This window comes from Paenirhodobacter huangdaonensis (genome assembly GCF_004022465.1).
Lineage (GTDB): Bacteria > Pseudomonadota > Alphaproteobacteria > Rhodobacterales > Rhodobacteraceae > Rhodobacter > Rhodobacter huangdaonensis.
Genome location: NZ_SAVA01000002.1, coordinates 280,861 through 336,404 on the forward strand (window position 1 = coordinate 280,861; position 55,544 = coordinate 336,404).

At 68.2% G+C, this 55,544-nt stretch carries 50 protein-coding genes (2 of these 50 only partly in view); 21 read left to right on the plus strand and 29 right to left on the minus strand.

Annotated features, from left to right (window positions below; genetic code table 11):
* Together EOW66_RS04455 and EOW66_RS04460 are read left to right on the plus strand one after the other, a co-directional pair.
* On the plus strand, nt 1-1,105 hold the 3' portion of the coding sequence (locus EOW66_RS04455; RefSeq protein ID WP_128155149.1) for a deoxyguanosinetriphosphate triphosphohydrolase. 92 nt of this gene lie to the left of the window's left edge; the window shows 1,105 of its 1,197 coding nt (coding positions 93-1,197); its start codon lies beyond the left edge, outside the window; it ends in the stop codon at nt 1,103-1,105.
* A gap of 211 nt (nt 1,106-1,316) precedes the next feature.
* Entirely contained in the window at nt 1,317-1,742 is a 426-nt protein-coding gene (locus EOW66_RS04460; RefSeq protein ID WP_128155150.1) for an OsmC family peroxiredoxin, read from the plus strand.
* Nucleotides 1,743-1,744: 2 nt separating this feature from the next.
* On the opposite strand, the gene EOW66_RS04465 is transcribed toward EOW66_RS04460, so the two are convergent.
* Together EOW66_RS04465 and EOW66_RS04470 are read right to left on the minus strand one after the other, a co-directional pair.
* The gene (locus EOW66_RS04465; protein ID WP_128155151.1) at nt 1,745-2,209 is read right to left on the minus strand and encodes a DUF6869 domain-containing protein; all 465 of its coding nucleotides are present in this window, start codon (nt 2,207-2,209) and stop codon (nt 1,745-1,747) included.
* Nucleotides 2,206-3,801 carry a peptide chain release factor 3 gene (locus EOW66_RS04470; protein ID WP_128155153.1) on the minus strand — a complete coding sequence of 532 codons (1,596 nt, stop codon included), beginning with the start codon at nt 3,799-3,801 and terminating at the stop codon, nt 2,206-2,208. Before EOW66_RS04470 ends, EOW66_RS04465 begins: the two co-directional genes overlap by 4 nt.
* A gap of 214 nt (nt 3,802-4,015) precedes the next feature.
* On the opposite strand from EOW66_RS04470, the gene EOW66_RS04475 reads away from it, so the two are divergent.
* The 3 genes from EOW66_RS04475 (at nt 4,016) to EOW66_RS04485 (ending at nt 8,361) form a co-directional block, all read left to right on the plus strand.
* Complete coding sequence (locus EOW66_RS04475; RefSeq protein ID WP_128155154.1) at nt 4,016-6,571, plus strand: penicillin-binding protein 1A; 2,556 nt, start codon at nt 4,016-4,018, stop codon at nt 6,569-6,571.
* A 97-nt stretch (nt 6,572-6,668) separates the two neighbouring features.
* The gene (gene prfB, locus EOW66_RS04480) at nt 6,669-7,793 is read left to right on the plus strand and encodes a peptide chain release factor 2 (RefSeq protein ID WP_128155156.1); all 1,125 of its coding nucleotides are present in this window, start codon (nt 6,669-6,671) and stop codon (nt 7,791-7,793) included.
* A 4-nt stretch (nt 7,794-7,797) separates the two neighbouring features.
* Nucleotides 7,798-8,361, plus strand: a complete 564-nt coding sequence (locus EOW66_RS04485; RefSeq protein ID WP_128155157.1) for an adenylate kinase — start codon at nt 7,798-7,800, stop codon at nt 8,359-8,361.
* Nucleotides 8,362-8,364: 3 nt separating this feature from the next.
* Here the strand turns inward: EOW66_RS04485 and EOW66_RS04490 are convergent, their stop codons facing one another.
* Nucleotides 8,365-9,516 carry a Hint domain-containing protein gene (locus EOW66_RS04490; RefSeq protein ID WP_239017490.1) on the minus strand — a complete coding sequence of 384 codons (1,152 nt, stop codon included), beginning with the start codon at nt 9,514-9,516 and terminating at the stop codon, nt 8,365-8,367.
* Between the two features lie 325 nt (nt 9,517-9,841).
* On the opposite strand from EOW66_RS04490, the gene EOW66_RS04495 reads away from it, so the two are divergent.
* Nucleotides 9,842-10,615, plus strand: a complete 774-nt coding sequence (locus tag EOW66_RS04495) for a DUF2189 domain-containing protein (protein WP_239017491.1) — start codon at nt 9,842-9,844, stop codon at nt 10,613-10,615.
* Between the two features lie 74 nt (nt 10,616-10,689).
* Here the strand turns inward: EOW66_RS04495 and EOW66_RS04500 are convergent, their stop codons facing one another.
* The 3 genes from EOW66_RS04500 to EOW66_RS04510 form a co-directional block, all read right to left on the minus strand.
* Nucleotides 10,690-11,187 carry a bactofilin family protein gene (locus EOW66_RS04500; RefSeq protein WP_113899425.1) on the minus strand — a complete coding sequence of 166 codons (498 nt, stop codon included), beginning with the start codon at nt 11,185-11,187 and terminating at the stop codon, nt 10,690-10,692.
* A complete protein-coding gene (locus tag EOW66_RS04505; RefSeq protein WP_128155160.1) occupies nt 11,177-12,496 on the minus strand; it encodes a M23 family metallopeptidase in 1,320 nt (439 codons plus the stop codon). The genes EOW66_RS04500 and EOW66_RS04505 overlap by 11 nt, the downstream gene beginning before the upstream one ends.
* Before the next feature lie 199 nt (nt 12,497-12,695).
* Nucleotides 12,696-13,172, minus strand: coding sequence for a peroxiredoxin (locus EOW66_RS04510; RefSeq protein WP_113899423.1), 477 nt, complete (start codon nt 13,170-13,172; stop codon nt 12,696-12,698).
* A gap of 81 nt (nt 13,173-13,253) precedes the next feature.
* On the opposite strand from EOW66_RS04510, the gene EOW66_RS04515 reads away from it, so the two are divergent.
* The 6 genes from EOW66_RS04515 to EOW66_RS04540 all read left to right on the plus strand — a co-directional run bounded on the left by EOW66_RS04515 (nt 13,254) and on the right by EOW66_RS04540 (nt 22,485).
* Complete coding sequence (locus EOW66_RS04515) at nt 13,254-16,592, plus strand: AsmA family protein (protein WP_128155161.1); 3,339 nt, start codon at nt 13,254-13,256, stop codon at nt 16,590-16,592.
* The gene (gene queA, locus EOW66_RS04520) at nt 16,589-17,656 is read left to right on the plus strand and encodes a tRNA preQ1(34) S-adenosylmethionine ribosyltransferase-isomerase QueA (RefSeq protein ID WP_128155163.1); all 1,068 of its coding nucleotides are present in this window, start codon (nt 16,589-16,591) and stop codon (nt 17,654-17,656) included. Before EOW66_RS04515 ends, queA begins: the two co-directional genes overlap by 4 nt.
* A 53-nt stretch (nt 17,657-17,709) precedes the next feature.
* On the plus strand, nt 17,710-18,972 hold the full coding sequence (locus EOW66_RS04525; protein ID WP_128155165.1) for an MFS transporter: 1,263 nt from the start codon (nt 17,710-17,712) through the stop codon (nt 18,970-18,972).
* 202 nt (nt 18,973-19,174) lie between these two features.
* On the plus strand, nt 19,175-19,750 hold the full coding sequence (locus EOW66_RS04530; protein ID WP_128155167.1) for a DUF924 family protein: 576 nt from the start codon (nt 19,175-19,177) through the stop codon (nt 19,748-19,750).
* A gap of 76 nt (nt 19,751-19,826) precedes the next feature.
* Nucleotides 19,827-21,224: a dihydrolipoyl dehydrogenase gene (gene lpdA / locus EOW66_RS04535; protein ID WP_128155169.1), complete on the plus strand. Its 1,398-nt coding sequence runs from the start codon at nt 19,827-19,829 to the stop codon at nt 21,222-21,224.
* A gap of 103 nt (nt 21,225-21,327) precedes the next feature.
* A complete protein-coding gene (locus EOW66_RS04540) occupies nt 21,328-22,485 on the plus strand; it encodes an MFS transporter (protein WP_128155170.1) in 1,158 nt (385 codons plus the stop codon).
* Nucleotides 22,486-22,543: 58 nt separating this feature from the next.
* Here the strand turns inward: EOW66_RS04540 and EOW66_RS04545 are convergent, their stop codons facing one another.
* Nucleotides 22,544-22,915, minus strand: a complete 372-nt coding sequence (locus tag EOW66_RS04545; protein ID WP_128155172.1) for a rhodanese-like domain-containing protein — start codon at nt 22,913-22,915, stop codon at nt 22,544-22,546.
* A 267-nt stretch (nt 22,916-23,182) separates the two neighbouring features.
* Between EOW66_RS04545 and uvrA the strand changes: the two genes are divergently transcribed.
* Nucleotides 23,183-26,056 carry an excinuclease ABC subunit UvrA gene (gene uvrA, locus EOW66_RS04550; protein ID WP_128155173.1) on the plus strand — a complete coding sequence of 958 codons (2,874 nt, stop codon included), beginning with the start codon at nt 23,183-23,185 and terminating at the stop codon, nt 26,054-26,056.
* Nucleotides 26,057-26,059: 3 nt separating this feature from the next.
* On the opposite strand, the gene EOW66_RS04555 is transcribed toward uvrA, so the two are convergent.
* The 9 genes from EOW66_RS04555 to EOW66_RS04595 all read right to left on the minus strand — a co-directional run bounded on the left by EOW66_RS04555 (nt 26,060) and on the right by EOW66_RS04595 (nt 33,312).
* Nucleotides 26,060-26,419: a hypothetical protein gene (locus EOW66_RS04555; protein ID WP_128155175.1), complete on the minus strand. Its 360-nt coding sequence runs from the start codon at nt 26,417-26,419 to the stop codon at nt 26,060-26,062.
* Nucleotide 26,420: 1 nt separating this feature from the next.
* Nucleotides 26,421-26,801: an excinuclease ABC subunit A gene (locus tag EOW66_RS04560; RefSeq protein ID WP_239017492.1), complete on the minus strand. Its 381-nt coding sequence runs from the start codon at nt 26,799-26,801 to the stop codon at nt 26,421-26,423.
* A 115-nt stretch (nt 26,802-26,916) separates the two neighbouring features.
* On the minus strand, nt 26,917-27,120 hold the full coding sequence (locus tag EOW66_RS04565) for a YgaP family membrane protein (RefSeq protein ID WP_113899413.1): 204 nt from the start codon (nt 27,118-27,120) through the stop codon (nt 26,917-26,919).
* A 103-nt stretch (nt 27,121-27,223) separates the two neighbouring features.
* The gene (locus tag EOW66_RS04570) at nt 27,224-27,880 is read right to left on the minus strand and encodes a Crp/Fnr family transcriptional regulator (protein ID WP_128155177.1); all 657 of its coding nucleotides are present in this window, start codon (nt 27,878-27,880) and stop codon (nt 27,224-27,226) included.
* 95 nt (nt 27,881-27,975) lie between these two features.
* Nucleotides 27,976-28,425: a hypothetical protein gene (locus EOW66_RS04575; protein WP_128155179.1), complete on the minus strand. Its 450-nt coding sequence runs from the start codon at nt 28,423-28,425 to the stop codon at nt 27,976-27,978.
* Between the two features lie 88 nt (nt 28,426-28,513).
* Nucleotides 28,514-29,386, minus strand: coding sequence for a 3-hydroxyisobutyrate dehydrogenase (gene mmsB / locus EOW66_RS04580; RefSeq protein WP_128155181.1), 873 nt, complete (start codon nt 29,384-29,386; stop codon nt 28,514-28,516).
* 30 nt (nt 29,387-29,416) lie between these two features.
* Complete coding sequence (locus tag EOW66_RS04585) at nt 29,417-30,466, minus strand: 3-hydroxyisobutyryl-CoA hydrolase (RefSeq protein ID WP_128155183.1); 1,050 nt, start codon at nt 30,464-30,466, stop codon at nt 29,417-29,419.
* Nucleotides 30,466-31,611: an acyl-CoA dehydrogenase family protein gene (locus EOW66_RS04590; protein ID WP_128155185.1), complete on the minus strand. Its 1,146-nt coding sequence runs from the start codon at nt 31,609-31,611 to the stop codon at nt 30,466-30,468. Before EOW66_RS04590 ends, EOW66_RS04585 begins: the two co-directional genes overlap by 1 nt.
* 201 nt (nt 31,612-31,812) lie before the next feature.
* Nucleotides 31,813-33,312, minus strand: coding sequence for a CoA-acylating methylmalonate-semialdehyde dehydrogenase (locus tag EOW66_RS04595; protein ID WP_128155187.1), 1,500 nt, complete (start codon nt 33,310-33,312; stop codon nt 31,813-31,815).
* Between the two features lie 105 nt (nt 33,313-33,417).
* Between EOW66_RS04595 and EOW66_RS04600 the strand changes: the two genes are divergently transcribed.
* The 3 genes from EOW66_RS04600 (at nt 33,418) to coaD (ending at nt 35,416) form a co-directional block, all read left to right on the plus strand.
* Complete coding sequence (locus tag EOW66_RS04600; protein WP_128155189.1) at nt 33,418-34,317, plus strand: LysR family transcriptional regulator; 900 nt, start codon at nt 33,418-33,420, stop codon at nt 34,315-34,317.
* 75 nt (nt 34,318-34,392) lie between these two features.
* A complete protein-coding gene (locus tag EOW66_RS04605; protein WP_128155191.1) occupies nt 34,393-34,827 on the plus strand; it encodes a CBS domain-containing protein in 435 nt (144 codons plus the stop codon).
* Nucleotides 34,828-34,918: 91 nt separating this feature from the next.
* Nucleotides 34,919-35,416: a pantetheine-phosphate adenylyltransferase gene (coaD, locus tag EOW66_RS04610; protein ID WP_113899404.1), complete on the plus strand. Its 498-nt coding sequence runs from the start codon at nt 34,919-34,921 to the stop codon at nt 35,414-35,416.
* A 2-nt stretch (nt 35,417-35,418) separates the two neighbouring features.
* On the opposite strand, the gene EOW66_RS04615 is transcribed toward coaD, so the two are convergent.
* The 7 genes from EOW66_RS04615 to purB all read right to left on the minus strand — a co-directional run bounded on the left by EOW66_RS04615 (nt 35,419) and on the right by purB (nt 41,569).
* Nucleotides 35,419-36,051, minus strand: coding sequence for a MarC family protein (locus EOW66_RS04615; protein WP_128155193.1), 633 nt, complete (start codon nt 36,049-36,051; stop codon nt 35,419-35,421).
* Nucleotides 36,052-36,185: 134 nt separating this feature from the next.
* Nucleotides 36,186-36,353 carry a hypothetical protein gene (locus EOW66_RS20310; RefSeq protein WP_164881026.1) on the minus strand — a complete coding sequence of 56 codons (168 nt, stop codon included), beginning with the start codon at nt 36,351-36,353 and terminating at the stop codon, nt 36,186-36,188.
* Between the two features lie 192 nt (nt 36,354-36,545).
* The gene (gene gap, locus EOW66_RS04620; RefSeq protein WP_128155195.1) at nt 36,546-37,547 is read right to left on the minus strand and encodes a type I glyceraldehyde-3-phosphate dehydrogenase; all 1,002 of its coding nucleotides are present in this window, start codon (nt 37,545-37,547) and stop codon (nt 36,546-36,548) included.
* Between the two features lie 97 nt (nt 37,548-37,644).
* Entirely contained in the window at nt 37,645-37,788 is a 144-nt protein-coding gene (locus EOW66_RS20315) for a hypothetical protein (protein WP_164879948.1), read from the minus strand.
* Between the two features lie 30 nt (nt 37,789-37,818).
* The gene (gap, locus tag EOW66_RS04625; protein WP_113899401.1) at nt 37,819-38,823 is read right to left on the minus strand and encodes a type I glyceraldehyde-3-phosphate dehydrogenase; all 1,005 of its coding nucleotides are present in this window, start codon (nt 38,821-38,823) and stop codon (nt 37,819-37,821) included.
* A 261-nt stretch (nt 38,824-39,084) separates the two neighbouring features.
* Nucleotides 39,085-40,164, minus strand: coding sequence for a flagellar motor switch protein FliG (locus EOW66_RS04630; RefSeq protein WP_239017493.1), 1,080 nt, complete (start codon nt 40,162-40,164; stop codon nt 39,085-39,087).
* A 97-nt stretch (nt 40,165-40,261) separates the two neighbouring features.
* Nucleotides 40,262-41,569: an adenylosuccinate lyase gene (gene purB, locus EOW66_RS04635; protein ID WP_128155198.1), complete on the minus strand. Its 1,308-nt coding sequence runs from the start codon at nt 41,567-41,569 to the stop codon at nt 40,262-40,264.
* Between the two features lie 77 nt (nt 41,570-41,646).
* Between purB and EOW66_RS04640 the strand changes: the two genes are divergently transcribed.
* The 3 genes from EOW66_RS04640 (at nt 41,647) to mprF (ending at nt 45,793) form a co-directional block, all read left to right on the plus strand.
* On the plus strand, nt 41,647-42,054 hold the full coding sequence (locus EOW66_RS04640) for a DUF6314 family protein (protein ID WP_128155200.1): 408 nt from the start codon (nt 41,647-41,649) through the stop codon (nt 42,052-42,054).
* A 241-nt stretch (nt 42,055-42,295) separates the two neighbouring features.
* The gene (locus EOW66_RS04645; RefSeq protein WP_128155202.1) at nt 42,296-43,081 is read left to right on the plus strand and encodes a heme-dependent oxidative N-demethylase family protein; all 786 of its coding nucleotides are present in this window, start codon (nt 42,296-42,298) and stop codon (nt 43,079-43,081) included.
* 111 nt (nt 43,082-43,192) lie between these two features.
* On the plus strand, nt 43,193-45,793 hold the full coding sequence (gene mprF / locus EOW66_RS04650) for a bifunctional lysylphosphatidylglycerol flippase/synthetase MprF (RefSeq protein WP_128155203.1): 2,601 nt from the start codon (nt 43,193-43,195) through the stop codon (nt 45,791-45,793).
* Nucleotides 45,794-45,811: 18 nt separating this feature from the next.
* Here mprF and EOW66_RS04655 read toward each other — a convergent pair whose 3' ends face one another.
* The 3 genes from EOW66_RS04655 to acnA all read right to left on the minus strand — a co-directional run bounded on the left by EOW66_RS04655 (nt 45,812) and on the right by acnA (nt 49,692).
* Nucleotides 45,812-46,123, minus strand: a complete 312-nt coding sequence (locus tag EOW66_RS04655) for a TM2 domain-containing protein (RefSeq protein WP_128155205.1) — start codon at nt 46,121-46,123, stop codon at nt 45,812-45,814.
* A gap of 66 nt (nt 46,124-46,189) precedes the next feature.
* Nucleotides 46,190-46,783 carry a CAP domain-containing protein gene (locus EOW66_RS04660; RefSeq protein WP_128155207.1) on the minus strand — a complete coding sequence of 198 codons (594 nt, stop codon included), beginning with the start codon at nt 46,781-46,783 and terminating at the stop codon, nt 46,190-46,192.
* A 155-nt stretch (nt 46,784-46,938) separates the two neighbouring features.
* Nucleotides 46,939-49,692, minus strand: coding sequence for an aconitate hydratase AcnA (acnA, locus tag EOW66_RS04665; protein ID WP_128155209.1), 2,754 nt, complete (start codon nt 49,690-49,692; stop codon nt 46,939-46,941).
* A gap of 275 nt (nt 49,693-49,967) precedes the next feature.
* Here acnA and EOW66_RS04670 point away from each other — a divergent pair, with 275 nt between their 5' ends.
* Nucleotides 49,968-50,972: a DUF1223 domain-containing protein gene (locus EOW66_RS04670; RefSeq protein ID WP_239017494.1), complete on the plus strand. Its 1,005-nt coding sequence runs from the start codon at nt 49,968-49,970 to the stop codon at nt 50,970-50,972.
* Between the two features lie 48 nt (nt 50,973-51,020).
* Here EOW66_RS04670 and EOW66_RS04675 read toward each other — a convergent pair whose 3' ends face one another.
* From EOW66_RS04675 to tkt, 3 genes are all read right to left on the minus strand, one after another.
* Complete coding sequence (locus EOW66_RS04675; protein ID WP_128155211.1) at nt 51,021-51,914, minus strand: lysophospholipid acyltransferase family protein; 894 nt, start codon at nt 51,912-51,914, stop codon at nt 51,021-51,023.
* Between the two features lie 3 nt (nt 51,915-51,917).
* Nucleotides 51,918-52,748 carry a DMT family transporter gene (locus EOW66_RS04680; RefSeq protein WP_239017495.1) on the minus strand — a complete coding sequence of 277 codons (831 nt, stop codon included), beginning with the start codon at nt 52,746-52,748 and terminating at the stop codon, nt 51,918-51,920.
* A 98-nt stretch (nt 52,749-52,846) separates the two neighbouring features.
* Nucleotides 52,847-54,865 carry a transketolase gene (gene tkt / locus EOW66_RS04685; RefSeq protein WP_128155214.1) on the minus strand — a complete coding sequence of 673 codons (2,019 nt, stop codon included), beginning with the start codon at nt 54,863-54,865 and terminating at the stop codon, nt 52,847-52,849.
* A 203-nt stretch (nt 54,866-55,068) separates the two neighbouring features.
* On the opposite strand from tkt, the gene EOW66_RS04690 reads away from it, so the two are divergent.
* Nucleotides 55,069-55,544: the 5' portion of a hypothetical protein gene (locus EOW66_RS04690; RefSeq protein WP_128155216.1), read on the plus strand. Its footprint extends 154 nt past the window's final position; only the first 476 of its 630 coding nucleotides appear in the window; its start codon is at nt 55,069-55,071; its stop codon lies off the right edge, out of view.

Sequence of the window (55,544 nt, forward strand, 5' to 3'; positions counted from 1 at the left end):
TCGTGACCGGATCATCCATTCCTCGGCCTTCCGCCGGCTCAAGCACAAGACCCAGGTCTTCGTCGAGCATGAGGGCGATTATTACCGCACCCGGATGACCCACACGATCGAGGTGGCGCAGGTGGCGCGCACGATCGCCGGCGCGCTTGGCCTGAACACCGATCTCGCCGAGGCGGTGGCCCTTGCCCATGACCTCGGCCATCCGCCGTTCGGCCACACCGGCGAGGATGCGCTGGCGGTGCTGATGAAGGATTACGGCGGCTTCGACCACAACGCGCAGGCGCTGCGGATCGTGACCAAGCTCGAGCGGCACTATGCCACCTTCGACGGGCTCAACCTGACCTGGGAGACGCTCGAGGGCATCGCCAAGCACAACGGGCCGGTGATCTCGGACAAGGGCGGCGCGCACCAGGTGCCCGACCGCGCGAGCCTGCCCTATGCGCTGGCCGAGATCGACGCGCAATGGGATCTCGAGCTCGAGACCAATGCCTCGGCCGAGGCGCAGGTGGCGGCGGTGGCCGACGATTGTGCCTATAACCACCACGACCTGCACGACGGGCTGCGCGCCGGGCTGTTCACCGAGGACGACCTGTGCGAGCTGCCGATGGTGGGCGAGTGCTTTGCCGAGGTCGACCGGCTCTATCCCGGGCTCGAGGCGACGCGGCGCCGGCACGAGGCGCTGCGGCGGGTCTTCGGGGTGATGGTCGAGGACGTGATCGCGGTGGCGCAGAACCGGCTCGCCAGCCTGCAGCCGCGCAGCGTCGACGACATCCGCGCCATGGACGGGCCGATCATCCGCTTCTCGAAGCCGCTTTACCAGAACCTGAAGGTGGTGAAGATGTTCCTGTTTCAGCGCATGTATCGCGCGCCGCGCGTGGTGGCGGAGCGGCAGCGCGTGACGGCGATGGTGAACGGGCTGTTCCCGCTCTTCCTCGAGCGGCCCGAGCTTCTGCCCGAGGACTGGCAGGGCGACGTGGCGGCGGCGCAGGCGAAAGGGAACGACGGGCGCACCGAGCTTGCGCGCGTCGTTCTCGATTACGTCGCGGGCATGACCGACCGTTTCGCGATCCAGGAATATCACCGGCTGATCGACCCCGACCTCTGAGCGGGGATCTGGCGGGCGGGCAGGGAAGGGGGCGCTGCCCCCTCTTCGGCAGCGCCGAATTCACCCCCGAGGTATTTCGGGCAAGGAGAAAGCCCGAAGGGGGCTGCAATCACGGGGCGTTGCGGCGTGAAGAAAGCCGGCGCGGAACTTTGCGGCGCGGCGTATGTTGATCTTCTGTGGCGCCGCTTCGGCGCATCATGGGAGAGGACAGATGATCCTGAAGACGGGTTCCGCACATTGGGAAGGTTCGATCCGCGAAGGCAGCGGCAGCATCTCGACGCAGTCGGGGGCGCTGGCGGCGCAGCCTTATGGCTTTGCCGCCCGGTTCGAGGGGCGGCCGGGCACCAACCCCGAGGAGCTGATCGCCGCGGCCCATGCCGCCTGTTTCTCGATGGCGCTTTCGGGCGGGCTTGCCGCCGCCGGGGTGGGCGATGTGGTGATCGACACCGTCGCCACGGTGAAGATGGAAAAGCAGGAGGCTGGATTTGCGATCACCGCCTCGATGCTGAAGGTGCGGGTGTCGGGCGAGGGGGCGCCCGAGGTGATCCGCGCGGCGGCCGAGGCCGCGAAGGCGGGCTGCCCGGTCTCGAAGGTGCTTGCCTGCGAGGTGGGCATGGAGCTTGAGATCGTCGAATGAGCTCAGGCGGGCGGCAGCGGGCCGCCCGCGTCGAAGCCCGTCTCCATCGCGCCGATGCGGGCCGCCTCGATCCGCGCCCAGACCTCGGGCGCAGTCTCGCCCTGCCAGATCCCGGTCAGCGCGAAGCGGATCCGGGCCGAGCGGCGGGCGGCCTCCTCGAGCCGGTCGATGATCGCGGCGCCGTGGGTGGCGATCAGCTCCTCGAGCGGGCCGGCGGCGATCAGCCCGACCTGCCAGGGGTTTTCGGCCTTGCGGATCGCCCGCAGGCAGAAGGCGAAAAGCTCCTCGGGATGGGCGTCGAGCTCGAACACGCACAGATCCGACCAGGCCATCTCGTCCGGGTCGCCGCGGTCCTCGCGGTGATCGGCGAGCCACAGATCGGCCAGCGCCTCGACGCTGTGCAGCCCCTCGGGGGCGTTTGCGGCCTCGGCGAGGCGGGTGGTCAGCTCGGGCGGCAGGGGCGTCACGCCATCATCTCCTTCGTCGCCGAGAGCTTCACCTCGGGGTAATCGCGCAGCACCCGGTCGATGTCCCATTGCAGCCGGGTGAGGAACACCACGTCGCCGTCATGGTCGATCGAGATGTGCTGCTTGTTGGCGTTGACGAGCTTCTCGACCGCGTCCTTCGGCCCCTGCACCCAGCGGGCGGAGGTGAATTGCGAGGGCTCGAAGCGCACCGGGATACCGTATTCGATCTCGATCCGGCTGGCCAGCACGTCGAATTGCAGCGCGCCGACGACGCCGACGATGAAGCCCGAGCCGATCGAGGGCTTGAACACCTTCGCAGCCCCTTCCTCGGCGAATTGCATCAGCGCCTTTTCGAGGTGCTTGGCCTTCATCGGGTCGGTCGAGCGCACCGATTGCAGCAGTTCCGGCGCGAAGGAGGGGATGCCGGTGAAATGCAGCACCTCGCCCTCGGTCAGCGCATCGCCGATGCGCAGCTGGCCGTGGTTCGGGATGCCGATGATGTCGCCCGCCCAGGCCTCTTCGGCAAGCTCGCGGTCGGCGGCCAGGAACAGCACCGGGTTTGACACCGCCATCGGTTTCTTCGTGCGCACGTGCAGCAGCTTCATGCCGCGCTCGAAATGGCCCGAGGCGAGGCGGACGAAGGCGACGCGGTCGCGGTGCTTCGGGTCCATGTTCGCCTGCACCTTGAAGACGAAGCCGGTGACCGGCTTTTCATCGGGCAGCACCATCCGCTCGGCCGCCTTCTGCGGCTGCGGTTCGGGGCCGTATTCGCCGATGCCGTCCATCAGCTCCTTCACCCCGAAGGAGTTGATCGCCGAGCCGAACCAGATCGGCGTCATCGAGCCCTCGAGGAAGCGGGCGCGGTCGAAGGCGGGCAGCAGCTCGCGCGCCATCTCGATCTCTTCGCGCAGTTTCCCGAGCAGGTCGGCGGGCAGGTGCTCGGCGAGCTTCGGATCGCCGAGCCCCTCGATCTTCAGGCTTTCGGCGACACGGTTGCGGTCGGCGCGGTCCATCAGCTCGAGCCGGTCGTGCAGCAGGTCATAGCAGCCGAGGAAATCGCGGCCCTGACCGATCGGCCAGGACGCCGGCGCCACGTCGATCGCCAGATTCTCCTGGATCTCGTCGATGATCTCGAAGGTGTCGCGCGCCTCGCGGTCCATCTTGTTGCAGAAGGTGACGATCGGCAGGTCGCGCAGCCGGCACACCTCGAAGAGCTTGCGGGTCTGGCTTTCGACGCCCTTCGCGCCGTCGATCACCATCACCGCGGTGTCGACCGCGGTGAGCGTGCGATAGGTGTCCTCGGAGAAGTCCGAGTGGCCGGGGGTGTCGACGAGGTTGAAGCGATAGTGCCGGAAATCGAAGCTCATCGCCGAGGCCGAGACCGAGATGCCGCGGTCCTGTTCGAGCTTCATGAAGTCCGAGCGCGTGCGCCGCGCCTCGCCCTTCGCACGCACCTGGCCGGCCATCTGGATGGCGCCCCCGAACAGCAGGAACTTTTCGGTCAGCGTGGTCTTGCCGGCGTCGGGGTGCGCGATGATCGCGAAGGTCCGGCGGCGGGCGATTTCGGCGGGGAGAGGGGCGCGGTTTGTCATGGCGCGCTCATAGCGCGCGCGCGGGCACGGGGCAAGCGGCGCAAGCGTGCGAGGGGCGCATGCCGGCCGGGCGAAGGGGGGGCGCCGGCCTGCCCCGGGGTGGCGGAGCGGCGCCGCATTCCCGATTGCGTGACATCAAGTTGTTTTGACCCTCGTGCGCCCCCACGCTATAGGGGCAACCAATCGGGGGCGGGCTGCCCCATGGGGGTGACCGTTGATCCGTTTTATTCTGTCCTTCTTCGGGGGGATCTTCTCGTGGATCGTCACCGCGCTCGTCTTCGCGGCGCTGACGATCGGGGCGATCTTCTGGATGTATTCGCGCAATCTGCCGAGCTACGAGCAGCTGGCGCAATACACGCCGAAGACGATCTCGCGGATCTATTCGGGCGAGGGGCAGCTGATCGACGAATTCGCCGAGGAACGGCGCATCTTCGTGCCGATCAACGACATGCCGGCGATCGTGAAGGATGCCTTCATCTCGGCCGAGGACAAGAACTTCTACACCCACAAGGGCTATGACACCCGCGGCATGCTGGCGGCGATGGTGACCGCGGTGCGCTCGGGCGGCAAGGACGTGCGCGGCGCCTCGACGATCACCCAGCAGGTGATGAAGAACTTCCTGCTCGACGGCTCGCGCTCGATCGAGCGCAAGATCAAGGAGCTGATTCTCGCCTCGCGTGTCGAACAGGCGCTGTCGAAGGACCGCATCCTCGAGCTCTATCTGAACGAGATCTATCTCGGGCAGAACTCCTATGGCGTCGCGGCTGCGGCGCAGACCTATTTCAACAAGCCGCTGAGCGCGCTGACGGTGGGCGAGGCGGCCTATCTCGCCGCGCTGCCGAAGAAGCCGGCCGAGCTGCACCCGGTGCGCAACTACGAAGACGCGCGGATGCGGCGCAACTATGTGCTGCGCCGGCTTTTCGAGGACGGCCACATTGATCAGGCGACGATGGACGCCGAGCAGGCGAAGCCGCTGAAGACGGTGCAGAACGGCGATTACCCGCCGTTCCGCGATGCGCTGCCGCCGCGCGACTACTTCACCGACGAGATCCGCCGGCAGCTGTCGAAGACCTTCGGACAGGAGGAATTCTTCGGCGGTGGCCTGACGATCCGCGCCACCATCGACCCCGATATGCAGCGGCAGGCGGCGAAGGCGCTGCAACATGCGCTGGAGAAATACGACCGCAGCCTCGGCATCTGGCGCGGCACCGGCGCGACGATCGCGGCCGACCAGCTCGGCGACGAGCGTAGCTGGCGCGCGGCACTTGCCGCGGTGCCGACCGACAAGGCGCCGCGCGACATCGAGGGCTGGCATGCCGCGGTGGTGCTTGAGACCACCGACAAGGGCGCGCGGGTCGGCATCGAGGGGATCGAGGAAGACGGCGACGGCCACTGGATCCCGAACGAGGATGCGACCTGGGCGCGCAAGCTGAAGCGCGACGGCAAGCTCACCGCCCGGGCGAAACGCGCCGCCGATCTGGTCGAGACCGGCGATGTGGTGCTGGTGCGCGCGCTCGACGACGACGCCGGCAGCTTCAAGCGCTGGTCGCTGCGCCAGGTGCCGCGGGTCGAGGGCTCGTTCATGGCGATGGACGTGAACACCGGCCGCGTCATCGCGATGCAGGGCGGTTTCTCCTACCAGTCCTCGGTGTTCAACCGCGCGACCCAGGCACAGCGCCAGCCCGGCTCGAACTTCAAGCCCTTCGTCTATGCCGCCGCCCTTGACTGGGGCTTCTCGCCCGAGACCATCGTTGTCGACGCGCCGATCGAGGTGAACACGCCGCAGGGGCTGTGGCGGCCGAAGAACGCCTCGAACAAGTATTACGGCCCGACGCCGATGCGCACCGGGCTCGAGCAGTCGCGCAACCTGATGACGGTCCGCATCGCGCAGACGATCGGCATGGACACGGTGGCGCAATATGCCGAGAAGTTCGGCGTCTACAATCCGATGAGCCATTTCCTTGCGAACGCCCTCGGCGCGCAGGAAACGACGATGTATCAGCTGATCTCGGCCTATGCGATGTTTGCCAACGGCGGCGAGCGGGTCGAGCCGACGCTCGTCGACCGGGTGCAGGACCGCTGGGGGCGGACGATCTACCGCCACGACCAGCGCAGCTGCGAGGATTGCAAGACGCGCAACATCGCGATGGGTCTTGGCCCGCGGATCGTGTCGAGCCGCGAGCGGGTGATCGACCCGGTCACCGCCTATCAGATGATCTCGATGATGCAGGGCGTGGTGAGCCGCGGCTCGGGGCACGGGGTGAACCTGCCGGTGCCGGTGGCGGGCAAGACCGGCACCACGAACGACGCCAAGGACGTGTGGTTCACCGGCTTCACCTCGAACATCGTGGCGTCGTGCTACATGGGCTATGACCAGCCGCGCACGCTCGGCCCCGGCGCCTATGGCGGCACGCTCTGCGTGCCGGTGTTCAACGAGTTCATGCAGGCGGCGGTCAAGGTCTATGGCGGCAGCGCCTTCAAGGTGCCGCCGGGCGGCTACTGGGCGAAGTTCAACCGCTTCACCGGCGAGCGGCTGGCCGACGACGCGACGGGCGATTTCGTGCAGGCCGAATACCTGCGCGAGGGCCAGGGCATGAGCGGCATCGGCGCGATCGTCGACGGCGGCTTTGCCATGGGGCAGAACCTGCCGCTCTTCGCCCAGGGCGAGACCGACGAGGGCGACCGCTCGGTCACCACCTCGACCGGCCAGACCAGGGTGATCCCGAAGAAGGCCGATTTCGGCACCGTGAGCTCGGGCGGGCTCTACTGAGACACCTGCGCAAGCAGGCAATATCGGCGCCCGGGTGCTTGCCCGGGCGCCGCCTTGCCTGTATCACCGCGACGACAAGACAGGAAGGACAGGACCGATGCGCGCCGAGACGCAGAACATCGTGGACGCGATCCGCAAATCGCTGAAACTTCTGGGCCAGCGGATGGACCTCGAGACCGCGCCGCACCGGCTCGAGGAATTCAACGCGATGATCGAGGATGGCGACCTGTGGTCGGACCCGGCGCGGGCGCAGAAGCTGATGCGCGAGCGTCAGGTGCTGATGGACCAGACCGAGACCTACAAGCGCATCGAACGCGAGCTGACCGACAACGTCGAGCTGATCGAGCTGGGCGAGATGGAGGATGACGCCGACATCATCACCGAGGCCGAGACGTCGCTGCGCGAGCTGAAGGCCTTTGCCGATGCCAAGGAGCTCGAGGCGCTGCTCGACGGCGAGGCGGACGGCAACGACACCTTTTTGGAAATCAACGCCGGTGCGGGCGGCACCGAAAGCTGTGACTGGGCCTCGATGCTTGCGCGGATGTACACCCGCTGGGCCGAGAAGAAGGGCTATACCGTCGAGCTGATCTCGGAAACCGCGGGCGACGAGGCGGGGATCCGCTCGGTCGCCTACAAGATCTCGGGCAAGAACGCCTATGGCTGGCTGAAGTCGGAATCGGGTGTGCACCGTCTGGTGCGGATCTCGCCCTATGACTCGGCGGCGCGCCGGCACACCTCGTTCAGCTCGGTCTGGGTCTATCCGGTGGTCGACGACAACATCGACATCGTGGTGAACCCGAACGACATCCGCATCGACACCTATCGCTCGACCGGCGCCGGCGGGCAGCACGTGAACACCACCGACTCGGCGGTGCGCATCACCCACCTGCCGACCGGCATCGTCACCACCTCGTCGATGAAGTCGCAGCACCAGAACCGCGAGGCGGCGATGAACGCGCTGAAGGCGCGGCTCTATCAGATGGAGCTCGACAAGCGCAACGCCGCGATCAACGCCCAGCACGAGGCGAAGGGCGAGGCCGGCTGGGGCAACCAGATCCGTTCCTATGTGCTGCAGCCCTACCAGATGGTGAAGGACCTGCGCACCGGCTACGAGACCTCGGACACGCAGGGCGTGCTCGATGGCGATCTTGACGGCTTCATGGCCGCGACACTGGCGCTTGGCGTCGAGGGCAAGTCCCGCGCCGACGCACAGGCGGACTGAGGCGATGGCGGCGCGGGTCTATATCACCGGCGCCGCAGGGTCTGGGACCTCGTCCCTCGGGCGGGCCCTGGCCGAACGCCTCGGCGTGCCGCATCTCGACACCGACGCCTTCTTCTGGGCGCCGACCGATCCCCCCTATACCGTCCGGCGCCCGGTCGAGGAGCGTGTCGCGCTGATCGCCGCGGCGCAGCTGGGCGAGGGGGCGGACGGCGGCTGGGTGCTGTCGGGCGCGGCGGACGGCTGGGGCGAGCTGGTGATCGACGGCGCCGACCTGATCATCTTCCTCGTCACGCCGACGCCGCTGCGCCTTGCCCGCATCCGCCGGCGCGAGACGGAGAAATTCGGCGCGCGGGTGAAGCCCGGCGGCGACATGCACCACAACCACGCCGAATTCCTGAAATGGGCCGCCTCCTATGACGAGCCCTATTTCTCCGGCCGCTCGCTGACCCGGCACCGCGACTGGCTGGCGGGCCGGGCCGAGCCGGCGCTCGAGCTTTCGGGGGCGCTGCCGGTGCCAGAGCTTGTGGCGGCATGCTGGCAGCGCCTGCGGGCGCTGAACCTCGTCTGAGGCTCAGCCCGCCATCATCACCATCGGCTTGCCGGTCTTCGCGTGCCGCGCGCTCAGCTTGCGCCCGGTGCGCCCGTCGGTGAGTGTCCGCGCGGCCGGGGCCACGGGCCGGCCCGCGCGCAGCTCGGGGAAGATCGCCAGCACCTCGGCGCGCGCCGCGCGGCTCAGCCCGCGCAGCGCCTGCGTGCCGGTGTACAGCGATTCCGCCTCGGCACCATTCGCAAAGACCACCTCATGCCGGTCGAAAAGCAGGTGCAGATACTGCACCGGCTCGGCCGCTGCGATCACCGCGATGCCGGGCGCGCCGACAAGGTGTTTTGCGGCGACCAGCACCTCGCGTGCGCCGCTGACCCGCTCGGCAATGCGCGAGCGCATCAGCACGCGGTGCTGTGGCGAGACGAGCAGGTCGCGCGCCGGCAGGTCGGGGCCGAGCGCACCGGCCGCGATCCGCACCGGGCGCAGTTGTGGCGCGACGGCAAGCGCGGCGGCGTCAAGCACGCGCGCGCCGATCCAGCGCAGCGGCTGCAGCCCGTGGTCGAGGGTGCGCACCAGATCGCCCGCCCGCAGCGTCTCGATCGGGCGCGGGCCGGTGGCGGTCTCGATCAGCGTGCCGGCACAGAAGCAGGTCGCACTGATCGCGTGATAGGCGTCGTAGAAGTCGAGATGGCCGTCATTGTCGCCAAGCGTCGGATCGCCGTTCTCCGCACTGGCGAGATAGGTCAGCGTCGTCGGCTGCGCCGGCAGGCCGCCGTTGATGTCGAGCAGCAGATAGCCCTTGCTGCCCTCGAAGACGATGTAATCGTCGCCGTCGCCAAGCCCGCCGACCAGATCGTGTTTCGGCGTCAGGGAGCCGTAGCTGTTCACCGGAGCCCAGCCGGCGCCCCCCACCGTCGGGTCGCCGTCATTGTCGCCCGAGGGGGTGTAGGCCTGCAGCTGCCAGAACTGGCCATTGCCGAATTCGGTCGCCGTGGTGTTCCTGTTGCCGGTCCAGACCAGCCGGTAGAGCGTATCCGAACCACCAAGCGCCTGCGCCTTCGGCACCACCATGGCGAAATTCGTATCGCCGGGGTTGCCCTGGTTCGTCGGCTGGCCGGAAAACGAAGCCAGCATGTCCCCGGTCAGATAGATCGGGTCCGTATAAGTCATGTCCGTCATAATCATTACCTGTCCGGGCCTGTGCGGCGCCGGTCACTGCGGATCTGGCCCCTTTGCCGGGGCTCTGCCGCGCACTCGTTTTCGCAAGTCGGCCCGCGCGCCGGATCCGGCGCAGGGGTATTTTGCGTGGCCGTTCTACGCGCCGGAGGGGGGGGCACAAGGGGGAAAGCCGGGCGGCATAGCGGCCATGCATTGGCGCCGCAGTGCGGCATCCATCCGCGCCGCGCTGCCGCGAGGGATTTCCTTGCCCGGAACGCCCGCTGCCCCCATCCTGAAGGCAAGGGCCCGGGGAGGGGCCCGTCCGCTGGCATTCAGGGAGGGTTGCATGGTGGAAGTGATGGACGGACCGTCGGAGCTGCCCGAGATGAAGGAAATGCCGCTGTCGACGATTCCCGAGGCGCTGCGGGCGGGCTGGCGCGATTTCCGCCGCGCGCCGGCCTTCGGGCTGTTCTTCTCGGCGGTCTATGTGCTCGGCGGCGTCGTGCTGTGGCAGGTGTTTGCGGCGCGCGGCGAGGAATGGTGGCTCGTGCCCTTCATTCTCGGCTTTCCGCTGCTTGCCCCGTTCGCCGCGATCGGGCTTTACGAGGTCAGCCGCCGGCTCGAGGCGGGCGAGCCGCTTTACTGGCCGGCGGTGCTGGGCGTCGTCTTCGCGCAGAAGGACCGGCAGCTGCCGTCGATGGCGATGGTGATCTTGCTGATGTTCATGTTCTGGGTCTTCGTCGCGCACACCACCTTCGCCCTCTTCCTGGGGACAAGCGCGCTGACCAATGTCTCCTCCTCGCCCGAGGTGCTGTTGAGCGGCAATGGTCCGGCGATGCTGCTGACCGGGGGCGCGATCGGCGCGATCTTCGCGGCGCTGCTGTTCAGCTTCACCGTCGTCGGCCTGCCGCTGCTGCTCGAGCGCGAGGTGGATTTCATCACCGCGATCATCACCTCGGTGCAGGCGGTGCTGACCAATCCCGGCGCGATGGCCGCCTGGGCTGCGGTGATCGCCGGGATCCTGTTCCTCGGCATGGTGCCGCTGTTCCTTGGCCTGTTCGTCGCGCTGCCGGTGCTTGGCCACGCGAGCTGGCACATGTATCGCGCCCTGACCGCGTAGGGCACGACGGGGGGCCGCCAGGAATGAAAAAGGGCGGCCCGAAGGCCGCCCGAGATCATTGCCTGCCAGTGGCCTCAGGCCTTCGGCGCAGCGGGGTCCGGCGGCGCGAGCTTCGGCGCCTGCGCGCCCTGCAACGGGTCTTCCTGACGCTGCACCGAGCCCTCGAAATGCGCACCGCTTTCGATCGCGATGGTCTTGTGGATGATGTCGCCCTCGACCCGGGCGGTCGAAGTCAGACGCACCTTGAGACCGCGCACGCGGCCGACGACGCGGCCGTTCACCACGATATCGTCGGCGACGATCTCGCCGCGGATGGTGGCGGTTTCGCCCACGGTCAGCAGATGGGCGCGGATATCGCCCTCGACCACGCCCTCGACCTGAACGTCGCCGGTGGTCTTGATGTTGCCGACTATGGTCAGATCCGAGGACAGCACCGAGGCCGGCGGCTTCGCCCGCGGCGTGCCCGGTGCAAGGTCACCCGCCGGGCGGGTGACCGGGGTCTCGGCCTTCGGCTTGTCGGTTTCCGGAGTGGCCTTCGGGCCCGGATCATGGATCTTGCTCTTAGAAAACATCTTTCGCAGCCTTGATGAAGGTCATCGGGTTGATGGGGTTGCCCCCGACCCGGATTTCATAGTGCAGATGCGGTCCGGTGGACCGTCCGGTATTGCCACTATCACCAATCACGTCCCCGCGCGACACTTTTTGCCCGACCCTCACGCGGATTCTGGACAGGTGGCCATAGACGGTGGAGACGCCGAACTCGTGCCGGACCTTCACCACATTGCCATAGCCGTTCTCCCATTCGGCGGCGGTGACGATGCCGTCGGCCGGGACGTGGACCTGCATGCCGACCGGGCCGGCGAGGTCAATGCCGGCATGCAGCCGGCCCCAGCGATAGCCGAAGGGCGAGGTGAAGCGATAGCCGCCGTAGATCGGAATCGCGAAGGGCAGCTTGTCGACGGCGATGCGGTACATGTTCATCTCGTCGAGCCGTTCGAGGATGCCGTTCGCGCGGGCCGCGTCGCGGGCGATCGCCGGGTCTTCGCCCTTGGTCGAATAGGAGATCGGCATCAGCGGCCCGCCGGTGCCGGAATAGCCCTTGCGGATCTGGCTCAGGATCGAGTCGGGGTTCATGCCGGCGTTCTTGAACATCCGGTCGAGCGGCGTCATCGACACTTTCACCGCGCCCTCGAGGGTGGTGAAGATCTCGTCGTTGCGTTCCTCGAGCAGGCGCTTTTCCAGCGCGATCCGGTCGGTCTCGACGCGGGCATCCTCGGCATCGCGGGCCGCGGCGTCGCGCTCGGCGGCGGTGCTGCTCAGCACGCTCGAGAGCATGTCGACGGTGCTTGCCATGTCATCGGCGCGCGCGCTCAGCGAATTCGCCTTGCCGGCCTCCGTGCCCTGGGTTTTCGCCAGGGCGGCGCGGGCGGTGTCGCGCTCGGTCATGGTGCGGCGCAGCGTGCCCTGGATCACGTCGATCCCGGTCTCGAGCTCGCGCCGGCGCTCTTCCGAGGCGAGCAGTTGCGACTGCATCTGCGACACCTGGGCGAGTGCGAGCTGGAAGCGCTCCTGCGCCGCCACGGCTTCGCTGGCGCGGCTGTCGCGCTCCTTGGCGAGGGTGACGAGGCGCTGCTCGAAGGCGGCCTGGGCGATCGCCGCCTGCTCGCGCGTCGAGCCCGAGGAGATGCCGGCGATGAACAGCAGCGAGGTTGCCACCACCGCCCAGAGGAAGAACGCCCCCGCTGCGGCCAGCACCCAGGCCTGGGTGATCGGGCGCAGCCGCACGAAGCGGGTGGCGCTGTCGGATTTCATGAAGAGCCGCTGTTCGGGAAGGAACCGTCCGAGGCTCGAATTCACGCGGGCAATGAGGCGTTTGGGCACGCTTGGGTCCTGTGAAGTGGTCATCAGAACGGGGCCGGGCCCCGGGGGTCCGGGGCGACGCCCTCAGGCGCCCCGCAGCGGACGGCCCGGCTTAGCAACCGGGGGCGCTGCGGCGCAACCGCTTTCGCCCCCGGTTCCACGGGGGAGCGCCGAATTCCCCCCTGATGCGCAAGATCCCGCCGATTCTGCCCGGCCGGTTTCAGCCGAGCGCCTTCACGGCTGCGAGAACGGCCTCGGCATGGCCCTTGACCGCGACCTTCGGCCAGACCTGTGCGACCGTGCCGCTGCCGTCGATCAGGAAGGTGGCGCGCTGGATCCCCATCGAGGTGCGGCCATACATCGTCTTCTCGACCCAGGTGCCGTAGGCCGCGCAGGTTGCGCCGTCCTCGTCCGAGACGAGCGGGATGCCGAGCCCGTGCTTGGCGCAGAACTTCTCGTGCTTGGACAGGGTGTCGCGCGAGATCCCGATGACGACCGCCCCGGCGGCTGCGAATTCGGCCGCGAGGCGGGTGAAGTCGAGCGCCTCGATGGTGCAGCCGGGGGTGTCGTCCTTCGGGTAGAAGTAGAGCACCACCGGCCGCGGCCGCAGCGCCGAGAGGGTGAGTGTGGTTTCGCCGGTGCCATTCCCTGTGCGCGGCAGGGTGAAGTCCGGCGCGATTTCGCCGATGCCGATCATTTGCATCTCCTTGCTTGTGCGACGATGCTAGGTCTAGATCGCAAGACCGGAATGTAAACCGCCGATGGCAGACGAACAGGCATGACGAGCGACGACGAGGAGGGGGCGCACCCCGGTGCCGGGGGCGCCGGGGGCGAGGGGCTGCCCGAAGGGCTGCGCCGCGGGTCCGCGCGTCGCGGGCGCGTCGGCATCTGGCTGATCCTGAGCCTGCCGCTGCTGGCCGCCGCCGCGCTGATCGCGTTCCTCGCGCTCTCCCACCAGCCCCTCGCCGCCCCCGGCTGGGTGATCTCCCAGGCCGAGACCCGGGCGAATGCGATGCTGGCGGGACGGCTGAAGGTGGCGCTGACCGGCGGCGGCGATGTCTTCATCGACGAGGGCTTCGTGCCGCGGGTGCGGCTGAAAATGGTGCAGATCGCGCGCCCCTCGGGCCTGCCGATTGCGGTGCTGCCGGAGCTGCGGATGTCGCTCTGGGTCGAGCCGCTCCTGCGCGGCAAGGTGGTGCCGCGCTCGTTCCGGATCCGCGGCGCGACGGTGGCGCTGCGCCGGCTGCCGGACGGGCGCATCGACCTCGACCTCGGCGGGGCGGGCGGGTTGCAGGGCATCCAGTTCGCCAATGCCGGCGAGGTGACCACCGCGATCGAGGCGGCCTTTGCCACCCCCGCGCTTGCCCGGCTCGAGCAGATCACCGCTGACGGTGTGCGCATCCGGCTTGACGACGCGCGGCTCGGCAAGGTCTGGCAGGTGTCGGACGGCCGCTTCAAGCTGAGCCAGGACGCCGAGAAGATCGGCCTCACGCTCGCCTTCGATGTCGGCGAGAGCGGCGAGCTGCCGGCGCAGGTGGCGCTTTCGGCCTCGACCTCGAAGACCGGGCCCGAGGCCGAGTTCGGCGCCGCCGTCACCGATGTGCCCGCCGCCGATCTGGCCATGCAATCGCCCGCGCTTGCCGTCCTTGGCCTGCTCGATGCGCCGATCTCGGGCACCTTCCGTTCGGGCATCGACGCAAGCGGCGCGCTGAAGCGGGTCGATGCGACGCTGAAGATCGGTGCCGGTGCGATCAGCCCGGCCGAGGGGCTGCGCGCGGTGCCCTTCGAGGGCGGGCAGGTGCATCTGAGCTATGAGCCGACCGGGCAGAAGGTGCGCTTCAGCGACGCGAGCTTTGCCAGCAAGGCGCTGCGCTTCAAGGCCTCGGGCCAGACGCTGCTGCGTGACTTCGCGAACGGATTGCCGCGCAGCGCGCTGATCCAGGTGGCGCTGAGCGACCTCGAGGCGGACCCCGAGGGGATCTTCGAGAAACCGGCGCGGATTTCCGAGGGCTCGGTCGACATCCGCCTGCGCTTCGCCCCGTTCCGCGTCGAGATCGGTCAGCTTTCGCTGGTCGAGGGCGAGCGGCGGATCACCGGGCGGGGCAGGATTTCGGCCGGCCCCGAGGGCTGGCATGTCGCCTTCGATGCGGGCGTCGGGCGGATCAGCCAGGGCGATCTGCTCGCGCTCTGGCCGCCGGCGCTGGTCGAGCCGACGCGGCGCTGGCTTGCGGAGAACGTCGCCACCGGCGAGCTGCGCAACGTGCGGTCCGCGCTGCGCCTCGATCCCGGCAAGGAACCGCGGATGGAACTCGGCTACGAGTTCCGCGGCGCCGAGGTGACGATCCTGCGCACCCTGCCGCCAGTGCGCGAGGGCCGCGGCTTCGCCACGATCCACGACAATTCGCACGCGCTGATGGTCGAGGAGGGCTCGGTCGATGCGCCGCAGGGCGGCCGCATCGAGGTGGCGGATTCGGTGATGGTGGTGCCCGACATCCGCGAGAAGCCCGCCCGCGCCGAGGTGACGCTGATTACCCGTGCGCCGATCCCGGCGGCGCTGTCACTGCTTGACCAGCCGCCCTTCGAGTTCCTGACCAAGGCCGGCAAGACCCCCGACATCGCCACCGGCTGGGCCGAGGCGCGCACCGATCTGCGCTTTCGCATGCTGCCGAAAATCACCCCCGAGGACATCGACTTCGACGTCTTCGCGCGACTGACCGACGTGCGCTCGGAGACCGTGGTGCCCGGTCGGGTGCTGACCGCGCCGGCGCTGACGCTGCGCGCCGACCGTGCCGGCATGGCGATTGCCGGGCGCGGCCTGTTCGATGCCGTGCCTTTCGATGCGCGCTGGTCGCAGCAGTTCGGCCCCGAGCACAAGGGCGTTTCGAACGTCGATGGCTATGTGAACGTTACCCCGCAATCTCTTGAAAGTCTGAACATTTCTCTGCCAAAAGGCGCTGTCTCCGGCTCTGGCTGGGGGCGCATGGCGCTGGCGCTGACCGAGGGCGCTCCGGCGCGCTACAGTTTCGAGAGCGACCTGCGCGGCCTGAGCCTGGCGATCCCCGAGATCGGCTGGTCGAAGGCGGCGCCGGCGAAGGGCGATCTGACGCTTTCGGGCGCGCTCGGCACGCCGCCCACGGTCGAGAAGATTGCCCTCACTGCTCCCGGGCTGAGCGCCGAGGGCGGCCTGACGCTGAACGCCTCGGGCTTCGAGCGGGCGCGGTTCCCGAAGCTTGCGGTCGGCGGCTGGTTCTCGGGCGGGGCCGAGCTGATCGGCCGCGGCGCGGGCCGGGCGCCCGACGTCACCGTCACCTCGGGCCGGCTCGACCTGCGCAGCGCGCGCTTTGGCAAGGGCGCGCAGGGCGGCGCGGGCGGCGGCAACCGGATCAAGGCGAAACTCGACCGGCTGACGATCACCGACACCATCGCGCTCACCGGTTTCGACGGCAGCTTCACCACCCGCAACGGCCTTGCCGGCGCCTTCGGGGGGCAGGTGAACGGCGGCGCGCCGGTGTCGGGCCTTGTCGGGCCGTCCGAGACCGGGCGCACCGCGGTGCGGATCTCAGGCGATGACGCCGGGGCGGCGCTCGCCTCCTCGGGCATCTTCGGCAAGGCCGCGGGCGGCGCGCTGTCCCTCACCCTCTCGCCGATCGGGCAGGCCAGCTACGACGGCAACGTGAAGATCTCGAACCTGCGGGTGAAGGACGCGCCGACGCTTGCCTCGATGCTGTCGGCCGCCTCGATCATCGGCCTGCTCGAGCAGCTCAATGGCGAGGGGATCCTGTTCAGCGATGTCGAGGCCGCCTTCCGCTTGACCCCGCAGGGGGTCAGCGTCACAAGGGGCGCGGCCACGGGCGCCTCGATGGCGGTGACCCTGACCGGCAATTTCTATCCGGGCACGGGACAGATCGACATGGAGGGTGTGGTGTCGCCGTTCTACCTCATCAACGCGATCGGGCAGATCCTGTCTCGCCCGGGCGAGGGGCTGTTCGGCTTCACCTACACGCTCAAGGGCACGGCGGCGGCGCCGAGGGTGGTGATCAACCCGCTGTCGATCTTCACGCCGGGCATGTTCCGCGAGATCTTCCGCCGCGCGCCGCCGACAATGGTGACGGAATGAAACTTGAAGATTTCGACTTCGATCTGCCCGAGGGGCTGATTGCGACGCGCCCGGCGCGGCCGCGCACGGCGGCAAAGCTGCTGCTGGCGGAAGGGGACAGGATCCGCGATCTGCATGTTGCGGATCTGGTCGATCTGTTTCGCCCGGGCGACCGGCTGGTGCTGAACAACACCAAGGTGATTCCAGCCCGGCTGAGCGGCACCCGCACCCGCATGACCGGGCAGGGCGAGGTGACGGCAAAGGTCGAGATCACGCTGCTCGAGCCGCAGGCCTCGGGCGAGTGGACGGCGCTCGCGAAACCGCTGCGCAAGCTGAAGGAAGGCGAGACGATCCGCTTTTCCGACGCGCTTTCGGCCGAGGTGCGCGCGATCGAGGCGGCACAGCTGCGGCTGGCCTTCAACCTGTCGGGGCCCGATTTCGACGCGGCGCTGGCCGCGGCGGGGGCGATGCCGCTGCCGCCCTATATCGCCGCGCTGCGCGCCCCCGACGAGGCCGACAAGACCGATTACCAGACCGTCTTCGCGCGCCACTCGGGTGCCGTGGCGGCGCCGACGGCAAGCCTGCATTTCACCATGCCGCTGCTTGAGGCGATCCATGCGAAGGGCGTCGCATTCACCGAGGTGACGCTGCATGTGGGCGCCGGCACCTTCCTGCCGGTGAAGGTCGAGGACGTCGAGACCCACAAGATGCATTCGGAATGGGGCGAGGTCACCGCGGCGGCGGCGGCGGAGATCAACGCCACCCGCGCCGCGGGCGGGCGGATCATCCCGGTCGGCACCACCGCGCTGCGGCTGATCGAGAGCGCGGCGGCCGGGGACGGCACGATGCGCCCGTTCCGCGGCACCACCGAGATCTTCATCTACCCGGGCTATCGCTTCCGGGTGACCGATGCGCTGATGACCAATTTCCACCTGCCGAAGTCGACGCTGCTGATGCTGGTTTCGGCGCTGATGGGGCAAGATCGCATCCGCGCCATCTATGACCATGCGGTGAAATCGGGCTATCGTTTCTTCTCTTACGGCGACGCGTCGCTTCTGATACCGGAACGTCGTAAATCTGCCTGATCCTTGGGCAAGACCGCCCTATATCTGGCCTTTCACCGAATGCGGAGTTCCCGATGCTGACCGTTCTGCGCACCTCCTGGCCCCTGCTTCTGGGCGTGCTTCTGTTCATGGTCGGCAACGGCATGCAGGGCACGCTGCTGGGCGTGCGCGGCGCGATCGAGGGCATCGGCACCTATCAGATGTCGGTCGTCATGTCGGGCTATTTCGCGGGCTTCCTGTTCGGCTCGCAGATGACGCCGGTGATGATCCGCCGGGTCGGCCATGTGCGGGTCTTCGCCGCGCTCGGCTCGCTGATCTCGGCGGTGCTGATCCTTTACGCCGCGGTGCCGCACTGGCTTGCCTGGGCGGCGCTGCGCGTGGTGATCGGTTTCAGCTTCTCGGGTGTCTACATCACCGCCGAAAGCTGGCTGAACGCCTCGAGCACGAACGAGACCCGCGGTCAGGCGCTGTCGGCCTACATGATCGTGCAGATGATCGGCATCGTCGCCGGGCAGGTCCTGATGAACACCGCCGACCCGGCGGGCTGGACGCTGTTCGTCATCCCCTCGGTGCTGGTGTCGCTGGCCTTCACCCCGATCCTGCTCTCGGTGGCGCCGGCGCCGACCTTCGCCGAGGTGCAGCGGCTCAATTTCCGCAAGCTCTTCGCGGCCTCGCCGCTGGGCGTGGTCGGCATGTTCGTGATGGGCGGGGTGTTCTCGGCGGTGTTCGGCATGGCCTCGGTCTGGGGCACGCAGGCCGGGCTCTCGGTGCCGCAGATCTCGATCTTCATCGCCAGCATCTATATCGGCGGGATGATCGCGCAATATCCGATCGGCTGGATCTCGGACCGGATGGACCGGCGCCGGCTGATCTTCCTTGTCTCGGCGGTGGGCTCGGTCGCGATGCTGGCGGCCTTCCTGCTGGCGCCGGGGTTCTGGCTGCTGACCCTGCTCGGCGCGGTGATCGGCGGCGTGGCGAACCCGCTCTATTCGCTGCTGGTGGCCTATACCAACGACTATCTCGACAACAGCGACATGGCCGCGGCCTCGGGCGGGCTGCTGTTCGTCAACGGCATCGGCGCGATGATGGGGCCGCCGATCACCGGCTGGCTGATGGAGGCGGTGGGCACCGGCGGCTTCTTCCTGTACCTGAGCCTGCTGACCGCGTTCCTTGCCGGCTATGCGGCCTGGCGGATGACCCGGCGCCCGTCGATGGCGCCCGAGGATACCGGCGCCTTCACGGTGATCTCGCCCTCGGCGACGGCGCTTGCGGTGGGCGAGGCGCTCGAGGCGGCGCAGGATGAGTCGTCCTCCGCGACCCCGCCGCAGCCGCACTGAGCCCGGCTGCCACGCCCTGAATTTCCGCACATCGCGCCTGCCGGGCGGGCATCTGCCCGCAAAGCCGGCGCGCGCGGCGCGGCTTCCGCGGCTGTCCGGTCTTTGTTCTGCGACACTCTGTCTTGCGCCGGGAAAATCATGGTTCCATCTCCAAACCGTGTCATATTGCCCGCACTCTCTCTCGACTTGGAAAGCTGCTGACATGGAACAGATCACTCCCGTGATCGCGTTCTGGCGCGATGTCGTCGGGCCGGAACGCTGGTTTGCTCACGATCCTGGCCTCGATCTCGAGATCCGAAAACGGTTCGAGAGGCTCTGGCGCAAGGCGATGATCGGAACGCTTGCGCCCTGGGCGCAATCGGCCGAGGGGGCGCTTGCCCTCGTCATCGTCCTTGACCAGTTTCCGCGCCGGATGTTCCGCGGCTGCCGCGAATGCTGGCTGACCGACGAGCACGCGCGCGAGGTTGCCGCCCGCGCCATCGAAAGCGGGCATGACCTGCAGATCGCCGGACCGATGCGGCAGTTTTTCTACATGCCCTTCATCCACGCCGAGGATCTGCGCGCGCAGGAGCAGGGGGTGCGGCTGTTCGAGGAACGCATGCCCGAGGGCGCGATCCACGACGCCCGCGCCCGGCATCTGGTGATCCGCCGCTTCGGCCGCTTCCCCTGGCGCAACGCGGTGGCGGGGCGGCGCTCCTCCGATGAGGAGGCGGCTTTCCTGTGGGCGGGCGGCTATGACTGGGCGCTGCGGGCGCAGGCCCCCGGGGTTGCGGCCTGAACCGTGCCGAAAACCATCGTTGAAGCCCTGTGGGAAATAGTTTAATACCAAACTAGTTTCCAGCGGAGGGTGAGACATGGCTGCCAGAAGCTTCGACATGATCGTGATCGGCGCGGGGCCGGGGGGTTATGTGGCGGCGATCCGCGGCGCACAGCTCGGGCTGAATGTCGCGGTGGTGGAACGCGAGCATCTGGGCGGCATCTGCCTGAACTGGGGTTGCATCCCGACGAAGGCGCTCTTGCGCTCGGCCGAGGTCTTCCACCTGATGCACCGCGCCAAGGAATTCGGCCTGAAGGCCGAGGGGATCGGCTATGATCTCGACGCGGTCGTCGCGCGCTCGCGCGGGGTCGCCAAGCAGCTCTCGGGCGGCGTCGCGCATCTGCTGAAGAAGAACAAGGTCACCGTGGTGATGGGCGAGGCCACGCTGCCCAAGCCCGGCCTGGTCTCGGTGAAGACCGAGAAGGGCGTGGAAGAGCTGACCGCGAAGGCCATCATCCTCGCCACCGGCGCCCGCGCGCGCAGCCTGCCCGGGCTCGAGGCGGATGGCGATCTGGTCTGGTCCTACAAGCACGCGCTGGTGCCGGTGCGGATGCCGAAAAAGCTCCTGGTCATCGGCTCGGGCGCGATCGGCATCGAATTCGCCAGCTTCTTCAACACGCTCGGCGCCGAGGTGACGGTGGTCGAGGTGATGGACCGGGTGCTGCCGGTCGAGGATGCCGAGATTTCGGCTTTCGCCAAGAAGGCCTTCGTCAAGCAGGGGATGAAGATCCTCGAGAAGACCACGGTGAAGAAGCTCGACCGCAAGCCGGGCGTCGGCGTGACCGCGCATCTCGAGGATGCGAAGGGCACCACCACCGCCGAATTCGACACGGTGATCTCGGCCGTCGGCATCGTCGGCAACGTCGAGAACCTCGGCCTCGAGGCGCTCGGCGTGAAGATCGACCGCAGCCATGTCGTGGTCGATGAATATTGCCGCACCGGGGTGCCGGGGCTTTATGCGATCGGCGACATCGCCGGGGCGCCTTGGCTTGCGCACAAGGCCAGCCACGAGGGGGTGATGGTTGCCGAGCTGATCGCCGGCCTGCACGCCCATCCGGTCAAGCCCGGCTCGATCGCCGGCTGCACCTATTGCCACCCGCAGGTCGCCTCGGTCGGTCTGACCGAGGAGAAGGCGAAGGCCGCGGGTTATGAGATCAGGGTCGGCCGCTTCCCCTTCGTCGGCAACGGCAAGGCGATCGCGCTTGGCGAACCCGAGGGGCTGGTGAAGACGGTCTTCGATGCGAAGACCGGCGAGCTTCTGGGCGCGCACATGATCGGCGCCGAAGTGACCGAGCTCATTCAGGGCTATGTCATCGGCCGCAAGCTCGAGACCACCGAGGAAGACCTGATCGAGACCGTCTTCCCGCATCCGACGCTGAGCGAGATGATGCACGAGGCGGTGCTCGATGCCTATGGCCGGGCGATCCACTTCTGATTTCTGACCGCATGGTCTGAATTTTCTTGACCTCACGCCGCGCCGCGGCACAGGTTTGCAAGGGGCCCGCAGGGGCCCCTTTCAGTTGACGGAGCGGGGCAGGATGCAGACGCGGTGGGGCGCGATTTTCGCGTTGTGGTTCGCGGGGCTCTGCGCCGCGGGTCAGTTCGCGAAAGTGGGCGTGATCTTTCAGGAGCTTGCGGCGATCTGGCCCGAGGCCGGCACGCGGCTTGGCCTGGTGGTCTCGGTCGTCGGTGCGGTGGGCATCGTCTTCGGCACCACGGCGGGGCTGATCGTGGCGCGGGCAGGCGCGCGGCGGATCATCATCGGCGCGCTGGTGGCGGGGGCGGGGCTCTCGGCGCTGCAATGCCTTGGCCTGCCGCTTGGCCTGATGATCGCTTCGCGCGTGGCCGAGGGCTTTGCCCATCTCGCCATCGTCGTCGCCGGGCCGGTGCTGATTGCGGGGGCCGCGGCGCCGCGCGATCAGGCCGCGGCGATGACGCTGTGGTCGACCTTCTTCGGCCTTGCCTTCGCGGTGACGGCCTTCTTCGGTCTGCCCTTCGCGCAGGCGCATGGGGCCGCTGCGCTTTGGGCGGTGCATGCGGGGCTGATGCTGGTCGCGGCGGGGCTGCTGGCCGTTGTGCTGCCGCGCGAGACGATCCTGCCGGCGCCGCCGCTGCAGCTGGGCACCGTGCTGCGCGACCATCTGGCGATCTATGCCAGCCCGCGCATCGCCGCCCCGGCGCTCGGCTTCATCTTCTACACGATGATCTTCGTCGCGGCGCTGACGCTGGTGCCGGGGCTGGTCGAGCCGCGGTGGCGCGGGCTGACCGCGGCTCTGATGCCGCTTCTGTCGATCGCCAGCTCGCTGGGGTTGGGGGTGCAGTTCACCCGCCGCATCGGCGCCGTGCGCACCGCCCAGATCGGCTTTGCCGTGGGGGCGCTGGCCGCGGCGGGCTGGGCCGTCACCTCGGGCGCGGCGCAGGTCGGCGCGGCCTTCCTGCTGTCGGCGGGGCTCGGTTTCGTGCAAGGCGCGAGCTTTGCCGCGATCCCCGAACTCAACGAGACCCCCGCCAGCCGGGCGCAGGCGGCGGGCGCGATCGCGCAGCTGGGCAATGTCGGCACCACGCTCGGCACGCCGCTGCTGCTTGCCCTGACCGCGGCGATGGGGCCGCAGGCGATCGCGGCCTTTGCGCTGCCCCTGTGCCTTGGCGGCATCGCGATGCACCTGTGGCTGTCGCACCGCCGCGCCCGGGCCTGAACGCGGGCATGAAAAAAGGGGCGCGCCGCGCCCCTTTCCGCTGTCATGTCGGGCGCGCTCAGACGCGCTCGATCGGGCCGCCCGCGGCGTGCCAGTCGGAAAGCCCGCCGAGGTTGAACACCTGCTGATAGCCCATCTGCGCGAGCATCTGCCCCGCCGCCTGCGAGCGCCCGCCCGAGGCGCAATAGACCACCACCGGCTTCTCGACCGACAGCGCCTTCAGGCATTCGGGGCTCGACGGGGCGCACTTCATCTTGACCACGCTCAGCGGCACATGCAGCGCGCCCTTTGCCTTGCCCGAGGCGCGCAGCTCGTTCATGTCGCGCACGTCGATCAGCGTGATTTCGCCCCTGGCGGCCCTGGCCACCGCGTCCTTCGGGTTGATGCGTTGCACCTGCGCGCCGCCGCCGGGGCGAAGAAAGTTGAACATGCCGCAAATTCCTGTTCCGGGCGGCCCCCCGCGGGCCGCAATCGCCTTCTGATGTGGCAGATCGGCGGGGCAGATCAAGACCGGATGCGGCGCCGCGGTGAAAAATGTATTCACAAAATAGAATGGGTGGCGCTGCCCCGGCCCGGACTGCCCGAATTTCGGGCCGCACCGGCGATCTGTCGCCAATTGTTCCGCTTCCGTTCTCACATTTCGATTGGAGACTCCCGCGCCATACCCTATCTAGGGGGCGTGGTAACGGGGGCGGTCATGGCCGAGCAGAAGTTCATCGAAATCCGCGGTGCGCGCGAGCACAATCTGAAGAATGTCGATCTCGACATTCCGCGCGACGCACTGACCGTGATCACCGGGCTTTCGGGCTCGGGCAAGTCCTCGCTCGCCTTCGACACGATCTATGCCGAGGGCCAGCGGCGCTATGTCGAAAGCCTGTCGGCCTATGCCCGGCAGTTCCTCGACATGATGGGGAAACCGGACGTCGACCATATCTCGGGCCTGTCGCCGGCGATCTCGATCGAGCAGAAGACGACCTCGAAGAATCCGCGCTCGACGGTGGGCACGGTGACCGAGATCTACGATTACCTGCGCCTGCTCTTCGCCCGCGTCGGCACCCCCTACAGCCCCGCGACCGGCCTGCCGATCGAGGCGCAGCAGGTGCAGGACATGGTCGACCGGGTGATGGCGATGCCCGAGGGCGCGCGCGGCTATCTGCTGGCCCCGGTGGTGCGCGACCGCAAGGGCGAATACCGCAAGGAATTCGCCGAATGGCAGAAGGCGGGCTTCCAGCGGGTGAAGGTGGACGGCGCCTTCTACGAGCTCGAGGAGCCGCCCGTGCTCGACAAGAAGTTCCGCCACAACATCGACGTGGTGGTCGACCGGATCGTGGTGCGCGAGGGGCTGGAGACACGGCTCGCCGACAGTTTCCGCACCGCGCTCGATCTGGCCGACGGCATCGCGATCTTCGAGGAGGCGCTGAGCGCCGACGAGATCGAGGCCGGCAAGGAGCCCACCCGCACCACGTTTTCCGAGAAATTCGCCTGTCCGGTCTCGGGCTTCACCATCCCCGAGATCGAGCCGCGGCTGTTCTCCTTCAACGCGCCCTTCGGCGCCTGCCCGGTCTGTGACGGGCTCGGCGTCGAGCTGTTCTTCGACGAGCGGCTTGTCGTGCCCGATCAGTCGCTGTCGATCCCCGCGGGTGCGCTGGCGCCCTGGGCGAAATCGAAAAGCCCCTATTTCACCCAGACCATCGAGGCGCTGGCCAAGCATTACGGCTTTGACAAGCGCAAGCCATGGAAGGACCTGCCGGAACAGGTGCAGAAGCTGTTCCTCTATGGCTCGGGCAAGGACGAGATCAAGTTCCGCTTCGACGAGGCCGGCCGCGTCTACGAGGTCAGCCGCACCTTCGAGGGCGTGATCCCGAACATGGAGCGGCGCTATCGCGAGACCGACAGCGCCTGGGTGCGCGAGGAATTCGAGCGCTATCAGAACAACCGCCCCTGTGGCGCCTGCCACGGCTACCGGCTGCGCCCCGAGGCGCTGGCGGTGAAGATCGGCGGGCTGCATGTGGGGCAGGTGGTCGAGATGTCGATCCGCGAGGCCCATGCCTGGGCCGAGACCGTGCCGGCATCGCTGACCAAGCAGCGCAACGAGATCGCCCGCCCGATCCTGAAGGAGATCCGCGAGCGGCTTGGCTTCCTGGTGAACGTCGGGCTCGATTACCTGACGCTCAGCCGTGCGGCCGGCACGCTCTCGGGCGGGGAAAGCCAGCGCATCCGGCTGGCCTCGCAGATCGGTTCCGGGCTGACCGGGGTGCTTTACGTGCTCGACGAGCCCTCGATCGGGCTGCATCAGCGCGACAACGACCGGCTGATCGACACGCTGAAGAACCTGCGCGACGCGGGCAACACCGTGCTGGTGGTCGAGCATGACGAGGACATGATCCGCCAGGCCGACTATGTCTTCGACATCGGCCCGGGGGCGGGGGTGCATGGCGGCCGCGTCGTCGCCCATGGCACGCCCGAGGAGATCGCCCGCGATCCGGCCTCGCTCACCGGCCAGTATCTTTCCGGCACCCGGTGCATCGAGGTGCCGGCCAAGCGCCGCAAGGGCAACGGCAAGAAGCTCACCGTGGTCAAGGCCTCGGGCAACAACCTGAAGGACGTGACCGTCGACTTTCCGCTTGGCAAGTTCGTCTGCGTCACCGGCGTCTCGGGCGGTGGCAAGTCGACGCTGACGATCGAGACCCTGTTCAAGACCGCGGCGATGCGGTTGAACGGCGCGCGCGAGACGCCGGCGCCCTGCGAGACGATCAAGGGCTTTGAACAGCTCGACAAGGTGATCGACATCGACCAGCGCCCGATCGGGCGCACGCCGCGCTCGAACCCGGCGACCTATACCGGCGCCTTCACCCCCATTCGCGACTGGTTCTCGGGCCTGCCCGAGGCGCAGGCGCGCGGCTACAAGCCGGGGCGGTTCAGCTTCAACGTCAAGGGCGGGCGCTGCGAGGCCTGTCAGGGCGATGGCGTCATCAAGATCGAGATGCACTTCCTGCCCGACGTCTATGTCGAATGCGAAACCTGCAAGGGCAAGCGCTACAACCGCGAGACGCTGGAGATCCAGTTCAAGGGCAAGTCGATCGCCGATGTGCTCGACATGACGGTCGAGGATGCGCAGGGCTTCTTCAAGGCGGTGCCCTCGATCCGCGAGAAGATGGATGCGCTGGTCGAGGTCGGGCTGGGCTATATCAAGGTCGGCCAGCAGGCGACGACGCTGTCGGGCGGCGAGGCGCAGCGGGTGAAGCTGTCGAAGGAACTGGCGCGCCGCGCCACCGGCCGCACGCTCTACATCCTCGACGAGCCGACGACGGGGCTGCATTTCGAGGATGTGCGCAAGCTCCTCGAGGTGCTGCACGAGCTGGTCAATCAGGGCAATACCGTGGTGGTGATCGAGCACAACCTCGACGTCATCAAGACCGCCGACTGGATCATCGACATCGGCCCCGAAGGCGGCGATGGCGGCGGCCAGATCGTTGCGACCGGCACCCCCGAGGAGGTCGCGGTGAACCCGCACAGCCATACCGGGCGCTATCTTGCGCCGATGCTGGGGCTGAAGGCCGCGGCTGAATAGGGCTCAGCGGCTGGTGCGGCGGCCGAGGATCTCGATCACCCGGCCGTCGCGCGCCGAGACCTTGTAGATCACGCCGTCGCGCCGGTAATAGCGCCACGGCCCGTCGACCGGCGGCAGGCCATAGCGGTCGAGATCCATCAGCATCGACTGTTCGTAGATCGGGAAGGGATCGCCGACGGCAAGATCGGGCGCGCGCGCCGTGGTGGCGATCCAGCGGTTGCCGAACTTGCAGAAGGTCACGCCCGAGGCCGGCATCACCTTGCAGGCCGTCGCGCCCTCGGGCAGCGCCGTCTCGGCCCTTGCGCCTGCCGCGGCCAGCGCCGCGACAAGCACCAGGGGCAGGGCGCGGGCCCCGCCCGTCATCTCAGTTCAGCAGCGCCGAGACCGCGCCGATCAGGTCCAGCACCTTGCCGGTCTGCGGCTCGACCCGATAGACGTAATCGCCGCTGCGCCAATAGGTATTGCGACGGTCGAGGCGATAGCGATCCGGATCGCGGATGAGGATGTAATCGCCGCGGATCCGCTCGCCACGCTGCCATTTCTTTGCCTGACCGGGCGGCAGACAGCCGTTGTGCTTCTTCGCGAGGCCGGGCGGGCAGCCCGGGGCCTCGGTATAGATCACATGCCCGCGGCGATGGCCGCGATCCTTGTCATGGCCGTGTCCGTTGCCGGCAAAGCTTGTGACGGGCACAAGGGCTGTGCTCAGCGCAAGGCCAAGAACGGGGACGATCTTTGCAAGACTCATGTCATATCTCCTTCTGTGCCGGAGATACTCCGAAACGCGACACCGCGTTCCCCCGATTTGTCGCGGCCCCGGGGGGATCGGCGGCAAGGCGCCGAAGGCCCCCGGGGCCGGCGGATCACTTCTTCATCGGGCAGGTGTTGATGCCGAGGATCGAATAGAGCGGGCAGGTGCCGAGCAGGCCGGTCACCAGCGGGATGATGCCGATCAGGCCGAGCCAGTTCCAGGCGCCGGCCGGGTTGGCGAGGTAGATGCCGATCAGCACGAGGCCCACGACGATGCGCGCCACGCGGTCAACGGTTCCTTCGTTCTTCTTGAACATGGTCAAGCTCCTGTGTCAGGGGCCGCTTTGGCCCGATGCGCACAGGGTAGCGCAGCCGGCCCCGCCTGTCTGTGACCAGATCACGCTGCAGTTGCAAAAAAGCTCAGCCCTCGGCGAGGGCGAGGCGGGCAAGCGCCGCGGCATCGGTGATCTCGACCCGGCCGCGGCCGCGCCGCACCCATCCCCGCCGCTCGAAGGCCTCGAGCCGGCGCGACACCACCTCGCGCGCCGAGCCGATCTGGCTGGCGATCTCCTGCTGTGTCGCCGTAAGGCTGCCGCCCTGCGCCTGTGCGCCGAGGAAGGCCGCCAGCCGGCAATCGACCGACTGGAAGGAGACCCGCTCCATCAGCCGGATCATCCCCTCCATCCGCTCGGCGAAGGCGGCAAAGACCATGCGCCGAAACCCCGGCGAGTCGTCCATCAGCTGCAGGAAGAGCGCCCGCGGCACCATCACCAGACGGGTGTCGCGCGCAGTGACCGCCTCGCCGGAATAGGCCGCAGCGCCGAGCAGGCCGAGTGTCGTCTGCACGCAGCTTTGCCCGGGCTCGACCGCATAAAGCAGCAGCTCGCGCCCGTTGGCGCCGGTGAGAAACACCTCGATCCGGCCCGAGAGCACGAGCGCAAAGCCCGCCACCGCCTCGCCCGGACGAAACAGCACCGCGCCGCGCGGCACGGTGACGGGGGCAAGCACGGAAAGCGCGGCGCGCGCGGCGGGCTCGAGGCCGGAAAGGGCGGGGGTGTCAAAGATCCAGTCGCTCATGCGCCGGTTCTGGCCCGCCGGGCGGCGCGGCGCAAGCGGTGCGAAAGAGACCGGGGCGACCGTGGCTGCCCCGGTCCGTCGTGAGTGGCGGTCGTCTAATTCGTGGCGAGGAGGGCGCTGACCAGCCCGACCACTGCCACCACCTTCAGCGTGCTGTCGTCGACGCGGACGATGGTGTCGTCGAGCACGCGGTAATGCTGGTGCACGGGCGGCGCGGGCAGGCGGCTGTTCCGTGCCCGCTGGAAGACCGCGGCCTTGCGGGCCGATTCGCCGACATGCGGGCGGGCGGTTTTCTGCAGGGAGACCTTGGCCGGGTGCGCGGATTTCGATGGCGTGGCGGTCCTCGGACCGCTGGCCTTGTGCGACGGCTGGGCGTTCCGGGGCTGAGCTTTCTGCCCTGGCGCGCCGTCGCATTTGCGTGCGCCGTCGGACGTCATGACGCAGGCGGATCGCGTCCCCTGTGCCGACGCCATCGGTGCGGCAAGGCTGACGGCAAGGCTTGCCACCAGTGCCGCCAGGACGGATTTGCGCGTGGTGATCTGCATGAAACTGCTCTCCCTCATGACCGTGACCATGAGGGCGAAACGGCCGGGGAGAGACATTCCGTCGCACCCCCGGCCGGATTTTGCCGCCTCAGCCGCGGTGACGCGCCGCAAGCCGCGGCAGCATCGCCGAGAAATCCTTGCCGCGGCCGTCCTCGGCCTCGACGAAGGTGGCGTAAAGCGCCGCCGCGAGCTGCCCCATCGGGGTGTCGGCATCGGCCGCCTCGGCCGCCTGCTGGCTCAGCCGCAGGTCCTTCAGCATCAGCTCGGCCGCGAAGCCGGGCTTGTAGTCGTTGTCGGCGGGCGAGGTAGGGCCCACGCCCGGGGCCGGGCAATAGGCGTTCATCGTCCAGCTGTAGCCCGAGGACGTCGAAACGACGTCGAACATCCTCGAGCGGTCGAGGCCGAGCTTGTCGGCAAGCGCGAAGGCCTCGCAGGTGGCGATCATGGTGACGCCGAGTATCATGTTGTTGCAGATCTTCGCGGCCTGACCGGCGCCCGAGGCGCCGCAATGCACCGCCTTCTGCCCCATGATGTCGAACAGCGGCTGCACCGTGGCGAAGGCCGCATCCGGTCCGCCGACCATGAAGGTCAGCGTGCCCGCCGTCGCCCCGCCGACGCCGCCCGAGACCGGCGCGTCAAGGGCCGCAAGCCCGGCCGCCACCGCCTGTTCGGCCACCGCCCGCGCGCTTTCCACATCGACGGTCGAGCAGTCGCACAGCACCGCGCCCTTCGGCATCGCCGGGATCACCTCGACCGCCACGGCGCGCAGGATCGCGCCATTCGGCAGCATGGTGAAGACGACCTCGGCGCCCTGCGCCGCCGCCGCCGCGGAAGCGGCCTTTGCCACCCCCTCGGGCATTGGCGCGCTGAGGTCGAAGCCCGTCACCTCATGCCCTGCCTTCACCAGGTTGGCGGCCATCGGCCCGCCCATGTTCCCAAGTCCGATGAAACCGATCTTCATGTTTCCTCCCAATGTGTTGTGCCGCAAACTTCAGGCAGTCTCGAAGGCGATCTCCCAGTCCCGCGGCAGGGGGTCGAGCAGCGCCGAAACCTCGGCCATCGGCAGCGTCTCGAGGCTGTATTTCCAGCTCGGGTTGCGGTCCTTGTCGATGATCTGCGCACGCACGCCCTCGAGGAAATCGGCCTTCTCGACCGCGCGCAGGGTGAAGCGGAACTCGTTCGACAGGGCGTCGCGGATGGTGGGCGTGGCGCGCGTCATCCGCACGAGGCGCAGCGTCGCCTCCTCGGACAGCGCCGAGTTGCGGCACAGGATGGCGAGCGTCTCGGTGGCGAAATGCGTGCCCGAGGCCTCGAGCGCGGCGACGATCTCGTGGATGTCGCGCCCGCCAAAGGCAGCCTCGATCTGCGGTCGGAGATCGGCGAGCCGCCCCTTCGTGGTCGGCACGCGGCCCTTCGGCAGCACCGCGGGATCGCCGGTCGCGATCAGCTGCGCCTTCGCCGCCTCCCACTCCGCCTCGGGCAGGTAGAGATCGGCAAAGCCCGCATAGATCGCATCGCCCGCGCCGATCCGGCTGCCGGTGACGCCGAGGTATTCGCCGATGCGGCCGGGCGCCTTCGCCAGCAGCAGCGTGCCGCCGACGTCGGGGATCAGCCCGATGCCGGTTTCCGGCATGGCGATCTGCGTGGTGTCGCCCACCACCCGGTGATGCGCATGGCCGCCGACGCCGACGCCGCCGCCCATCACGAAGCCCTGCATGAAGGAGACGACGGGTTTGCCATATTCCGCGAGCCGGGCGTTCATCCGGTATTCCTCGCGCCAGAAGCGCGGCCCGGTGGTGAAATCGCCGGCGCGGCCCTGATGATAGATCTTGGCGATGTCGCCGCCGGCGCAGAAGGCACGCTCGCCCACGGCGTCGATCACCACCACCGCAACCTCGGCATCGTCGCGCCAGTCGCTCAGCGCCCGGTCGATCGCCGCCGCCATCTCGGCGTCGAGCGCATTGAGCGCCTTCGGCCGGTTGAAGGTGAGCCGCCCGGCGCGGCCCTCCTTGCGCACGATCATCGTCGGCTCTTCGGTCATCAGTCTCGCTCCGCCAGCACGGCGCGGCTGACGATCAGCCGCATGATTTCATTCGTCCCCTCGAGGATCTGGTGCACGCGCAGGTCGCGCACGATCTTCTCGATGCCGTAATCGGCAAGGTAGCCATAGCCACCATGCAGTTGCAGGCACTGGTTGGCCACCTCGAACGCGGCGTCGGTGACGTAAAGCTTTGCCATGGCGCAGAATTTCGTTGCATCCGGGGCGCCGGCGTCAAGCTTCCAGGCGGCCTGACGCAGGAAGGTGCGGGCCGATTGCAGCTTCACCTCCATCTCGGCCAGACGGAACTGCAGCGCCTGGAAGCCGTCGAGCGTGCGGCCGAAGGCCTTGCGCTCGCCCATGTAGACGAGCGTCGCGTCGAAGGCCGCCTGCGCCCCGCCAAGCGCCGAGGCGGCGATGTTGAGCCGCCCGCCGTCAAGCCCGGCCATGGCATAGGCAAAGCCCCGGCCTTCCTCGCCGACCAGATTTTCGGCCGGGATCACGCAATCGTCGAACTGCACCTGCGCGGTGGGCTGGGCGCGCCAGCCCATCTTGTCCTCGAGCGCACCGAAGCTGAGCCCGGGGGTGCCCGCCTCGATCACCATGCAGGAGATGCCCTTCGGCCCGTCGCCGCCGCTGCGCACCATCGTCAGATAGGCGTCCGAATAGCTGCCGCCGGAGATGAAGGCCTTGGTGCCATTGAGCTTCCAGCCGCCCGCGACGCGCTCGGCGCGGGTGCGCAGCGCCGCCGCATCCGAGCCCGAGCCCGGCTCGGTCAGGCAATAGGAGAAGATCGTCTCCATGCTGCACAGACCGGGCAGCCAGCGGTCTTTGGTCTCGGCCGAGCCGAACTTGTCGATCATCCCGCCGCACATGTTGTGGATCGAGAGGAATGAGCCGACGGCGGGGCAGGACATCGCCAGCGCCTCGAAGACCAGTGTCGCGTCAAGCCGGCTGAGCCCGGTGCCGCCGTAGTCTTCCGAGACGTAAAGCCCGCCAAGGCCGAGTTCCGCCAGCTGCGGCCAGAGTGTCTTCGGGATCGTACCCTCGGCCTCCCAACCCCGGGCGAAGGGCGCGATATTCTCCTGCCCGAAAGCGAAGGCCATGTCGAAGATGGCCTGCTGCTCCTCGCTCAGTGCGAAATCCATGGTTTCCTCCCCGAAACGCTGGAAATGAATATGTGTTCAATTTTCATCCGGCGCGCGGATTTTGCAAGGGGGCAGGGGCGCTGCCCCTCGGCCTTCGGCCTCACCCCGGAGTATTTGGACCAAGAAAAAGCGCCCGGGTTTTTTCTTGGCGCAAATACTCCCGCCGGAGGCAGCCGCGCCCCGAAGGGCGCGGCACCCGTCTCAGTCGAGCGCCTTGAAGTTCAGGCTGGCGCCGTCCTTGATGCCCGAGAACCAGCGCGCGGTGACGGTCTTCGTCTTGGTGTAGAAGCGCAGCGCGTCGGGGCCATACTGGTTCAGGTCGCCGAAGGCCGACTTCTTCCAGCCGCCGAAGGTGTAGTAGCTCAGCGGCACCGGGATCGGGAAGTTGATGCCGACCATGCCGACGTTGACGCGGCTGGCGAAATCGCGTGCGGTGTCGCCATCGGCGGTGAAGATCGCGGTGCCGTTGCCGTAATCATTGTCGATCACCAGCTTCAGCGCGTCTTCATAGCTGTCCATCCGCACCGTCGACAGCACCGGCCCGAAGATCTCCTGACGGTAGATGTCCATCTCGGGGGTGACGTCGTCGAAGAGCGTCGGGCCGACGTAGAAGCCGTTCTCGTAGCCCTGGATCTTCAGGCCGCGGCCATCGACGACAAGGGTCGCGCCCTGCTCGACGCCCGAGCCGATCAGCCCGTTGATCCGGTCCTGCGCCTGCTTGGTGATGACCGGCCCGAAGTCGACGTCGTCGCCCGCGGTATAGGGGCCGACCTTGAGCTTCTCGATCTTCGGAACGAGCTTCTCGATCAGCCGGTCGGCGGTTTCCTTGCCCACCGGCACTGCGACCGAGATCGCCATGCAGCGTTCGCCCGCCGCGCCGAAGCCCGCGCCCACCAGCGCATCGGCCGCCTTGTCGAGATCGGCATCGGGCATGATGATCATGTGGTTCTTCGCGCCGCCGAAGCACTGCGCGCGCTTGCCGTTCGAGCAGGCACGGCCGTAGATGTATTGCGCAATCGGGGTCGAGCCGACGAAGCCCACGGCCTGCACGGTCTCGTTGTCGAGGATCGCGTCCACGACTTCCTTGTCGCCGTTCACCACCTGCAGCACGCCGTCGGGCAGGCCCGCTTCCTGGGCAAGCTGGGCGAGCCGGATCGAGGTCGAGGGGCAGCGCTCGGAGGGTTTCAGGATCATCGCGTTGCCGGCAACGAGGGCCGGGCCCATCTTCCACAGCGGGATCATCGCCGGGAAGTTGAAGGGGGCGATGCCCGCGACCACGCCAAGCGGCTGACGCATCGAGTAGAGGTCGATGCCGGGGCCGGCGCTGTCGGTGTATTCGCCCTTGAGGAGGGCCGGCGCGCCCATGCAGACCTCGATCACCTCGAGCCCGCGCTGCACATCGCCGCGCGCGTCGGGCAGGGTCTTGCCGTGCTCGCGCGAGACGAGCCCGGCGAGCTCGTCCATATGCGCGTTGATCAGGTCGCCGAATTTCATCATCACCCGGGCGCGGCGCTGCGGGTTGGTCGCGGCCCAGACCGGCTGCGCCGCGGCGGCGGCGGCGACCGCCGCGTCGAGTTCCGCGGTGGTGGCGAGCGCGACGCGCGCCTGCACCTCGCCCGTCGCCGGGTTGTAGACGTCAGTGAAACGGCCGGACGTGCCCGCCACCAGCTTGCCGTTGATCCAGTGTCCGATCTCTTGCATAGAGTGCCTCCCGTGAATTGGTCTCGCAAACCTTAGCCTTGCGAAAATCCCTGTAAAAGAGGAAGTCTGGCAAAAGGTGTTTTGCATTTCTGCAAAGGCGGGGCGATGGACTGGGACGATCTGCGGGTGTTCCTGGCGGTGGCGCGGGCGGAAAGCCTGTCGGGCGCGGGGCGGGTGCTGAAATGCGACGCGGCGACGGTCGGGCGGCGGATCGCGCGGCTCGAGGAGGGGCTTGGCGCGAAGCTGTTCGTGAAATCGCCGCATGGCTATGCGCAGACCGACGCGGGGGCGCGGCTCCTGCCCCATGCCGAGGCCGCCGAGGCGGCGATGAGCGGCGCCGAGGAGGCGCTGTCGGGGGAGGCCGGGCGGCTGACCGGGCAGCTGCGGATCGGTGCCCCCGATGGCTGTGCGAACTATCTGCTGCCGCAGGTCTGCGCGGCGATCTGCGATGCGCATCCGGGGCTCGAGATCCAGCTGATCGCGCTGCCGCGGCTGTTCAACCTGTCGAAACGCGAGGCGGACATGGCGATTGCGGTGTCGCGGCCGACGGCGGGGCGGCTGACGGTGCAGAAGCTGGCCGATTATCAGCTCCATCTGGCCGCCGACCGCGACTATCTGGCGGCGCATCCGCCGATCGCCGGCCGGGCCGATCTGCGCGGGCACCGGATGATCGGCTATATCCCCGACATGATCTTCGACAAGGAGCTCGACTATCTCGCCGAGACCGGGGCCGAGACGGTGGGGCTCGCCTCGAACTCGGTCTCGGTGCAGATGCAGATGGTGCGGGCGGGGGCGGGGCTGGGCATCGTGCATGACTTCGCCATCCCGTTCTGCCCGGGGGTGAGCCGGGTGCTGCCCGACGAGATCGGTCTGCGCCGCACCTTCTGGCTGTTGCGCCATGCCGACGACCGCCGCTCGGAACGGCTCGGCCGGCTCGCCGAGGCGCTCGGTCAGGGGCTGCGCACCGAGATCGCCCGGCTCGAGGCCGCGGCGGCGGTGCAATGACCGCGACCTTCGCCCGACTTGACAGATAATCACGCAATTGTGACGCTGGGACATGGCATGCAAAGGGAGGTTGCGATGCAGGTTCTGCAGATTCTGAAGTCGAAGGGGGACGACGGGGTGGTGACGGTGGTGCCGGGCACCTCGGTTGCGGAGGTGGCGCGGGTGCTCTCGGCGCGGCGGATTGGGGCGCTGATCGTCTCGACCGATGGCAAGCACGTCGACGGCATCGTCTCGGAGCGCGACGTGGTGCGCGAGCTTGGCCGGCGCGGCCCCGCGGCGCTGAGCCTGATGGTCGAAGAGGTGATGACCCGCAACGCCGTGGGCTGCACGCGCTCTGACACCACCGAGGAGGTGATGGAGCAGATGAGTGCGGGCGGCTTCCGTCACATGCCGGTGATCGAGGCGGGCGAGATGGTCGGGCTGATCTCGATCCGCGACGTGATCGCGGCCCGGCTCGGCGAGCTGCACCTCGAAAAGGAAGCCCTGACCGGGATGATCATGGGCAACTGACGCCGCGATGCGGCATCACAAGTCTTGCAAAAGGGCGCGCAATCTTGTTGCGTGCCCTTGACCTGTGAGGAACGGCACTGAGGAGGAGCCCATGCGCATCGGCCTGTACCCCGGAACTTTCGATCCGGTGACGCTGGGGCATATCGACATCATCCAGCGCGCGATGCCGCTTGTCGACCGGCTGGTGATCGGGGTGGCGATCAACCGCGACAAGGGGCCGCTGTTCAATCTCGAGGAACGGGTGGAGATGCTCGAGGCCGAATGCGCCGAGATCACCGCGCGCTGCGGCGGCGAGATCGTCGTGCATCCGTTCGAGAATCTGCTGATTCACTGCGCGCGCGATGTGAATGCGAATGTCATCATCCGCGGGCTGCGCGCCGTCGCCGATTTCGAATATGAATTCCAGATGGTGGGCATGAACCGCGCCCTCGATGCCAGTGTCGAGACGGTGTTCCTGATGGCCGACGCCCGGCGTCAGGCGATCGCCTCGAAACTGGTGAAGGAGATCGCCCGGCTCGACGGCGAGGTGTCGCGCTTCGTCACCCCGGCGGTGCAGGCGCGGCTGATGGCGAAGCTCGGCAAGGGCTGAGCTCAGCCGCCGAAGGCCGGCAGCACGCCGATGGTGACGAAGGCGCGCAGCACAGCGTCGACGGCGACGGCGGCAAGCAGCATGCCCATCACCCGGCTGATCACCGCGGCGCCGGTGGTGCCGATCACCCGCAACAGCGGCGAGGCGGCAAGCAGGATCGCCAGCGTCACCGCCAGAACCAGCGCCATCAGTGCCGTCGTCATCGCCTGATGGGCGATGGCGAAGCGGTCGTTGTCGGTCAGGATCACCACCGTCAGCATCGCCCCCGGCGAGGCGATCGAAGGGATCGCCACCGGGAAGACCGAAGTCTGGCGCACCCGCTCGGCCTCGGCGATCTCCTCCTCGGGCTTCGAATGACCGAAGATCATCGTCAGCGCGAAGAGGAAGAGCACGATCCCGCCGGCGATCTGGAAGGCGGGCAGCGCCAGGCCGAGGGCATCAAGAACCACCTGGCCGAGCACGATGAAGAGCGTCAGCACCACGAAGGACACGACCACCGCGCGGATCGCCACGGCGCGGCGCTGACCCGCGCTCATCCCCGCGGTGACAGCCAGGAACACCGGCAGCGTGCCGATCGGGTCGATCACCACCCACAGCGTGATGAATTCCTGCAGAAGCTGCGCGGGGCTGAGCAAGGGGCAATCCTTTCAAGGGATTGCCGAACCCTAGCAGAGGGGTGCCCCCGGGGCCAAGGGGCCTGGGCGCGATACCGGGGGCCGCGCCGATCACATGCGCGCGCGTTGCGCGAAAACCACGCCCGGTGCCGGTTTCAGTCGCGCCCGTAGACCGCGGCGCGCGCGATACGGGCCGCGTCGCGCGGGTAAAGATCGACATCGAGCGCGACATCGAGCGGCAGCCGCGCGATCTCGCGCCGGGTGCGGGCATAGCGGGCGCGCCGTTCGGCGGCGCTGACCAGACGTCCGATGAATTTGCGCATCCTTCCGGTCCTTTCCTGCTGATGACCGGAGGCGGCGGGATGCCGCCTCATGCCGGCAAGATGCCCCTGTGTGGTAGCGCTAACAAGTGCCGGAACGGGAAGGCCGCGTTGCCGTTTTCGCATGGCTGGCGAGAGCCGATGCAAAAGGGGCGCCCGGCGGGGCGCCCCTGGCAACCGGCGGCGCGGTCGGGCTCAGATCAGCTTGCCCATGGCAACGGCGGTGTCCGACATCCGGTTCGAGAAGCCCCATTCGTTGTCATACCACGACAGGATCCGCACCATGGTGCCGTCCATCACCTTGGTCTGGTCCATGTGGAAGACCGAGGAATGGCTGTCGTGGTTGAAGTCCATCGAGACGTTCTTGAACTTGGTATAGCCGAGGATGCCCTTCAGCGGCCCGTCCGCGGCGGCCTCGATCGCGGCGTTGATCTCCTCGACGGTGGTCGCGCGCTTCGCGGTGAAGACCAGATCGACGACCGAGACATTCGGCGTCGGCACCCGGATCGCCACGCCGTCGAGCTTGCCCTTGAGTTCGGGCAGCACCAGGCCCACGGCCTTCGCGGCGCCGGTCGAGGTCGGGATCATGCTCAGCGCCGCGGCGCGGGCGCGGTAGAGATCCTTGTGCAGCGTGTCGAGCGTCGGCTGGTCGCCCGTATAGCTGTGGATCGTGGTCATGAAGCCCTTCTCGATGCCGATCGCGTCGTTCAGCACCTTGGCGACGGGAGAGAGGCAGTTCGTCGTGCACGAGGCATTCGAGACGATCAGGTCATCCTTGGTCAGGGTCTTGTCGTTCACGCCGAAGACGATGGTCTTGTCCGCGCCTTCGCCCGGGGCCGAGATCAGCACCCGCTTCGAGCCGTTCTCGAGATGGGCGAGGCATTTCTCCTTCGAGGTGAAGATGCCGGTGCATTCCATCACCACGTCGACATCCGACCAGGGCAGCTCTGCCGGATTGCGGATCGCCGTCACCTTCATCGGGCCGCGGCTCGCGTCGATCCAGTCCTCGCCGGTCGTCACCTCGGCCGGAAACCGGCCATGCACCGAATCGAAGCGCAGCAGATGTGCGTTGGTCTCCACCGGGCCAAGGTCATTGATCGCCACGACCTCGATGTCGGTACGACCCGATTCGATGATTGCGCGCAGCACATTGCGCCCGATACGGCCGAAACCGTTGATTGCCACCTTGACCGACATCCGTGTCTCCTTCGATTGCCTTCGCGACAGACCGCACAACCTAGACTAGGTCTAGGCTGTGAAATTTCCACGAAAGGTCAATGGCAAAACGCGGGGCTCAGCGCCAGAACGCGACCCAGTCGATCAGATCGACGGATTTTCGGGCGAGAAAAAGTGACGCGCCCCAGCCGTTGAAGAGCGCATCCGCCAGCAGACACAGAAAGATCAGGGCGGCAAGCCCGATGGAGATGGGGGTGTTCATCCGCTCCCTCGTCCCGGGCCTGCCCCGGGATTACTGCAGGAGCCGTCCGATCGCACCGGCCACGTCGGCCATGCGGCAGGAGAAGCCCCACTCGTTGTCGTACCACGCCAGCACGCGCACCAGGCGTCCGCCGGTGACCTTGGTCTGGTCCGGGGCAAAGATAGACGAATAGGGCGTGTGGTTGAAGTCGATCGAGACCTTGGGCTCGGGGTCATAGGCCAGAACCTTGCCCATGTGGCCGGCGGCGGCCTCGCGCATGATCTCGTTCACCTCGTCGCGGGTGACCGACTTGCCGGCGATGAAGGTCAGATCGACGGCCGAGACGTTCGGCGTCGGCACCCGCAGCGAGGTGCCGTCGAGGCGGCCGGCGAGTTCCGGCAGCACCTCGCCGATCGCCTTCGCGGCGCCGGTCGAGGTCGGGATCATCGCCATCGCCGCGGCGCGGGCGCGATAGAGGTCCTTGTGGCGGCGGTCGAGCGTCGGCTGGTCGCCGGTGTAGCTGTGCACCGTGGTCATGATCCCCGACTCGATGCCGATGCTGTCGTTCAGCACCTTGGCAAGCGGCGCAAGGCAGTTCGTGGTGCACGAGCCGTTCGACACGACCAGATGCTCGGGCAGCAGCTCGCGGTGGTTCACGCCATAGACGATGGTCTTGTCGGCATTGGTGGCCGGCGCCGAGACCAGCACGCGTTTCGCGCCGCGGCCGAGGTGGACGGCGGCCTTCTCGCGCGAGTTGAACTTGCCGGTGCATTCCAGAACGACGTCGACGCCGTCCCAGTTCAGCTCGTCGGGGTTGTAGGTCGACATCACTTCGATCGGGCCCTGGCCGAGGTCGAGCGTCTTGCCCTCGACCTTCACCGGACCGCCGAAACGGCCGTGCACCGAGTCGTATTTCAGCAGATGGGCGTTGGTCTCGATCGGGCCGGTGGCGTTGATCTTGACGACCTGAACGTCGTTGCGCGCGGCTTCGGCGATATGGGCCAGCGTGCAGCGGCCGATGCGGCCAAAGCCATTGATGCCGATGGTAACGGTCATGTGCGCTCTCCTGACTGGGCGATGCGAGGGGCGATCGCGCGGACTCGATGCAGTGTTGGCGTGCGCATACCATGGCATGCAAGACCGGAAAACCCGTCGTTTCAGCATGATAGCGGAAACATCGCGTGGTTGCGGTAACGGTAGCGGCGAAGGCCCCGCCACCGGCGGAAGACCGCCGCCGGCACGGGCCGTGCGGCGCGCACACGGCAGGCCGGACAGCGGCGGGGGGCGGCCCGCGGCGCGGGTGAGTCGCAGGGCAGCTCAGCTTTGCACGGGGTCCGGCGCGTCGTCCTCGGCGAGCAGATTCAGTGCGCCCGCCGCCTCCATCTCGCGGATCACGCCAACCACCGTGGCCATCGCCGCCTCGACATCCTTCGCGCGCAGCTTGCCAAGCGTGGCCATCTCCTCGCGCAGCGAGGCGGCCATGCGCTGCGACAGGTTGGCGAGGATGAACTCGGCCGCCGTTTCGTCGGCGCCGGTGGCGCCGGCCAGCGCGACGATCAGCTGCGGCTGCTCGACATTGCGCAGGATGCGCGGCACGTCGCGGGCGTCGATCCGTTGCGGGATGTTGGTGAAGGTGAAGATCGCCTTGCGCACCTTCTCGGCGAAGTCCTGGTCCTCTTCCTCGAGGCCGATCAGCACGTCTTCGCGCGTCGCCGCGGCGGATTGGTTGAGGATCGCGCCGACACGCTCGACCGCGCCGGTGTCGAAGGCGCGTGCGGGCATCGAATCGAGCTGCTGGGCGAGGGCGACGCCGATCCGCTGCACGGTCTCGGGCGCGACATTGCCGGTCAGCGACACCGCATAGGCGATGCGCCGCGCCCGCTCGCCCGGCAGCCGGCCGAGCAGCTCGGCCGCCTTCGGCACCGCAAGTTTCGACAGCAGCACCGCCGCCACCTCGACGCTTTCCTCGGTCATCACCGGCAGCAGCGTCTCGGTCGAGAGGCCGAGGATCCGCTCCCAGGGATCGGCGCCGGTACTGGCAAGCGCCAGGCGCCGCAGCCGGCTGGTCGCGGCCGAGGAGAGCTGTCCGTCCAGCAGGCTCAGCGCGCCGTCGAGCCCGTTCGGGAAGGTCAGCCCCACCGCCTCCAGCGCCTCGCAGAATTCCGCCACCACCGCGTGCAGCGTGTCGCGATCGACAAGCTTCATCGCGCCGATCTGCGCCGTCAGCTCGGTCTGCTGGTCCTCGCTCAGCTCGGCAAGCGGCAGCCGCATCCCCTCGGAGGAAAGCAGCCGGACGATGATCGCCGCCTTCTGCTGCCGCGAGAGCGCGACCACCGCCGTTGCGGTGACAGGCTTCGCCCCGGCCTGGGGGCCAGGGGGGATCCGGGCAAGTTCCACATCCGCCTCCGTTGCGGGTTGCACTGCGGCGCAACCTGCCACGGGAGGGTTAAGGGCGGGTTAGCCGCCGCCCCCGAAGGTGCGGCGGCAGGTCAGGTCAGACGTCGCCGAAGACGCGGGCGAAGATCGTGTCGACGTGCTTGGTGTGATAGCCGAGGTCGAATTTCTCCTCGATCTCGGCCGGGCTCAGCGCCGCGGTGACCTCGGGGTCGGCGAGCAGCTCGGTCTTGAAGTCGGCGCCGTGCTCCCAGACCTTCATCGCGTTGCGCTGCACCAGACGATAGGCGTCCTCGCGGCTGACACCGGCCTGGGTCAGCGCCAGAAGCACCCGCTGCGACATCACCAGGCCTTTGAACTTGTTGAGGTTCTTCAGCATGTTCTCGGGATAGATCACGAGGTTCTCGATCAGCCCCGCGAGCCGGTTCAGCGCGAAGTCGAGCGTCACCGTGGTGTCGGGGCCGATGCCGCGCTCGACCGAGCTGTGCGAGATGTCGCGCTCGTGCCAGAGCGCGACGTTCTCCATCGCCGGCACCACCGCCATGCGCACAAGGCGGGCAAGGCCGGTGAGGTTCTCGCTCAGCACCGGGTTGCGCTTGTGCGGCATCGCCGACGAGCCCTTCTGCCCCTTCGAGAAGAATTCCTCGGCCTCGAGCACCTCGGTGCGCTGCATGTGGCGGATCTCGATCGCGACGTTCTCGATCGAGGAGGCGATCACGCCGAGGGTGGCGAAGAACATCGCATGCCGGTCGCGCGGGATCACCTGGGTCGAGATCGGCTCGGGGCGCAGCCCCATCATCTTGCACACATGTTCCTCGACGCGCGGGTCGATGTTGGCGAAGGTGCCGACCGCGCCCGAGATCGCGCCGGTGGCCACTTCCGCGCGCGCCGCTGCGAGACGGGCCTTGTTGCGGTCCATCTCGGCGTAGAAGCGCGCGAAGGTCAGGCCCATGGTGGTGGGCTCGGCGTGGATGCCGTGGCTCCGCCCGATGCGGACGGTGTCCTTGTGCTCGAAGGCGCGCCTCTTCAGCGCGGCGAGGACGCGGTCCATGTCCTTGAGCAGGATGTCGGCGGCGCGCGTCAGCTGCACGTTCAGCGTGGTGTCGAGCACGTCCGAGGAGGTCATGCCCTGGTGCACGAAGCGCGCCTCGGTCGAGCCGATATGCTCGGCCAGATGGGTCAGGAAGGCGATCACGTCATGCTTGGTGACGGCTTCGATCTCGTCGATGCGGGCGACGTCGAACGCGACATCCTTCGCCTTCCAGACGGCGGCGGCGCTTTCCTTCGGGATCACGCCAAGCTCGGCCTGGGCGTCGCAGGCATGCGCCTCGATCTCGTACCAGATCTTGAACTTGGTGGCGGGCTCCCAGATGTCGACCATCTCTTTGCGGGAATAACGCGGGATCATGGCGGGCCTCTCGGTTGTGGCAGCGTTGCCGGGCTTCTAGACTGCGCGGCACCTTCGGGCAAGGCAAAGGGGCGGGAATGCGGCTGCGGCTGAGCGATTTTGCGGGGGACTGGACGCTCGCGCGCGAGATCGCGCAGCCGGGCGCGGGGACGGCGCGGTTCGAGGGGCGTGCGTGCTTCACCCCGCAGGGCGCGGGGCTCGCCTATCACGAGGCGGGCACACTCACCCTTCCGGGTGCGGCACCGATGCGGGCCGGGCGCGATTACCTCTGGCGCGAGGAGGGGGCGGAGATCGCCGTCTTCTTCTCCGACGGCCGGCCCTTTCACCGCTTCGACCCGGAGGTGCCGGCGGCGCAGCACTGGTGCGACCCCGATGACTACCGCGTGCGCTATGATTTCGCCGCCTGGCCCGACTGGCGCGCCGAGTGGCGGGTGAGGGGGCCGCGCAAGGACTATGTGATGCGCTCGCTCTACCGGCGCGGCTGAGGCGGGCAGGGCGGAAGGGGGGCGCTGCCCCCCGTCCTGCGGACTCCCCCCGGGATATTTGGAGCGATTGGAAGCGGGGGCCTGTCTGCGCCGACCCGCCGGGATTTCGCGGCCGCCCCCTGCTTCCAATTGCTGAAAATATCCTCGGGGGTGAGGCGCGGACGCGCCGAGGGGGCGGAAAGCCCCCTCTCTCCCGTTGCCACCCCTTGCGCGGCCGCAGATTCGGCGCTCCTCTGCCGTCATGAGCGAGATCCGTCAAAGCCGACTTCCCTTCGCCCCCTGGGCCGACGCGCGCACCCGCCGTCTGCCGGGGATCGTGCCGATCTCCCTGGCCGAGTGGCTCGAGGTCGATGACGCCTATGGGGCGCAGATGGCCGAGCGGGAGCGGCTGATTGCCAGCTGTCCCGAGGCCGTTCTGGCGCTTGCCCCCGAGGCGCAGGCGGCGGCGCGCGAGCTTTATGACCTGGTGCTCGATCTGCTGCCGGCGCTTGGCTTCGTGCCGGTCGCGGGCGGGCTGCGCCGGCCCGATGGCGTCGAGGTGGCGCTCGATCCCGCGGCGCCGCTCGCCACCCTTGGCCGGCTGGTGCAGGAAGATCTGTGCCTGATGCGCGAGGGGCCCGAGGGGCATGTGCTTGCCGGTGCCGTGCTGTGCTTTCCGGCCGGCTGGATGCTCGCCGAGAAATACGGCCGGCCGATGATGGGCATCCATCGCCCCGTCGCGAAATACACCGAGGATGTCGGCGCGCGGGTGCAGCGGCTGATGGACGGGGTGCAGCCGGGCCGGGTGCTGATGCGCGGCACCGCGCATCACTCGAACGCCGCCCTGCACAACCCGCGCCGCGAGGCGCAGGGCCGCGCCCCCGAGGGCGATCTGCCCTTCATCCGGGTCGAGCGTCAGGGCCTCGTGCGCCTGCCAAAGACCCGCTTCGTCGCCTTCTCGATCCACACCTATGTGGTCGAGCCCGCGGCCCTCAGCCCCGAACAGGCGGCGCTGCTGGCCGAGTTCCCGATCCGCGAGGCGGCCTGAGAGGCGCGACGTGACGCCCCGCGGGCCCATGCGCTCTTGTCTTGCGCGGCAATTCCTGCAACTCAGGGGGCAGGAAGACGACCGGGGGGATTGCATGACCGAGGGGCCGAGATGACGGAGCCGGTGACGGCATCCGCGCGGCGGGCACGGCTGCGCCACCTCGCGCCGGTGCTGGTCGGGCTTGGCCTTTTCGCGCTTGGCATCTGGGCGCTGCACCACCTGCTGCAGCCGATCCACGCCGCCGACATCATCGCGCAGATGCGCTCGATGCCGCTGCATGTGCTGGCGGTGGCGCTTGGCGCGACCACGCTCGGCTATTGCGCGCTGATCGGCTATGACTTCTGGGCGCTGAAATACCTCGAAAAGAAGCTGCCCCTGCGGGTGGTCGCCCTGGGCGGCTTCCTTGGCTATGCCTTCGGCAACACCATCGGCATCTCGGTGCTGTCGGGCGGCGCGGTCCGCTACCGGATCTATTCCGCCTTCGGGCTCAATGCCTTCGAGGTGGCGGGGCTGGCCTCCTATATCGCGATCGCGATGGGCACGGGGCTGAGCCTTGTGGGCGTCTTTGCGCTGGCGCTGCACCCTGCCGCACTGACCGGGCTGCTGCCGCTGTCGGAAACCACGATCCGCACGCTTGCGCTTCTGGGCGGCGGCGGCACGCTCGGGCTGCTTTACGCGCTTGCCTTCTCGGGCCGCTCGCTGCGCATCCGCAATTTCGAGCTGGCGATGCCGAGCCCGCGGATCCTGACCGGGCAGATGATCGTCGCGCTCTTCGATTCCGGCATGGCCTCGCTCACGCTTTACGTGCTGCTGCCCGAGGGCGCGCCCGATTACGTCACCTTCCTTGCAATCTATGCCACTGCCACCATGGTCGGCGTGATGAGCCATGTGCCGGGCGGCGTCGGCGTGTTCGAGACCGTGGTGATGGCGGCGATGCCGGCGGGCACGGCGGCGGGCGATGTCGCCGCGGCGCTGCTGCTGTTCCGCATCATCTACTATCTGCTGCCCTTCACCATCGCCTTCGTCATCGTCTCGCTGAACGAGGCGCGGCTTGCCGGCGGCTGGGCGGTGCGGCTGTTCGGCGAGATCTCCGAGCCGATGCGGCCGGCCTTCAACGCGCTTGCGGGCATCGTGCCCTGGCTGGTCGGGGCCTGGGCCTTCGGGCTTGGCGCCTACATGCTGGCCGTGGCGCTCAGCCCCTCGGTGCGGGCCTCGGCGGTCGACGACAACGATCTTGTCGGCGCGATCCTGCTCGAGGGCGGCACGCTCACCTCCTCGGTGATGGGGATCGTGCTGCTGATCCTGTCACACGGGCTGATCCGCCGGGTCTCGGGCGCGTTCTGGCTGACGCTTGCAGCGATCGCGGGCGGTGCCGTCGCCTCGCTGCTGAACGATTTCGACTATGAGAGCGCGGCGCTTCTTGCCCTTGGCGGCCTCGTCCTGCTGCCGTTCCGGCACGAGTTCTATCGCCGCGCGAAGATCACCGAGGGGGTGCTCGGCCCGGCCTGGTTCGGGCTGGTCGCCGCGGTGATCCTCGCCGCCGCGACCTTCTTCTTCTTCGTGCACGCGGCGACGCCCTATTCGCTCGACCTCTGGATCGACTTCGCCCGCTCGGCCAACACGCCGCGTTCGCTGCGGGCGGGGCTTGCGGCCTCGGCGGTGCTGTTCTTCTACACCGTTTTCCTGGCGCTGCAGCCGGTGCGCCGCCCGCGCGTCGAGCCCTGCGAAAGCGTGATCGACCATGCCGCGCGCATCGTTGCCGCGCAGGACGATCCGCAGGCCTGCCTCGCGCTCACCGGCGACAAGGAGCTGCGCTTCTCGGCTGACGGGCACGCCTTCATCATGTTTGGCCGGCGCCGCGCCGACTGGATCGCCTATGGCGACCCGGTCGGGGCCGAGGATGCGATCCCCGCGCTTGGCTGGGACTTCGTCGAGGAGGCGCAGAAGGCGAATTGCCGCCCGGTGTTCTATGAAATCTCCGAGCGGCACCTGCCGCTGATGATCGAGATGGGGCTGGCGCTGCACAAGGTCGGCGAGGAGGCGGTGGTGCACCTTGCCGGTTTTTCGCTTGCCGGCGCGAAGTTCAAGACCATGCGCGCGGCCTATAACAAGCGGCTGCGCGAGGGGCTTGTGATCGAGGTGCTGGCGCCGCCCCATGCGCCGGCGCTGATCGCGGAGCTGCGCACCGTCTCGGATGCCTGGCTCGGCGACAAGGTCGGGCGCGAGAAGGGCTTTTCCGTCGGCCGCTTCGATCCCGCCTGGCTCGACCGCACGCCCGTTGCCGTGGTGCGCCACGAGGGCCGGGTTCTGGCCTTTGCCAGCATCCTTGCCCCGGGCAGCGGCCGGCGCGTCGCCGTCGACCTGATGCGCTATCTGCCCGAGGAGGCCTCGGGGATGATCGAGTTCCTCTTCCTCGCGCTGATCGAGCATTACCGCGCCGCGGGGGCCGAGGAGTTCTCGCTTGGCATGGCGCCGCTTGCGGGGCTCTCCGACCGCCGCGCGGCGCGGTTGTGGCACCGCTTCGGCGCGCTGATGTTCCGTCACGGCGGCGCGTTCTACAACTTCGAGGGGCTGCGCGCCTTCAAGCAGAAGTTCCAGCCCGACTGGCGGCCGCGCTACATCGCGCTGCCGGTGGGCGTGTCACCGATGATGGCGATGGCCGATGTGGCGCTTCTGATCGCCGGCGGCCCGCGCGGGTTGATCGGCAAGTAGGGCGGGCGCGCCAGCGGCTCAGATCTCGTGCCCGGTGCGCAGCCGCCAGCGCATCTCGGCGGTGTCCGAGGCGATCATCGACGGGATCAGGAAGGCGTCGATCAGCCACCACAGCCCGACGAGGCCGAGCGGCAGATAGCCCACCAGCACCGGCGCCAGCAGCGTGCCAATGCCGAAGAGGGCGAGCATGAAAAGCCCCGAGACCCAGCGGCCGAGATAGAAGCGGTGTGCGCCGAAGAAGCCGAGGAAGAACCACAGCAGATAGGCCGCCGCCGCCGATTTGCGGTCATTGGCGATGCGCTGCTCGATCCAGAGATCGCGGTCTGTCATGTAAACCTCCGTAACATGTGGGGAGGATATGGGGAGGGGGCGGGCGCCGTGCAAGGCCGCGGCGGCTCAGCGCCCCGTTGTCGCGTAGACCGCCGTCCAGAATGTCGCCTTGCCGTCGGCGGCGATGGCATGGCCGATGCCGAAATCCTGCATCTGCGCGATGGTGATGTTGGCGCGATGCTTCGGCGAGAGCGCCCATTGCTCGAGCGTTCCGGACAGGGTGAACCGCCCCGGGGCGCCGGCGGCGATGTTTTCGGAAATCACCCGCGGCCGGTATCCTTCCTGCTTGGCGCGGGCGAGCGGCCCGGTCGTTCTCGAACCGGCATGGGTCATCAGGCCGCGGCGGGCCATGTCGCAGGCGTGCTTTTCCGCCACACGCTGAAGCACCGGGTTTGCGGTGAGCGGGGCAAGCCCGGCCTCGCGGCGCACGGCATTTGTCCGGGCCAGCGCGGCGCTGACCTCGGCTGTGCTGGTCGTCGGACAGGCCGCTGCCCCGGCCGCCGCAACGGCAAGATCGCCATGCCCGTCGGTCCAGATCACCTTGCCGGGCAGGGCGGGCGCCGCCGCGGCCGCGGGTGCCGGGGCGGGCGGGGCCGCGCAGCCCGCGACAAGCGCGAGGGCAAGGGCTGTGGTCAGGGACGGGCGCAGGGAGCGGGGCATGGGACGGGAACCTGTTGCAGACGGTGGGAGAGGTGAAGACCGCTGCCAGAGTGGCGCGGAGGCCTTAACGCGCAGATAAGATCGCTGTTTCGCAGGACGCGGAAAGGAAAAAGGCCCCGCAACTGCGGGGCCTTTCCGGTTCCTGAACCCGAAGATCAGGCCTTGGCGAGGTTGCGCAGCACGTAGTGCAGCACGCCGCCGTTCTTCAGATACTCGATCTCGACCTCGGTATCGATCCGGGCCTTGAGCTGGATCGTCTTCACCGAGCCGTCCTTGAAGGTGATGGTGCAGGGCACCAGCGACAGCGGCTTGATGTCGCCTTCGAGGCCCTCGATCGTCACCACCTCGTCGCCGGTCAGGCCAAGCGTCTTGCGGGTGTCGCCGCCGGTGAACTCGAACGGGATGACGCCCATGCCGATCAGGTTCGACCGGTGGATCCGCTCGAAGCTCTCCGCGATCACCGCCTTGACGCCGAGCAGGTTGGTGCCCTTCGCCGCCCAGTCACGCGACGAGCCCGCGCCGTATTCGATGCCGCCGAAGATGACGAGCGGGATGCCCGCCGCCTGATATTCCATCGAGGCGTCGAAGATCGTCGTCTGTTCGCCGTTCGGGCCCTTGGTGTAGCCGCCCTCGACGCCATCGAGCATCTCGTTCTTGATGCGGATGTTGGCGAAGGTGCCGCGCATCATGACTTCGTGGTTGCCGCGGCGCGAGCCGTAGCTGTTGAAGTCCTTCGGCGCGACGCCGCGCTCGGTCAGGTACTTGCCGGCCGGGGTGGTCGGCTTGAACGAGCCCGCGGGCGAGATGTGGTCGGTGGTGATCATGTCGCCCAGCACCGCGAGAACGCGCGCATTGGTGACGTTCGAGATCACGCCCGGTTCCTTGGACATGCCGCGGAAATAGGGCGGGTTCTGGATGTAGGTCGACTGCGGCGGCCAGTCGTAGGTTTCCCCCTCGGTGGTCTTCACGCCCTGCCAGTTGGCGTCGCCCTTGAACACGTCGGCGTATTTCGCAAGGAAGGCCTCGCGGGTCACGCATTTCTCGACGAGCTCGGCGATCTCCGCGTCGGTCGGCCAGATGTCCTTGAGATAGACCGGCTTGCCGTCCTTCGAGGTGGCGATCGGCTCGCTCGAGAGGTCGATGTTCATGTCGCCGGCGATCGCATAGGCGACCACGAGCGGCGGCGAGGCGAGGAAGTTCGCGCGCACGTCGGGCGAGATCCGGCCCTCGAAGTTGCGGTTGCCCGAGAGCACGGCCGCGGCGACGAGGTCGTTGTCGTTGATCGCCTTCGAGATCGCCGGATCGCCGAGCGGGCCCGAGTTGCCGATGCAGGTGGTGCAGCCGAAGCCGACGATGTTGAAGCCGAGCGCGTCAAGATCGTCCTGCAGGTTCGCGGCCTGCAGGTATTCCTGCACGACCTGCGACCCGGGGGCGAGCGAGGTCTTCACCCAGGGCTTCGCCTTGAGGCCGAGCGCGCGCGCCTTGCGGGCGACGAGACCAGCGCCGATCAGCACGTAGGGGTTCGAGGTGTTGGTGCACGACGTGATCGAGGCGATCACCACCGAGCCGTCACCGACCTTGTAATCCTTGCCCTCGACGGCGACCGACTTGCAGACGTTGACCGGCTTCGTCGCGGTGTCGCCTTCCGAGGCCATCGCCGCGGCCTCGGCCGAGACGTCGATGCCGCGATAGGAGGCGACGACCTTGGAGAAGGTCGATTTCGCGTCGGTCAGCGGCAGGTAGTCCTGCGGCCGCTTCGGACCCGAGATCGCCGGAACGATCGAGCCCATGTCGAGCTCGAGGGTCGAGGAGTAGACGGGTTCGTAATCCGCACCGCGCCAGAAGCCGTTTTCCTTCGCATAGGCCTCGACCAGGGCGATACGCTCTTCCGAGCGGCCGGTCTGCTTGAGGTAGCGCAGGGTTTCCGCGTCGATCGGGAAGAAGCCGCAGGTCGCACCGTATTCGGGCGCCATGTTGGCGATGGTGGCGCGCTGCGCGAGCGGCAGCTTGTCGAGGCCCGGGCCGTAGAATTCGACGAACTTGCCGACCACGCCGTGCTTGCGCAGCATCTGCACGACCTTCAGCACGAGGTCGGTGCCGGTGGTGCCTTCGACCATCGCGCCGGTCAGCTTGAAGCCGACGACTTCCGGGATCAGCATCGAGACGGGCTGGCCGAGCATCGCGGCCTCGGCCTCGATCCCGCCCACGCCCCAGCCAAGGACGGCCGCGCCGTTCACCATCGTGGTGTGGCTGTCGGTGCCGACGAGGGTGTCGGGGTAGGCCACGAGTTCGCCGTTCTGGTCGGTGTCGGTCCAGACGGTCTGCGCGAGGTATTCGAGGTTCACCTGGTGGCAGATGCCGGTGCCGGGCGGAACCACGCGGAAGTTCTCGAACGCGCCCTGGCCCCATTTCAGGAACTGGTAGCGCTCCATGTTGCGCTCGTATTCGAGCTCGACGTTGCGCTGGAAGGCGCGCGGGTTGCCGAACTCGTCGATCATCACCGAGTGGTCGATGACCAGATCGACGGGGACGAGCGGGTTGATCTTCTGCGCGTTGCCGCCCAGCCCCTTGATGCCGTCGCGCATCGCGGCGAGGTCGACCACGGCCGGAACGCCGGTGAAGTCCTGCATCAGCACGCGGGCCGGACGATAGGCGATTTCGCGCGGGTTCTTGCCGCCCATCTTCGCCCAGTCACCGAAGGCCTTGATGTCCTCGACCGAGACCGAGAAGCCGCCGTCCTCGAACCGCAGCAGGTTCTCGAGCACGACCTTCAGCGAAGCCGGGAGCTTCGAGAAGTCGCCGAGCCCCGCCTCTTGCGCGGCCGGGATCGAGTAATAGGAATAGGACGTTCCGCCGACGGCGAGCGTGCGGCGCGTCTTGGCAGTATCTTTGCCGGTGACGACGGTCATGGGGACTGGCCTCCCTTGCAGTGATCGGATTGAGATCAGGGTTTCGCTGCGGCCGTTCTGCCCCAACGGGGGGAGTCGATCAAGGGGGATGCGGCATTTTTGTATACCATTGCACACTGATTTTCGCCCCGCTCGCGGAAGAGTGCCGACAGCGGCCGCGGGCGTTCGCGCTATCAGTGGCAACTGGCCGGCTGACGCCGGGGAAATCGCAAAACCTTGATTGGCAAAGGCCATGCCCTCAGCTTAGGAAGAGACCTGCAAGGGAAAGGGGCGCCATGGCACTGGCACGCGCGATCATCGGCACCGCCGCCGGAGGCTGGCTGGCACTGACCTTCGCCGCGGTCTGCGGCGCCCAGGCCTTCGCGGATGGCGTGGATCTGGGGCATGGTCCCGGTCCGGGCGCCGGCCCGCTTGGCGGTTCTGCCGCGATGGTTCTTGCCGATGCCGGCACGGCAGCCGGAAACGGCGGCGGAAACGGGGCTGGCGGCGCGGCACCCGCTCCGGGCACGCTTTCCGGCCCGTCACTGATCGAGAATCTGAATCAGGCGCTCGAGAATGCGCTCGGGAAGGCCGGGGTCTCCGACGCGATGTCGCTGATGGCGCGCACCGCCGGCCCGGAGCCCGCGCGCGGCCCGGTGGTGGTCGAGCTCTTCACCTCGCAGGGCTGTTCGGCCTGCCCGCCGGCGGACGAGCTTCTGGCGAAGATCGCCGATCGTGCCGATGTGATCGCGCTGTCGCTGCACGTCGATTACTGGGATTACCTCGGCTGGGAGGACCCCTTCGCCCAGCCCGCCTTCACCGCCCGGCAAAAGGCCTATGCCCGCGCCGCACGCAGCCGCACCATCTTCACCCCGCAGATGATCGTCGAGGGCGAGCAGTCGCTCGTCGCGCCGAGCGAGGCCGAGCTCGAGCAGATGATCGCGCGCGAACACGAGGCCCCTGATGCGGTGGCGCTCAGTGTCTCGGGCACGAAGGGCAATTATCAGATCGAGCTGCGCGCCGATCCGCCGCTGACCCAGAATGCGGTGGTGCAGATCGTGCGCTTCGCGCCGCAGGCGCGGGTCGAGATCCTGCGCGGCGAGAATGCGGGGATGGTGCTCGATTACGCCAATGTCGTCACCGCCTGGCATGCCGTGGCCGACTGGGACGGGCGCACGCCGACCCGGCTCACCGCGAAGATCGACGGCGACGAGCCGGCGGTGGTGATCGTGCAAAGCGCGACGCCCGGCAAGTCGGCGCCGCTGCCGGGGCCGATCCTCGCTGCTGCCCGGCTGAACTGATCCCGCATCTCAGGCCGGTCTCGGGACGCGCCCGGTCAGGTCGTCTGCTCAGGCCTGCGGCGTTTTCGGCCTGCGGTCCTTCCAGCGCCGGTGCACCCAGAGCCATTGCTCCATATGGGCCCGGATCTGCCGTTCGAGCGCGTCGTTCAGCGCCTGCGTCATCGTCTCGGCATCGCTGTGCGGCACCGGCGCCTCGACCAGAATGCGGAAGCTCAGCCCGTCGGGCTGGCGGATCGCGTAGATCGGGATCAGGTCGGCCTTCAGCTTCAGCGCCAGTTCGGCCGCCGAGGTGGGGGTCTGCGCCGGACGTCCGAAGAAGGTCAGATGTGCGCCCTGGCGAAAGAACTGGTCGAAGCCGAAGGCCACCATGCCGCCCGAGCGCAGGAAGCGCAGCATCGCCTTCAGATCGTGGTCGCGGGCGAAAAGCGGCGTCGCGATGGCCGAGATCGCGCGCAGGTAATGGCGGTTGAACAGCGCATTGCCCATCGGCCGGTAGATCGCGCCGATGCGATAGCCGCGCCCGGCCAGCGCGCCGCGCCAGGCGTCGTAATTGCCGAAATGCCCGGCCGCGACGATCACCGGCCGGCCTTCGTCATGGGCGGCCTGCAGCGCCGCGGCGCCCGGGCCTTCAAGCGGCAGGTTGCGCACCCGGGCAAGGAATTCCTCGCCGGAATAGATCTCGGCGAGCGAGCGGCCGACATTGTCGGGCACCGCGCGCACCAGCCGCTCGACCTCGGCCTTCGGCAGCTCGGGGCAGGTCAGGGCAAGGTTCGCGCGGATCCGTCGGCGCCAGCCCGCGACCGGCGCCACCAGATGCGCCACCGCCCAGCCCATCATCGGCACCCGCCGTTCGTAGGGCAGGCTGCGCGCAAGCGCCATCAGGCCACGGAACACCGTGTCAGAGAGGCGGTCGGTCAGGCTGGGGTGCGGGTCTTCGGTCATCGGTCACTCTGCGGACTTGCGTTCGCGATACCAGACATAGAGACCCGCCCCGACGATCACAAGCGCACCGGCCACCGTCCAGACGTCGGGCAGCTGGCCGAAGAAGAGAAAGCCCCACAGGCTGGCGAAGATCAGGCTGAAATAGCCGAAGGGCGCGAGGGTCGAGGCCTCGCTCAGGCTGAAGGCGCGCACGACAAGCGCCTGACCGGCACTGCCGAGCACGCCAAGCGCCAGGAAGATCGGGAAATCGGCGATCGCCACTTCCTTCCAGACGAAGGGCAGGGCGATCGAGCTGAGCACGGTGCCGACCAGCGCCGACCAGATCAGCGAGGTGGCGAGCGGGTCGGTGCGCACGACGCGGGTGAGCAGGTTGCCCGCGGCATAGCTGAAGGCCGAGGCGAAGGCGAGGGCGGCGGCGGGCTCGAAGGCGCCGACGCCCGGGCGCAGGATCACCAGCGCGCCGAGGAAGGCGATGACGATGCCGGCAATCCGGCGCGGCCCGATCCGCTCGCCCAGAAACAGCGCCGCGCCGAGCGTGATCAGGATCGGGTTGATGTCGAAGAGCGCGTCGGCCTCGGCCAGACCGATGTGGCGGATGGCGACGAAGAAGAGCACGATGGTGATGACCTGCATCACCCCGCGGGCCGCCTGCGCCAGCGGCTGGCGGGTGCGCAGGCGCGGCAGGAACGAGCCGCGATAGACCAGCGCCACCAGCGCGAGGTTGATCGCGAAGCGCGCCCAGATCAGCTGCGCCGGGTGGTAGCGGGTGACGAGATACTTCGCCACCGCGTCCATCAGCGTGAAGGTCGCGAGCGAGCCGAGCAGGAACAGCACGCCGAGCCCCGCGGCACGCCGCCGGGCTGCTGCCGTGGGGTCAACGGCAGAGGGGGCCGCTTGCGGCCCCCCCGGTTCATTCTGGATCTGGGTCGGGCTCAAAGCAGGCTTTTCACTTTTTCGGCCACCGCTTCGGCGGTGATGCCGAATTCCTGATAAAGCCGGTCGGCCGGGGCCGAGGCGCCAAAGCCGGTCATGCCGACGAAGCCCGCCTTCTTCTCGGCGCCGCGCTCGCCCATCAGCCAGCGGTCCCAGGGCTGACGCACCGCCGCCTCGACGGCGACGCGCACCGCGCCCGGCGGCAGGATCTTGCGCCGGTAGGCCTCGTCCTGCGCCGCGAACAGCTCCATGCAGGGCATCGACACGACACGGGTGCCGATCGCCTGCGCCTGCAGGATCTCGCGCGCCTTCAGCGCGATCTCGACTTCCGAGCCGGTCGCCATCAGGATCGCCTGCCGCTTGCCCGCCGCTTCCTCGAGCACATAGGCGCCCTTCGCGGTCAGGTTGGCGCCCGAATGCTTGGTGCGCAGGGTGGGCAGGTTCTGCCGGCTCAGCGCCAGCACCGAGGGGGTCTTCTCCGAGCTCAGCGCCAGTTCCCAGGCCTCGGCCGTCTCGATCACGTCGGCGGGGCGGAAGGTCCAGGTGTTCGGCGTGGCACGGCAGATCGCCAGATGCTCGACCGGCTGGTGCGTCGGGCCATCTTCGCCAAGCCCGATGCTGTCATGCGTCATCACATAGACCGCGGGCACCCCCATCAGCGCCGACAGGCGCATCGCGCCGCGGGCGTAGTCGGTGAAGCAGAAGAAGGTGCCGCCATAGGGGCGCACGCCACCGTGCAGGTAGAGCCCGTTCATCGCCGCCGCCATGCCATGTTCGCGGATGCCGTAGCGGATGTAGCGGCCCTTGCGGTTGTCGGGCATGAAATCGCCCAGGCCGGGGGTCAGCGTCAGGTTCGAGCCGGTGAGGTCGGCCGAACCGCCGATGGTTTCCGGGATCACCGGGTTCACCGCGGCCAGCACCATTTCCGAGGCCTTGCGGGTCGCGACCTTGGGCGCGGCTTCCGACTGCGCCTTCTTGAAGGCGCGGATCGCCGAGGCCAGCTTCTTCGACACGCCGCGGCTCATCTGCCGTTCGAACTCGGCCTTCTTCGCCGGCGAGAGCGCATTCAGACGCTCTTCCCACTCGGCGCGGGCGGTGGCGCCCTTCGACCCGATCGCTTCCCATTCGGCCTTGATCTCGGCCGGGATCTCGAACGGGCCATAGGGCCAGCCGTAGATCTCCTTGGTCGCGGCCAGTTCCTTGTCGCCGAGCGGCGAGCCGTGCACCGAATAGCTGTCCGACTTGGTCGGCGCGCCGAAGCCGATGATCGTCTTGCAGTCGACGAGCACCGGGCGCCTGGCCTTCTTCGCCTCGGTCAGCGCGCGGTCGATGTCGGCCGGGTCATGGCCGTCGCAGGCAAGCACCTGCCAGCCCGAGGCCTCGAAGCGCTTGTGCTGGTCGGTGATGTCCGACACCGTCACGCGGCCGTCGATGGTGATGTTGTTGTTGTCCCAAAGGACGATCAGGTTGTCGAGCTCCTGCTTGCCGGCAAGGCCGATCGCCTCCTGGCTGATGCCCTCCATCAGGCAGCCGTCCCCGACGATCACCCAGATCTTGTGATCGACGACCTTGCGCCCGAAGCGCGCCGCCATCGACTTCTCGGCAATCGCCATGCCGACCGCGGTCGAGATCCCCTGGCCGAGCGGGCCGGTGGTGGTCTCGACGCCCTCGAGATGGCCGTATTCCGGGTGCCCCGCCATGCGCGAGCCCCATTGCCGGAACGACTTCACCTGCTCGAGCGTCGCCTGCTCATAGCCGGTGAGGTACAGCAGCGCATAAAGCAGCATCGAGGCATGGCCGGCCGACAGCACGAAGCGGTCGCGGTCCGCCCAGCCCGGCGCCTTCGCGTCGAACTTCAGGTGGTTGCGGTAGAGCACCGTCGCGACATCGGCGAGGCCCATCGGCGCGCCGGGGTGTCCCGAATTCGCGGCCTGCACCGCATCCATGGCGAGAGCGCGGATCGCGGTCGCAAGTTTCCAGTGGTCGGGGTGAGTGGCACGGAGCGTGGCGATGTCCAAGAGCCTCTCCTTTCGATGCGATGTTGGCGTTAACTTGCGCCCCTGATAGCAGGGATCGGGGCAAGTTCAAGCGCAAGCCCCAAGTGCTTGATGCAAAAGGGTGGGCTGGCCCCGGTCCAGAGGATAGACTGGGCCGCGCGGCGGCGCAGGCGGCGATTCGCCGTGCCGCGTCGTTGCCGCCCAGTTGCTGCCCAGGGGAACAGATGACCGAGATCGCCGAATACGAACGCCGGATCTCCTTCGCGCTCGACCGGATCGGGCGCGGGGTCGAGGCCCTGCTGGCGCGGCCGGTGGCAGAGCCGCCGGCGCCCGAACCCGAACCCGAACCCGAACCCGAGTCCGATGTCGGGACCGAGGCGGCCGCTGCGCTGCCGGTTGCCGAGCCCGTCGCGGAAGCCCCGGCGGCCGCGGTGCCCGCCGGCGCCGATCCGGCCGAGCTTGCCCGCCTGCACGAGGCGCTCGACAGCGAGCGGGAGGCGAATGCCCAGCTCTCCGAGCGCGTGCGCGCGATCCGTGAAAAGCAGGAAACCACGCTCTCGGCGATGGAGAAACGCCTCGCCACGGCGACGAAGGCGCTCGAGACCGCACAGTCCGAGGTGAACCGGCTCAAGCGCGCGAACCTCGATCTGGCCGAGGCGAACCAGGCGCTGATCGAGGCCGGCAACGACCCGGCACCGCA

Excerpts from the sequence above, each read along its gene's own strand:
- EOW66_RS04530 (WP_128155167.1), top strand. The coding sequence starts at position 19,175 with ATGGAACAGATCACTCCCGTGATCGCGTTCTGGCGCGATGTCGTCGGG.
- EOW66_RS04495 (WP_239017491.1), top strand. The coding sequence starts at position 9,842 with ATGGTGGAAGTGATGGACGGACCGTCGGAGCTGCCCGAGATGAAGGAA.
- EOW66_RS04500 (WP_113899425.1), bottom strand. The coding sequence starts at position 11,187 with ATGTTTTCTAAGAGCAAGATCCATGATCCGGGCCCGAAGGCCACTCCG.
- purB (WP_128155198.1), bottom strand. The coding sequence starts at position 41,569 with ATGATCCCGCGTTATTCCCGCAAAGAGATGGTCGACATCTGGGAGCCC.
- acnA (WP_128155209.1), bottom strand. The coding sequence starts at position 49,692 with ATGACCGTCGTCACCGGCAAAGATACTGCCAAGACGCGCCGCACGCTC.
- EOW66_RS04590 (WP_128155185.1), bottom strand. The coding sequence starts at position 31,611 with ATGGATTTCGCACTGAGCGAGGAGCAGCAGGCCATCTTCGACATGGCC.
- EOW66_RS04565 (WP_113899413.1), bottom strand. The coding sequence starts at position 27,120 with ATGTTCAAGAAGAACGAAGGAACCGTTGACCGCGTGGCGCGCATCGTC.
- EOW66_RS04545 (WP_128155172.1), bottom strand. The coding sequence starts at position 22,915 with ATGTTCAACTTTCTTCGCCCCGGCGGCGGCGCGCAGGTGCAACGCATC.
- EOW66_RS04560 (WP_239017492.1), bottom strand. The coding sequence starts at position 26,801 with ATGAGTCTTGCAAAGATCGTCCCCGTTCTTGGCCTTGCGCTGAGCACA.
- EOW66_RS04600 (WP_128155189.1), top strand. The coding sequence starts at position 33,418 with ATGGACTGGGACGATCTGCGGGTGTTCCTGGCGGTGGCGCGGGCGGAA.
- uvrA (WP_128155173.1), top strand. The coding sequence starts at position 23,183 with ATGGCCGAGCAGAAGTTCATCGAAATCCGCGGTGCGCGCGAGCACAAT.
- mmsB (WP_128155181.1), bottom strand. The coding sequence starts at position 29,386 with ATGAAGATCGGTTTCATCGGACTTGGGAACATGGGCGGGCCGATGGCC.
- EOW66_RS04645 (WP_128155202.1), top strand. The coding sequence starts at position 42,296 with ATGAGCGAGATCCGTCAAAGCCGACTTCCCTTCGCCCCCTGGGCCGAC.
- EOW66_RS04585 (WP_128155183.1), bottom strand. The coding sequence starts at position 30,466 with ATGACCGAAGAGCCGACGATGATCGTGCGCAAGGAGGGCCGCGCCGGG.
- EOW66_RS04655 (WP_128155205.1), bottom strand. The coding sequence starts at position 46,123 with ATGACAGACCGCGATCTCTGGATCGAGCAGCGCATCGCCAATGACCGC.
- EOW66_RS04525 (WP_128155165.1), top strand. The coding sequence starts at position 17,710 with ATGCTGACCGTTCTGCGCACCTCCTGGCCCCTGCTTCTGGGCGTGCTT.
- EOW66_RS04555 (WP_128155175.1), bottom strand. The coding sequence starts at position 26,419 with ATGACGGGCGGGGCCCGCGCCCTGCCCCTGGTGCTTGTCGCGGCGCTG.
- EOW66_RS04575 (WP_128155179.1), bottom strand. The coding sequence starts at position 28,425 with ATGCAGATCACCACGCGCAAATCCGTCCTGGCGGCACTGGTGGCAAGC.
- EOW66_RS20315 (WP_164879948.1), bottom strand. The coding sequence starts at position 37,788 with ATGAACACCCCCATCTCCATCGGGCTTGCCGCCCTGATCTTTCTGTGT.
- mprF (WP_128155203.1), top strand. The coding sequence starts at position 43,193 with ATGACGGAGCCGGTGACGGCATCCGCGCGGCGGGCACGGCTGCGCCAC.
- gap (WP_113899401.1), bottom strand. The coding sequence starts at position 38,823 with ATGACCGTTACCATCGGCATCAATGGCTTTGGCCGCATCGGCCGCTGC.
- EOW66_RS04460 (WP_128155150.1), top strand. The coding sequence starts at position 1,317 with ATGATCCTGAAGACGGGTTCCGCACATTGGGAAGGTTCGATCCGCGAA.
- gap (WP_128155195.1), bottom strand. The coding sequence starts at position 37,547 with ATGTCGGTCAAGGTGGCAATCAACGGTTTCGGCCGTATCGGGCGCAAT.
- lpdA (WP_128155169.1), top strand. The coding sequence starts at position 19,827 with ATGGCTGCCAGAAGCTTCGACATGATCGTGATCGGCGCGGGGCCGGGG.
- EOW66_RS04515 (WP_128155161.1), top strand. The coding sequence starts at position 13,254 with ATGACGAGCGACGACGAGGAGGGGGCGCACCCCGGTGCCGGGGGCGCC.
- EOW66_RS04660 (WP_128155207.1), bottom strand. The coding sequence starts at position 46,783 with ATGCCCCGCTCCCTGCGCCCGTCCCTGACCACAGCCCTTGCCCTCGCG.
- EOW66_RS04485 (WP_128155157.1), top strand. The coding sequence starts at position 7,798 with ATGGCGGCGCGGGTCTATATCACCGGCGCCGCAGGGTCTGGGACCTCG.
- EOW66_RS04540 (WP_128155170.1), top strand. The coding sequence starts at position 21,328 with ATGCAGACGCGGTGGGGCGCGATTTTCGCGTTGTGGTTCGCGGGGCTC.
- coaD (WP_113899404.1), top strand. The coding sequence starts at position 34,919 with ATGCGCATCGGCCTGTACCCCGGAACTTTCGATCCGGTGACGCTGGGG.
- prfB (WP_128155156.1), top strand. The coding sequence starts at position 6,669 with ATGCGCGCCGAGACGCAGAACATCGTGGACGCGATCCGCAAATCGCTG.
- EOW66_RS04510 (WP_113899423.1), bottom strand. The coding sequence starts at position 13,172 with ATGATCGGCATCGGCGAAATCGCGCCGGACTTCACCCTGCCGCGCACA.
- EOW66_RS04470 (WP_128155153.1), bottom strand. The coding sequence starts at position 3,801 with ATGACAAACCGCGCCCCTCTCCCCGCCGAAATCGCCCGCCGCCGGACC.
- EOW66_RS04490 (WP_239017490.1), bottom strand. The coding sequence starts at position 9,516 with ATGACGGACATGACTTATACGGACCCGATCTATCTGACCGGGGACATG.
- queA (WP_128155163.1), top strand. The coding sequence starts at position 16,589 with ATGAAACTTGAAGATTTCGACTTCGATCTGCCCGAGGGGCTGATTGCG.
- EOW66_RS04670 (WP_239017494.1), top strand. The coding sequence starts at position 49,968 with ATGGCACTGGCACGCGCGATCATCGGCACCGCCGCCGGAGGCTGGCTG.
- EOW66_RS04605 (WP_128155191.1), top strand. The coding sequence starts at position 34,393 with ATGCAGGTTCTGCAGATTCTGAAGTCGAAGGGGGACGACGGGGTGGTG.
- EOW66_RS04570 (WP_128155177.1), bottom strand. The coding sequence starts at position 27,880 with ATGAGCGACTGGATCTTTGACACCCCCGCCCTTTCCGGCCTCGAGCCC.
- EOW66_RS20310 (WP_164881026.1), bottom strand. The coding sequence starts at position 36,353 with ATGCGCAAATTCATCGGACGTCTGGTCAGCGCCGCCGAACGGCGCGCC.
- EOW66_RS04675 (WP_128155211.1), bottom strand. The coding sequence starts at position 51,914 with ATGACCGAAGACCCGCACCCCAGCCTGACCGACCGCCTCTCTGACACG.
- EOW66_RS04595 (WP_128155187.1), bottom strand. The coding sequence starts at position 33,312 with ATGCAAGAGATCGGACACTGGATCAACGGCAAGCTGGTGGCGGGCACG.
- EOW66_RS04640 (WP_128155200.1), top strand. The coding sequence starts at position 41,647 with ATGCGGCTGCGGCTGAGCGATTTTGCGGGGGACTGGACGCTCGCGCGC.